The organism is Pseudomonas izuensis, from assembly GCF_009861505.1.
GTDB lineage: Bacteria > Pseudomonadota > Gammaproteobacteria > Pseudomonadales > Pseudomonadaceae > Aquipseudomonas > Aquipseudomonas izuensis.
This window is the reverse complement of record NZ_WTFT01000013.1, coordinates 1-56998: the sequence shown is the minus strand read 5'-3', so window position 1 is coordinate 56998 and position 56998 is coordinate 1. Positions and strand designations below refer to the sequence as shown.

Below are 56998 nucleotides of genomic sequence, written 5' to 3'. Positions count from 1 at the left end.
GGCCATCGAAGACTCACCGGTCTACATCGCGGGGGGTATCGGGGTGGTCGCGTCGTTTTTCCATGACAAGGACAAACTGGTCAAAGCCATGCGCGGCAACGGCGCCCTGCCCTGGGGTGACCACCATCCGTGCATGTTCAGCGGCACGGAGCGGTTCTTCCGGCCCGGCTACAAGGCGCACCTGATCGCCGAATGGCTGCCGGCCCTCGACGGCGTGGTGGCCAAACTGGAGGCCGGGGCCAAAGTGGCAGACATCGGCTGCGGCCATGGCGCTTCGACGGTGATCATGGCCCAGGCCTTTCCGGATTCGCGGTTCGTCGGTTTCGACTACCACGCGCCATCGGTCACCGTCGCCACCCAACGCGCCGAAGAAGGCGGCGTGTCTGGCCGGGCACGGTTCTTCCAGGGCACGGCAAAAAGCTACCCCGGCAACGACTATGACCTGGTTTGCTACTTCGACTGCCTGCACGACATGGGCGACCCGGTAGGCGCGGCCAAACATGCCTACGAGTCGTTGAAGCCGGACGGCACGGTGTTGCTGGTGGAACCGTTCGCCCATGACTCGCTCGACGAAAACATCACCCCGGTCGGCCGGTTGTTCTACGCTGCATCAACCTTCATTTGCACGCCGAACTCGCTGTCCCAGGAGGTCGGCCTCGGCCTCGGCGCCCAGGCGGGCGAGGCACGGTTGCGCAAAGTGTTCACCGAGGCCGGGTTCTCGAGTTTCCGTCGGGCCACGGAAACACCGTTCAACCTGATTCTCGAAGCCCGCAAATAAACATCATGGTCTGTAGGAGCTGGCTTGCCAGCGAAAGCGATCGTCCGGTCGAACAATTATCGACAGAGACTCCGCCTTCGCTGGCAAGCCAGCTCCTATAAAAGCGTCTACCGGAGTGTTGAAGATGCTCGACAACCTGCTCCACAACCAGCTCGACCGCCTCCAGCAACTCATGGCCGACGAGCCGTTCGCGGTCCTGACCGGTGCCGGTATCAGCACCCCGTCGGGCATTCCGGACTATCGCGACAACCAGGGCGTGCGGCGTGGGCGGCAGCCAATGATGTATCAGGAGTTTCTTTCGGCGCCCGAATCCCGGCGGCGCTATTGGGCGCGGGCGATGCTCGGCTGGCCGCGAGTGCGCCAGGCGCAGCCGAACGTCGCCCACGACACCCTGGCCCGCTTGCAGAGTGCCCGACGAATCAGCGGCTTGATTACGCAGAACGTCGACACCTTGCATGACCAGGCCGGCAGCCATGACGTGATCGAACTCCACGGCAGCCTGCACCGTGTACTGTGCCTGGACTGCGGACAGCGCAGCGAGCGCGACTCGATCCAGCACCTGATGGAAGCGCAAAACCCCTATCTGGCCGGTGTGGACGCGGTGCAGGCCCCGGACGGCGACACCCTGCTGGACGCCGCGTTCGAAGCGCGCTTCCGGGTGCCGCATTGTCCCCATTGCGCGGGTTCGCGGATGAAGCCGGACGTGGTGTTTTTCGGCGAAAACGTCGCCCGGGAAACCGCGGCCAAAGCCATGGCGGCGGTGGAAAAGGCAGCGGGGTTGCTGGTGGTGGGGTCGTCGCTGATGGCGTACTCGGCATTTCGCCTGTGCCGGGCGGTGGTCGATCAGGGCAAGCCGTTGCTGGCGATCAACCTGGGCAAGACCCGGGCCGATGAGATGCTGGATTTGAAGATAGAGGGGTCATGCGAGCAGCTGTTGCCTCTGTTGGCACAGCGCCTATCGCTCTGATAAACCCGGCCCCCCTGTAGGAGCGAGCCTGCTCGCGATGGTCGTGAACGATAACGCGTAAAACCAGATGACCAACGGTGTCCTTGGGTTATTCGCGAGCAGGCTCGCTCCTACAGGGGGATTGTGTTCAATGCATGGATAGTTGTTGGCCGAAGTTCTCCGCTTTGAGCACATCAAACAACGCCTGCGCCGCCGCCGACAGCTCTCCCCCGGGCAGGGTCAGCACACCGACAGCCCGCTCCACCACCGGGTCGCTCAACGTGATGCAATGCGCGCCCAGTTCGCGCATTTGTCCGGCGCACAAGGCGGGCACGGCGCTGACGCCCAAACCGCTGGCGACCATGCGCCCGACGGTCGCCAATTGATGGCTTTCAAACTCTACCGGTAACTTCATGCCTCGGGCCTGCAAGTGTTCTTCCAGCATCACCCGCACCGTCGACGGCCGTTGCAAGGTGATGAACGGTTCCTTGAGCAAGGTCTGCCAGTCAATTTCATCCAGCTCGACCAGTGGCGAGTCATGGGGCACCACCGCCACGAACCGGTCCATGTACAACGGTGTGAATTGCAGCGAGGAACTCTGGGTCGGCTCGAACGCCACCCCCAGTTCCACCTGGCGGTCACGGACCATTTCCAGCACCTGCTCGTTGATCACATCGTTGACCGTGACATTGACTTTCGGGTACCGGGCGCGGAAGGTCTTGAGCATCGGCGGCAGCAGGTTGCCGGCAAACGATGGCATGGCTGCCAGGGTCACACGGCCACGCTGGAGGGTGAAACGCTGGCGTAGCTCATCCTCGGCGTTGTCCCAGTCGGCGATCAGGCGGCGCGCCAGGGGCACCAGGGATTCGCCCTCGGCGGTCAACGCCACGTTGCGGGTGTTGCGGGTGAACAACCGTCCACCCAGGCCTTCTTCCAGCGCCTTGATGGTCAGGCTCAAGGCCGATTGCGACAGGTGCAGGCGCTCGCAGGCCACGGCGAAACTCAGGCTCTGGGCCACGGCCAGGAAGGCGCGGATCTGCTTGACGGTCATGGGTCGCTTCGCTCCAGCTGCAAGCTTCAAGATAAAAACGGCCGTTATTATGTAATAGCGGCGGCGCTAAGCTTTATAGGAGCTGGCTTGCCAGCGAAAGCGGTTTGCCAAACGACATCGACGTCTTCGCTGGCAAGCCAGCTCCTACAGGAATTTCGTTTAATGATATTAATTAATTAATCAAGCCAAAAAAACAACTTAACAAATCAATTCTGCAGCGCGACACTCAACCCCATACGGCTAGCCAGCCGCCCACAAAGAATAAAAGAGGTGCATATGGCAGGTTTCGACAAGCGCGTGAGTTCCTACGAGGAAGCTCTGGCAGGTCTTGAAGACGGCATGACGGTGATCGCAGGCGGCTTCGGCCTGTGCGGCATCCCGGAAAACCTGATCGCCGAGATCAAGCGCAAAGGCACTCGCGACCTCACCGTGGTTTCCAACAACTGTGGCGTCGACGGTTTCGGCCTGGGCGTGCTGCTGACAGACCGCCAGATCAGCAAAGTGGTCGCCTCCTACGTCGGTGAAAACAAGCTGTTCGAAGAGCAACTGCTCAAGGGCGAAATCGAAGTCATCCTGACCCCCCAAGGCACCCTCGCCGAAAAAATGCGCGCCGGCGGTGCCGGTATCCCGGCCTTCTTCACCGCCACCGGCGTCGGCACTCCGGTGGCCGAAGGCAAGGAAGTGCGTGAATTCCATGGCCGCAAGTACCTGATGGAAGAATCCATCACCGGCGACTTCGCCATCGTCAAAGGCTGGAAAGCCGACCATTTCGGTAACGTCATCTACCGTCACACCGCCCAGAACTTCAACCCGCTGGCCGCCACCGCCGGCAAGATCACCGTGGTCGAAGTCGAAGAAATCGTCGAACCCGGCGAGCTGGACCCGGCGCAGATCCACACCCCTGGCATCTACGTCGACCGGATCATCTGCGGCACGTTCGAGAAGCGCATCGAACAGCGCACCGTACGCAAGTGATCCCCTGCCCCCGGACCGAATGAAGGAATAACAACAATGGCACTTTCCCGCGAACAAATGGCTCAACGCGTCGCCCGCGAAATGCAGGACGGCTACTACGTGAACCTGGGCATCGGCATTCCGACCCTGGTCGCCAACTACATCCCCGAAGGCATGGAAGTCATGCTGCAATCGGAAAACGGCTTGCTCGGCATGGGCCCGTTTCCTACCGAGGAAACCATCGATGCCGACATGATCAACGCCGGCAAGCAAACCGTGACCGCGCGCATCGGTGCGTCGATCTTCTCCTCGGCCGAATCCTTCGCGATGATCCGCGGCGGTCATGTCGACCTGACCGTGCTGGGCGCTTTCGAAGTGGATGTGCAAGGCAACATCGCCTCGTGGATGATCCCCGGCAAGCTGGTCAAGGGCATGGGCGGTGCCATGGACCTGGTGGCCGGCGCAGACAACATCATCGTGATCATGACCCACGCGTCCAAGGACGGTGAGTCCAAGCTGCTGTCCCAATGCAGCCTGCCGCTGACCGGCGCCGGGTGCATCAAGCGCGTGCTGACCGATCTGGCCTACCTGGAAATCGAAAACGGCGCATTCATTCTCAAAGAACGCGCACCGGGTGTCAGCGTCGAAGAGATCGTCGCCAAAACCGCCGGTAAACTGATCGTGCCGGACTACGTTCCGGAAATGCAGTTCACTGCCCAGTGAGGAATCATTCCATGCAAGAAGTCGTCATTGTTGCCGCCACGCGCACCGCGATCGGCAGTTTCCAGGGTGGCCTGGCCAACGTTTCCGCCGTTGACCTGGGCGCGGCGGTGATCCGCCAGTTGCTGGCGCAAACCGGCCTGGATCCCGCGCAAGTCGATGAAGTGATCATGGGCCAGGTGTTGACCGCCGGCGCCGGGCAAAACCCCGCGCGCCAGGCCTCGATCAAGGCCGGCCTGCCCTTCGCCGTACCCGCCATGACCTTGAACAAGGTCTGCGGCTCGGGCTTGAAAGCCCTGCACCTCGCTACCCAGGCGATTCGCTGTGGCGATGCCGATGTGATCATCGCCGGCGGCCAGGAAAGCATGAGCCTGGCCAATTATGTCCTGCCCGGTGCCCGCACCGGCCTGCGCATGGGTCACTCGCAAATCGTCGATACCATGATCAGCGACGGCCTGTGGGACGCGTTCAACGATTACCACATGGGCATCACCGCCGAGAACCTGGTGGAGAAGTACGGCATCAGCCGTGAACAGCAGGACGCCTTCGCCGCCGCCTCGCAACAGAAAGCCACGGCCGCCATCGAAGCCGGGCGTTTTGTCGATGAGATCACGCCGATCCTGATCCCGCAGCGCAAGGGCGATCCGCTGTCCTTCGCCACCGACGAGCAGCCACGGGCCGGCACCACCGCCGAATCCCTGGGCAAGCTCAAACCTGCCTTCAAGAAGGACGGTTCGGTGACCGCCGGTAATGCTTCGTCGCTGAACGACGGTGCCGCCGCAGTGATCCTGATGAGTGCGGAAAAAGCCAAGGCCCTGGGCCTGCCAGTGCTGGCAAAAATCGCGGCCTACGCCAACGCCGGCGTGGACCCGGCGATCATGGGCATCGGCCCGGTATCGGCCACTCGCCGCTGCCTGGACAAGGCCGGCTGGTCCATCGATCAGCTTGAGCTGATTGAGGCCAACGAAGCGTTCGCCGCGCAATCCCTGGCCGTGGCCAAGGACCTGGAATGGGACCTGGACAAGGTCAACGTCAACGGCGGCGCCATCGCCCTCGGCCATCCGATCGGTGCCTCGGGTTGCCGCGTGCTGGTGACCCTGCTGCATGAAATGATCAAGCGTGACGCCAAGAAAGGCCTCGCCACCCTGTGCATCGGCGGTGGTCAGGGCGTGGCTTTGGCTATCGAGCGGCCGTAAAGCGTTCAACAGACTGCGCGGGGACCCACGAAGATCCGTCGCAGTCTGAAAAAACACCCGGTGCGACTTGCGTTGCACCGGGTTTTTTATTGCCCATTACCCTTGTAGGAGCGAGCCTGCTCGCGATGGAGGATCAGGCACCGAGGGCATTCAGACAGCCCGCGTTATCGTTGACCTCCATCGCGAGCAGGCTCGCTCCTACCGTTTGAAATGCATACCTCACCCGAACAGTTGCAGGATCAACCAGCCGTTAGCCCCACTGATCACAACAAACAGTCCCCAGGCCAACGCCTTTGTAGGCAACCGGTTCACAAACGGTCCCATCAGTGTCTGATCATTGGTCATGCGAATCAGCGGATACAGCGCAAACGGCAACTGCAGGCTCAGCACCACCTGACTCAGCACCAACAGCTTGCCCACCGCATCGTCGCCCATCAGCCACACGCCAATGAACGCCGGGATCAATGCCAGCCCACGGGTGATCAAACGTCGTTGCCAGCACGGCAACCGCAGATTCAGGAAGCCCTCCATGATCACCTGGCCGGCGATGGTGCCGGTAAAGGTCGAACTCTGTCCCGACGCCAGCAACGCGACGCCGAACAGCACACTGGCCAATGCCCCGCCCACCAGTGGGTCGAGCAAGTGATAGGCGTCCTGAATGTCCACCACATCGATATGCCCGCTCTGGTGAAACGCTGCGGCAGCAAGGATCAGGATCGCCGCGTTGACCAGCAGCGCCAGGGCCAGGGAGCCGATGGTGTCGATGCGCGCCAGCTTGACCGCGTCCTGTTTGCTGGCCACGTCCTTGCCGATCAGCCGTGTTTGTACGATCGAAGTGTGCAGGTACAGGTTATGCGGCATCACCGTCGCGCCGAGAATGCCGATGGCCAGGTACAGTGGCGCGGCGTCGGCAAGAGCGGAAAGTGAGGGCTTGAAGCCTTGGGCAACGTCCGGCCAATAAGGCTTGATCAACAGCAGCTCGACAAAAAAACACACGCCAATGGTGCCCACCAGCACCAGCATGATGGCTTCCAGGCGGCGGAAGCCACGGTTCTGCAGGGCCAGCACCAGCAACGTGTCGAACGCCGTGAGGCCAATGCCGAACGTCAGCGAACAACCCAGCAACAAATGAAACGCCAAGGCGCAACCGAGCACTTCGGCAAGGTCCGTGGCGATGATCGAAATTTCCGCCAGCGCCCACTGAGTGTGCGCTGTTCGTGTGCTATAGCGCTCTCGGCACAGCTGCGCCAGGTCACGCCCGGTGGCGATGCCGAGCCGCGAACACAGGCACTGCACCACCATCCCCGCCAGGCTCGCCAGCAGCACAACGAACAGCAGGCTGTAGCCAAAACGCGACCCGGCCTCTATCGCGGTCGCCCAGTTGCCCGGGTCCATGTAGCCAATGGACACCAACAAACCGGGGCCGGCAAAGCGCAAAACACGTTTGAAAAACGACGCGCCGGGATCAACGGCAACGGTACCCGCCACTTCCGGCGGGCAAAACGGCGCGGTGCCGACTTTGGGCAAACTGAATTTCACGCAATGGTCCGTCAACAGGTGTGAGGCGCCCAGATTAGACGGTTCAGCGTATGCACAAAACCCTCTGTAGGAGCGAGCTTGCTCGCGATGGACGGCAACGATTGCGCGGGTTGTCTGAACGAACGCGTTGTACGGGCGTTTTTCGCGAGCAGAGCTCGCTCCTACAGGGGTATTTTTGTATACATAAGTTGTGTACATACAGGGCAGCCCTGCTAATGTGGCTGCCTGAAAGAAAAATGGAGAAGTACGGGTGCTGATGCTCAAACTGCTGATAATCCCAGGATTCCTGCTGTTGATTTCCCTGGCCGGCAAGCGCTGGGGGCCGAGCGTGGCGGGTTGGTTGTCGGGATTGCCGGTAGTCGTCGGGCCGATTCTGTTCTTCCTCGCCATCGAACAGGGTGAACGGTTCGCCGCGCAATCGGCCTTGGCGGCGCTGTCGGCCATGTTTGCGATGATCGCCTTCTGCGTGACCTACGCCCAGGTCGCCCAACGGGCGAATTGGCCGTTGGCCCTGGCGATTTCGCTGTCGGTATGGGCCGTGGTCGCCGTGGTGCTGTCGTTGATCCCGTCGTCGCTGCTGTTTTCGGTGATGGCTGCTGCAACGGCCCTATTGGCCGCCCCCTACCTGTTCCCGTCGGTGCGACCGATCGTTTCAGGCCCGGCGCCGAAGTCCGACAAACTGCTGCTGCGCATGATGGCCGGCGCCCTGCTGACCCTGGCTGTGACCTTGCTCGCCAGCACCGTCGGCGACCGCTGGAGCGGGTTGCTCGCGGTGTTCCCGGTGCTGGGCAGTGTGATGGCGGTGTTCTCCCATCAAACCCGTGGCCCGGCATTTACCGCGGCCCTGCTGCGGGCGACCGCCACCGGCATGTATTCGTTCTCGGCGTTCTGCCTGGTATTGGCGCTGGCATTGCCATGGATGGGGATGAGCGCGTTTGCCCTCGGCGTGGCGGTATCGGTGGCGATGCTGGGCGTGACCAGACACCTGCTGGCGCGGCCCGTCGCTGCGGTGACGGCGGACGCTGGACGAACCGCGATCAAGCGCTAAGCTGCATCAGGTCATCGGGCAAGGAAGTCGCCCGTTCCACGACTGAAGGAACAGACATGGCCACGTCTCGCGCCCGTAGTGCCCACTCCGCCACCGCGGTCGGTGTGATCGCCATATTCCTCTGGTCCTGCCTGGCGTTATTGACCACCCTCACCGAAGGCCTGCCCCCGTTTGAAGTACTCACCCTGAGCTTCGGCGTGGCGTTTATCGCCAGCCTGATCATCCTGGGTCGAAACGGCATCAGCGGATTCAACAGCTGGCGCCAACCCTGGGCGGTATGGGCCACGGGGTTTGTCGGCATCTTCGTTTACCACGCGTTGTATTTTTTCGCCCTCAAGGCCGCGCCAGCGGCCGAAGCCAGCCTGATCAACTACCTGTGGCCGCTGTTGCTGGTGCTGCTTTCGACCTGCGCCGCCGCAGAGAAGCTGCACAAGCGCCAAGTGCTGGGCGCCCTGCTGGGCCTGGCAGGCACGGCATTCATCATGCAGCAACGCGACTCAGGCACCGGCGGCGCCATGCCGATCCCCGGCTACCTCGCAGCGTTTGGCTGTGCCCTGATCTGGGCCGGATATTCGGTGTTCAACCGTCGGTTCAAGGAAGTGCCGAGCAGCATCATCGGGGGTATCTGCGGTATGTCTGCCGTGGGCGGACTGATCTGTCATCTGGCCTTCGAAACCACTGTACGGCCCGAGGCGAGTCAGTGGACCGCGATTGTCGTGCTCGGGCTGGGCCCGGCGGGGCTGGCGTTTTTTGCCTGGGACCACGCCACCAAACACGGCAGCCTCGCCACTCTGGGCGCGTTGTCCTACCTGGCGCCGCTGATTTCCACCCTGCTGCTGATCGTCGTCGGGCGCAGCCATGCCAGCCCGGTCCTGATGATTCCCGCGCTGCTGATTATTGCCGGTGCGGTGATTGCCACCACACGGGAAACGGCCAAAGCGCCTGCAACACCTTCGATGGTTTCGCACGAATAGCCCAACAATTCCGTACGTCAATCGAACAAGTTTCGCCCACCATCAGCCTCAGTTCCTGACCCCTACTGACTGAGGCCTACACCATGAAATTCTTTTTCCACCCTTCGCCGAACCCGATGAAAGTCGCCCTGTTGCTCGAAGAATTGCAAACGCCCTATGAGCTGATCGGCGTCGATACCTTCAAGGGCGAACAACACCTGCCAGCCTTTCTGGCAATCAACCCGAACGCCAAAGTGCCTGCGCTGGTCGATGGCGATGCCACGGTCTTCGACTCCCAGGCGATCCTGTTGCACCTGGCGCAAAAGCATCAACGCTTCCTGCCGACCAGCGCTGCCGGCAATGCCGAACTGCTGTCGTGGCTGATGTTCATCGCCACCGGCCTGTCACCGTTCTCCGGCCAGGCCGTACACTTCCTGCACCACGCGCCGGAAGACCTGCCTTATGCGAAAAATCGTTATCTCAAGGAAGTCGAGCGCCACTATCGCGTGCTCGATCAGCGCCTGGCCGAGCATCAGTATCTGGCGGGTGACAGCTACAGCATCGCCGACATGGCGCTCTGGGGCTGGGCCAACTACGCGCCCTATATCTTCGGTGAAACCGGGCTGGCGGCCTACCCGAACGTCAAGCGCCTGTTCGATGAAATCAGCGCCCGCCCGGCCGCCCAACGCGCGCTCGGCCTTAAGGAGAAACTGGTGCTGAAGGCGGAATTCGACGAAGAAACCCGCCGCAACCTGTTCCCGCAAAACCAGGCGCAGTAAGCCATTCCCGACCGTCGAAGGTGATGAAATGAGTGATCAAGTCGCGTTTATCGTTTACCTGCCGTCCAGACCGGAACGCTTCGCCGAAACCAGAGAACGCCTGCTGGACGTCGTGCACCAGATGTCGGCCGAGCCGGACTTCGTCAACACCTGGGTGCACCAACTTCAAGACGACCCGAACACCCTGGTGCTCTACGAAACCTGGAACTGCAGCAAGGAAGACTTCATCGCTCGTCACTTGAGCAAGCCGTATCGCCAGGAATACGAGCGGTTGCTGCCGCAGTTGCTGGCCAGCGAGCGGCGGATCGAGTTTCTGGAGGTGATCGAGAGCTATCCGGTGCGGCGCGAAGCCTAAGCGTATTGCATTGTTTGACTTTACCGGGGCGACCGTCCGTTAGCCCACACTGGAACCTGCCACAACCTCCATGGGATGATCGCGCCCCCCCACCGCGCGACCATCCCTGGAGATTCACTGATGTCACTGTTGAGTAAAAAAGCCGTTGTCCTGCTGCTGGCGGCGGTTGCCACTTTGGGGGCTTTGAATGCGCAGGCCGCCAAGGCCACGGCCCCGACCAAGGAGACGGCATCGACCCAGAAGGTCTCGATGCTCGGCGGCAAATTCACTTTCACCTTGCCCAAAGGCTTTGTCGCCAACCCGCTGCCGACCAGCCCCACCGGCGCGAGCGGCACCATGTACGCCAACGAAACCACCAAGACCGTGATCATCGCGGCTGAAAACAGCCTGCCGGAAGGGACCCAGGTCAAGGATAACGACGGTGCGTTTCTCGATGGCACCGCCGCCGACTTCGACGCGGCGCAACGCAAGGCCCTGCCGGACTACAACAAGCTCAGCGAAAAAAGCCTGACCCTGAAAACTACCGGGCTGGGCGTGCGTCAGGTCGACAGCACCGCGACCCAGGGTGGTGGCATGACCCTCAATACCACGCTGATGGCGGCGTCCGGCGGACGCATGACTGTGATTCAGGTCATTTCCCGCCCCGGCGACATGGCGGCCCACGAGACGCTGATCAAGCAGATCGTCAGCGGCAAATAAACCTCAGGGATTGAGGCGTTGTAGCCAGGCGCTCAGGTCCTGCATTTCTTCGGCACTGATGTTATGGCCGACACCCTGGTAGGCGTGAAATTCGGGTTCGAGTGACACGCTCTGCAACAGGCTGTTGGCCTCGGTGCCGTCGCTGTACGGCAGACGCTTGTCCGCCGTGCCATGACCGATGAATATCGCCAGCGATTGGCGTTTTTCATCCGGTTTCAGCTCGGATCGCAACACCGGCAGAATCCGCCCGCTCAATGCGGCGATCCCGCCTACCGCCTCGGGGTGCCGCAGGGCGACTTCATAGGACATGATCGCACCCTGGCTGAATCCCACCAGAAACACCCTGGCCGGTTCGGTGTGATATTTCTTCGCCGCCTGCGCGACGAAATCCAGCAGCAACTGGCCGCTGGTCTTCAGATCATCGGTCTCGCCGTTGTAGGCACCTTCGCCCTTTTTGCGAAACCACTGGTAACTGCCCTCTTCCATCACCATCGGCGCGCGGACCGACAGGTACGTGTATTGCGCGGGCAACTCATCCTTGATGCCGAACAGATCCTGCTCGTTACTGCCGTAGCCGTGAAGGAAAATCACCAGGGGCTGATCGCGGGAATCGAGGTTGGCCTGCTCCAGATACTTGAGCGGCAGGTCGGTTTGCAGCGGGGTTTGAGCGTGGACAGCGGCCGATGCCAGCAGCGTGAGCAGAGCGAGAAACTTCAACATAAGCCTTCCTTCACAGTGCGCAGGATTCGGGGCAAAGCCTAACATTTCTTCCCATCATCACAGGCACTTCTGTGGGAGCTGGCTTGCCAGCGATAGCGCCCTTAAGGACCTCATCGCTGGCAAGCCACCTCCTACAGATGAATCGGATCAGTCGTTGATCAGCTTACCCACCCGAATCGGCTCACGTCCCGCCACCTTCGCCTGCCAGGTCCCCGGTTGCGTATAGCGCCCGCGATCAATGGCAAACAGCACACCGCTGGTCCCGGCACGCACGGTGGTGACCTTGTCGTTCAGCGGGTCAACCACTTCGAACAGGGCATCGCCCTTCTCCACCCACTCACCGGCCTCGCGCAGGAAACTGACCACCCCGTGATGTGGCGCGAACAGGTATTCGGTGCCTTCGAACGGCATGCCTTCACAGCAATCACCCGGCGCCGCTGGCCAGGTGCCATTGATGAAACCCTGCTCGGCGAGAAAGCCTAGAATCGCCTCGCAATTGGCTTGCGCCTGGTCCACACGGGTATCGCCCATGCTGCCCAACTCCAGGGTTGTCGCCAGGTTGGCCGGTGGAATCGCCGCGTCGGGGAACGCTCTCGCCAGGCGCAACCATGGCGAGGAACAAGACTCGTCGAAAGAGCTGCCACCGGAATCTTCACACAGCAACGCGACGCCGGCCTTCAAGCGCGCCGCCAGGGATTGCCACTTCGGCCAGTGCTGCGGTAATGCGTAAATGTGGATGGCCGCATCGAAGTCGCAATGCAGATCGAGGGTGATATCGGCATCACAGGCGTGGCGCAACAACAAGCGATGCATCGCTTCCAGTTGCGAAGCCGGAGCCGGCAAGCCATCGAGCACCTGGCCCATGGTCTGGCGGATCAGCGCGATATTGGCCTGCGCGTCGCTGCCCAGGCGATCACCGATCAACGCTGCCACCGGGGCACTGAGTTCGACGAACGCGCGGTTGAAGTTCTTGCCACTGCCCAGTTCGAAGCGGCCCATGTGGCTGCCTTGCAAGTGCTGATCGAGACCGATGGGGTTGGCCACCGGCACCAGTTCGATCACACCCTGCAACCGGCCCTGACTTTCCAGCTCGGTCAAGCGCTTCTTCAGTTCCCAGGCCGTGCGCATGCCCGGCAGTTCATCGGCGTGCAGGCTGGCCTGGATGTAGACCTTGCGAGTGCCGTTGCCATAACGGAACACGCTGAGGGTGCGTTCGGTTCCGAGGTGGCTCCAGGGCAGTGGATGGTCGATGCGTTGCATAGGGAGCTCCTGCAGAACTTGTAGGAGCTGGCTCGCCAGCGAAGACGTCGGCACATTCAACAAAGTGTGTGACTGTCAGACCGCTTTCGCTGGCAAGCCAGCTCCTACCGTTGAGAATTGTGTTGGGCGGGATCAATTATGAGCATAAAAAAATGGCAGCCGCGTCAACGGCTGCCATTTTTTTAAACAGCTCGATTACTCGCCGTAAACGTCAAACTTGAAGTACTTGTCCTGCACTTGCTTGTACTTGCCGTTGGCACGAATTTCGGTGATGGCCTTGTTGAATTGCTCGGCCAGGACGGTATCGCCCTTGCGCACAGCGATACCGGCACCACCGCCGAAGTATTTCGGATCGTTGTACTCAGGGCCAACGAAAGCGAAGCCTTTACCCGCGTCAGTCTTCAGGAAACCGTCGTCGAGGTTGACCGAGTCGGCCAGCAGCGCATCGACGCGACCGGAGACCATGTCCAGGTTGGCTTCCTGCTGGGAGCCGTAACGCACCAGCTCGATACCGGCCGGCACCAGCACTTCGGTGGCGAAGCGGTCATGAGTACTGGCGCGCAGCACACCGACCTTCTTACCCTTGAGCTCGGTCAGCGGGTCCTTGATGTCGGTGCCTTCCTTCATCACGAAGCGCGCCGGGGTGTGGTAGTACTTGATGGTGAAATCGACGTTCTTCTTGCGGTCGTCGGTGATGGTCATGGACGACAGGATGGCGTCGATTTTCTTGACCTTCAGTGCCGGGATCAGGCCGTCGAATTCTTGCTCGACCCACGTGCACTTCACTTTCATCTGCTCGCACAGCGCGTCGCCGATATCGACGTCGAAACCGGTGAGTTTGCCATCAGGGGTTTTCATCGAGAATGGCGGGTAACCGGCTTCGATACCGATGCGGATCGGCTTGGCGTCTTCGGCCACAGCGGTCAGGGACAACATCGACAGTGCCAGGGCACCGAACATCACTAGCTTCTTCATTTATAACTCCTGTGTGCGGAGGCTTTATGAGCATCTTATATAGACAGCTTCGATAGGCAGCTTTCGGTCGTTCGCTTGTGGCGGGCAAGACCGAAGTGGCCGGCAGTCTAGAGCGGCTTGGGCGGTGGCACAAGATTTCGGCAGCGGTCCGACTGAAGAGTCTTGCTGGCGACGAGCCCTTTTTTACGGCACATTGACCGCCAGACCGCCCATTCAAGAGAAGCGTGATGTCCGAGTTGAATCTGATCCAGCACCACCCCGCCGAGGGCCCGGGCGCCATCGCTGAGTGGGCCACCTCCCGAGGGGTGACACTGAACGTCTTTCGCGCTGACCTCGATCAGTTGCCAGCGGTGAGCTCGGCACCGGCGATTCTGCTGGGTGGCCCCTATGAATCCAACGCCGGACCGGCATGGCTCGAAGCCGAACGCCAATGGCTGGCCGGCAGCCTGAAACAGGATGCCCCCGTGTTCGCCATCTGCCTGGGGGCGCAGTTGCTAGCCCTGGCCCTGGGTGGCAATGTGCGGCGCATGGAACGCAACGAAACCGGATGGACCACCGTTAACTTCAGCGACGGTCAGCGTTTGAGCGTGCTGGAATGGCACGAAGACGCCATTGACCTGCCGCCGAATGCGCAATTGCTGGCCAGCAGCGAACAGTGTGCGCAACAGATGTACCGCGTCGGGCCGACCCGGATGGGCTTGCAGTTTCATCCAGAGTGGAATGCCGAGTCGGTGGCGGTGCTGAACCGGCATTTTGCCGAGGAGTCGCCGTTGCCTCGAGACCCGCAGGACAGCGCCGCCCATGCCGCCGTTTTTGACTGGTTGCAGGCGACGCTGGATGCGTGGTGGAGCGCGGTTTAAATGTAGGAGCCGGCTTGCTGGCGATGGCTGCGTATCAGACGCTGCATTGTCGACTGGACTGCCGTCTTCGCCAGCAAGCCGGCTCCTACATGAGTGATTTCAGCATTCACAACTGACAACGGTATCGGCCGGCCGTTGCACCGCAACACTCAACTCAAACCCCTCATCCAGCCACCCGGTCACCCCACCGATCATCTCCTTTACCGGGTAACCCAGCGCCGCCAGTTTCACCGCCGCCTTGTTTGCGCCGTTGCAGTGCGGGCCCGCGCAATAGACCACGAACAGGTTGGTTTTCGGGTAGGCCGCCAGACCTTCAGCCGTGAGTAACCGCCCCGGAATATTGATCGCGCCCGGTACATGCCCGCGCTCGAACGCCAATGGGCCACGCACGTCCACCAGGACGAAATCGATTTCACCGGTCTGCTGGCTGCCGTGAACGTCGGAACAATCGGTTTCGAACGTCAGGCGGTTGCTGAAGTGCATCAGGGCGATGGCCGACGGGGCGGCGGGAATTTCGCGAACCAGGCTGGTCATGGGCAGTACTCCAGGGTGTCATTGGGTATGAGCAGACTTTATCCGCCTGCCACTTGCCGCTACAGTGGCGCACAAGACACTCACCGGGAATTTTCCGCCAAATGCAGCCTGCCCCTGGATTGGTCGCCATTCTGGCCTACGACGGCCTCTGTACATTCGAGTTCGGCATTGCCGTGGAAATCTTCGGTCTGGCACGGCCGGAATTCGATTTTCCCTGGTACGAACATCAAATCGTCGCCGTCGATCAAGGACCGATGCGCGCCATGGGTGGCATCCAGGTATTGGCCGATGGTGGCCTGGAACTGCTCGGGCATGCCCGCACCATCATCATTCCCGGCTGGCGCGACCGCAACGCTGCAGTACCCGAGGCGTTGCTTGCGGCACTGCGCCAGGCCCATACCCGTGGCGCGCGGTTATTGTCGATCTGCTCGGGGGTATTCGTATTGGCCGCCACCGGCTTGCTCGATGGTCACGGTGCTACCACTCATTGGCGCTACACCACGGAACTGGCCGAGCGCTTTCCGGACATTGTGGTGGACCCGGACGTGTTGTACGTCGACTCGGGCCAATTGATCACCTCGGCCGGCAGCGCAGCCGGCATCGATGCGTGCCTGCATCTGGTGGCACGGGACTTCGGCACGCAGGTGGCCAATGCCGTGGCGCGGCGACTGGTGATGTCACCGCAACGCACCGGCGGCCAGGCGCAATTCATTCCCACGCCGGTCAGTCCTACACCGCGCAGCGATCTTTCCCGCGTCATGCAGTGGGCACGCGAGCGGCTGCATGAACCGCTGGAGGTGCGCGACCTGGCGAGCGAAGCGGCCATGAGTGAACGCACATTCCTGCGGCGCTTCACCGAAGCCAGCGGCCAGTCGCCCAAGACATGGTTGCAACACGAACGCCTGGGCCGCGCCCGTGAACTGCTGGAAAGCACGAATCAAAACACCGAGCAGATCGCCCAGCGTTGTGGTTATCGTTCGGTGGAAAGCTTTCGGGTGGCGTTTCGCAGCGTGGTGGGCGTGCCGCCGTCGGTGTATCGGGAGCGGTTTGGGCGCGGGGTCAAGGTCATTTCCTGAGGTGAACTTGAAGGCCCCATCGCGGGCAAGTCGAATCGTCGCACCGCCGCTCCCACAAGTATTGAAGGTGTTCATTCATTTTGTGTACACCATCAGCCCCTGTGGGAGCGGGCTTGCCCGCGATGAGGCCCGAACCAGCAACCAACCCCTCAAGGCTTGCGCAACAGATAAGTATCCATGATCCACCCATTGGCCAACCGCGCCGCCTTGCGCACCCGCTCGATCTCATCCGCCACATCCTTGAGCTTGCCACTGATCAGGATTTCATCCGGCGTCCCCAGGTAGGCCCCCCAATAAATCTCGGTATCCTGATCCGCCACCTGATGGTAGGCATCCTGCGCATCGAGCATCACCACCAGGCTGTCCGCATCGCTCACCTGCCCCGCCGCCAGTCGCCGGCCCGTGGTGATCTCGACCGAGCGGCCAATCTGATTGAGCGGCACCTTGTGCTGCGCCGCCAGCGCCTGGACGCTGGTGATACCGGGGATCACCTCGAACTCGAACGCACAGGCGCCGCTGGCCAGGATCGACTGCAGGATGCGAATAGTGCTGTCGTACAACGCCGGGTCGCCCCATACCAGGAAACCGCCACACTGGTCGTCAGACATTTGCTCGTTGATCAGTTGCTCAAAGGTGCGCTGCTTGGCCAGGTTCAGATCATCGACACTGGACCTGTAGTCCACCTCGCCTCGCTCGCGCTCCGGACTTTGGGCCTCGACAAAGCGGTAATCACGATCGGTAATGTAGCGTTCGCAGATGTCCCGGCGCAGGTCGATCAGCTTGTCCTTGCTCTGGCCCTTGTCCATGAGGAAAAACACGTCGACCCGATTCAGCGCCTTCACCGCCTGCATCGTGATGTAGTCGGGATTGCCGGCGCCGATGCCGATGACCAGGAGTTTTTTCATCAAAGCGTTCCTTCGGGCTCAGCGCCCGGCAAGCGCAGCCGCCAACACCCGGTGAACCTCAGTTCGATGGCTGACAACGGCTCGACATCAATCAGGTTGAACGCCGAACCTTGCAACACGGTCGTCAGCGCGGCGCGGATGATAAACGGATGAGTCACGGCGACGACATGACCGGGTGTCGCCTGCAGCGTCTCCAGCCACGCCGCCACCCGCTCGACGACGTGCGCCACTGATTCGCCACCGTGGGGCGCCGAGTCCGGGTCGGCAATCCAGCGCTCGAGCCCTTCGGGCTCGTTTTTTTGCAGATCGCTGATGCGTACACCGTTCCAGCGCCCGAAATCGCAGTCCCTGAGTGCCTCGACAATTTCCACGCGATCGCCGAACAGCCCGGCAGTTTGCCGGGTCCGCAGTTCCGGAGCGCACATCAGCCTCGGCGCCCCCTTGAATCGGGCACTGCGCGACCCCCTTGCCGATTGCCAATCCATTTCCAATGGCTCATTTGTAGGAAAACGCGCCAATTTTTGTGCGACGGTTCGAGCGTGGCACATCAGGGTCAAACGGGTCGTCTGCACGAAAAGTCTCTCTGTCGATGCCAAGGAAAAACGGCGTCTCGCCGTGCAATATCGCGCAATTGTGCCGTAACCGGGCTAACCGGGGGTGTTTCGTTTCAGCCAATGATACGGGTTCGGTCAGGCATTTCATCTCACAACAATAGCCATCTCCGACATCTTTAAAGGCTATGCCCTACAAGGCAGATCGACATCTGCGTAGCCTTCTGCCGATGCGGCTCCGCAGCCTGATCGGGTGTTCAGAACGGCGCGAAAATTAACTAGACATGGAGCGCGCCTTAACTAAATACTGCTTTCAACGGATTACCAACACCCATCCAGCAGGAGCCCGGATGCCTTCATTCAATGACCCGATCGCCGATCCCGGTCTGGACCAGACGCCGTCCGAATGCAACGCCATATGCACCTCGATACCCCCTTGCGATTGCACGGTCCGGGCCGGTTGCCACAGATGGCCATATACCCAAAACGAGTGACAAAAAAAGAGCGGAGCCTGACAAGGCGACCGCCGTTTCAACGCGTGGAAACCGACAGTGATAGTCAGGCCCGATGCCAGTCACCGGGCCCTTTGATACAGGAGTGCATCCATGCTGGTCTTGCGTCCAGTGCAATTAACCGACCTGCCCCAATTGCAGCGACTTGCCCGCGAAAGCCTGGTAGGTGTGACGTCCCTCCCGGACGACAGCGAACGCCTTCGCGATAGAATTCTCGATTCCTGCACTTCGTTCGAACAAGACGTGCAAAGTCCCGGCCCCGAGAACTACTTCTTCGTGCTGGAAGACCTGGCGACCCGGCGTCTGGCGGGCTGCTCGGAAATCCTAGCCACTGCCGGCTTCAGCGAACCGTTCTACAGCCTGCGCAATCGCGATTTCAATAGTGCCTCGCGGGAGCTGAACATCGAGCACGGCGTACCGGCGCTGTCGCTGTGCCATGACCTCAGCGGCCATACTTTGCTGCGCGGTTTTCATATCGATGCAGCGCTGGAGCGCACAGCGTTCTCGGAGCTCTTGTCACGGGCTCGCCTGCTATTCATTGCCGCCCACGCCCGGCGTTTTTCCGACGTAGTGATTACCGAGATCGTCGGCTACAGCAATGATGAAGGCCATTCGCCGTTCTGGGATGCCGTAGGCAAGCACTTCTTCGACCTGCCCTACGTCGAGGCAGAACGGCTTTGCGGCCTGGAAAGCCGGACGTTTCTCGCCGAATTGATGCCGCAGTACCCAATCTATGTACCGATGCTGCCCCAGGCCGCGCAAGAGTGCATCGGGCGAATCCATCCCGATGGCCAGGAAGCCTTCGATATCCTGGAGCGCGAGGGGTTCGAAACCAACAGCTATGTCGACCTGTTCGATGGCGGCCCGACGCTGATTGCACGCACCAGCGCCATCCGTTCCACTGCCCGCAGCCACACCGCTTTGGTCCGACCCGGCCCAGTCAACGACGCCCGCGGCCGCTACCTGGTGAGCAATGACTCGTTGGAAAACTATCGCGCCATCGTCGCCGACCTGGACTTCATCGCCGGACAACCCGTGACCCTGGACGCCGATATGTGCGCAGCGCTGAAGATCAGGGAACACAGCCCTGTCCGGCTGATAGCACTGTGAATCCAGGTCGCCCCGGTGCCCAACGCCAACGCCCGAACCGGTGTGAACGAGGAGCTTCAACATGATTGTCCGTCCGGTGCAGGTCACCGACCTCCCCGTTTTGCTCGCGCTGGTCCGGCAGGCTGGCCGCGGATTGAGCAGCCTGCCGGCCAACGAAGAGCGCCTGAGCCATCGTCTGCGTTGGGCGAAACGGACGTTTGCCGAACAGGTCGAACGCGCCGATGCCGACTACCTGTTCGTGCTTGAAGACGACGAACAGCAAGTGATAGGCGTCAGCGCCCTGACGGGGGCCGTCGGCCTGCGCGAACCCTGGTACAACTACCGGGTCGGGCTGACGGTCAACGCCTCGGCAGACCTGGGCATCCGGCGGCACATTCCGACCCTGTTCCTGAACAATGAAATGACGGGGCAATCGGAACTCTGCTCATTGTTCCTGCGCCCCGATCAACGCCTGGGCGGTCACGGTCGACTGCTCTCCCTGGGTCGCCTGTTGTTTGTAGCGGAGTTCCCGCACCTGTTCAGCGACAAACTCATCGCCGAACTGCGCGGCAGTGCCGATGAGCAAGGGTGTTCACCTTTCTGGGACAGCGTGGGCCGCCACTTTTTCAAAATGGACTTCAGCCATGCCGATCACTTGTCGTGGCTGGGCAACAAGTCGTTCATCGCCGAGCTGATGCCACGCCAACCGCTTTACACCTGCCTGCTCACCGAACAGGCCCAGGCCGTGATCGGCAAGCCTCACGCGAACAGCGAGCCGGCGTTGAAAATCCTGTCCGCCGAAGGTTTTGCCCACCAGGGTTACATCGACATCTTCGACGCCGGGCCAGTCATCGAGGCCCCGGTGCCCGACATCCGTACCGTGCGCGACAGTCAATTGCTGGCGTTGACCATCGGCACCCCGGACGACGAGGCACCGATGTGGCTGATCCACAACCGGCGCCTGGAAAACTGCCGCATCACCACCGCCCCGGCGCGAAAGGTGGGCGACAGCCTGCTGGTCGATCGTCTCACCGCCAAACGCCTGCAACTGCAACCCGGTGATTCGGTACGCGGCGTATTGTTGCTCAACCAACAAGCGCGGGCCGTGGCGGCGTAATCGCGTTAAAAAGGCAGCAATCACGTTAAATTCGTCATCATTCCTAACATGCACCCGTGATAGCCTCTAACACTTTCGGCGTTGACACTTTTGCTCAAGCCCTTCCATTTCCATTGGTGGAACTCATATGTCCAGGCTGTCTCATCAAGATTTGCGCCGCAATTTTCGCCAACTGCTCGCTTCCAACACCTGCTATCACACCGCATCGGTCTTCGACCCGATGTCGGCACGGATCGCCGCCGACCTGGGGTTCGAGGTGGGCATCCTGGGTGGTTCGGTCGCGTCATTGCAGGTGCTGGGCGCCCCTGACTTTGCCTTGATCACCCTCAGCGAGTTCGCCGAGCAGGCTACCCGCATCGGCCGTGTCGCCCAGTTGCCGGTAATTGCCGACGCCGACCACGGCTACGGCAACGCACTGAATGTCATGCGCACTATCGTCGAACTCGAACGGGCCGGCGTGGCGGCCCTGACCATCGAAGACACCTTGTTGCCGGCGCAATTCGGCCGAAAATCCACCGACCTGATCACGGTCGCCGAAGGTGTGGGCAAAATTCGCGCGGCACTGGAAGCCCGGTGTGATCGGGAAATGGCGATCATTGCCCGTACCCATGCAGGGATTCTGCCGGTCCAGGAAATCATCAGCCGAACCCGGCAATACCAGGCTGCTGGCGCAGACGGCATTTGCATGGTGGGCGTGAAGGACTTCGATCACCTGGAACAGATCGCCGAGCACCTGAGCGTACCGCTGATGCTGGTGACCTACGGCAACCCGGCGCTGCGCGACGACAAACGCCTGGCCGAACTGGGCGTTCGCGTCACTATCGACGGCCACGGCGCCTACTTCGCCGCGATCAAGGCGACCTACGACAGCCTGCGCGAACAGCGTCAGATCTTTACCCAGGCCTCAGACCTGAGCGCGACCGAACTGACACATACCTATACCCAGCCGGAGGAATACATCCGTTGGGCAGAGGAATTCATGAGCGTCAAGGAGTGACGGGCAACGGGTAATGCTCCGTCGCCTGACACACCGCCATCGCGAGCAGGCTCGCTCCCACAAGGAATGTATCGAACACAAATCATGTGTACGACACTTACTCTGTGGGAGCGAGCCTGCTCGCGATAGCGTCAGGTCAAACACTGCTAGACAGTAGCCTTGAACCCCTCCTCCCGCTGCAACGCCCTCGCCTGAATCACATCCAGCACCGCGCAGCCTTCGCGCATGAGCAAATGCACGGCACGCGTCACCCGCGTCAGATCGCAATCGGAAATGTCTTTGAGATTGAGGCTGGACAACGTGTCCGCCAGATCACGAACCACCGTGAAACGGTGCATGGCGCAAGCGGCCATGTCGCTGAGTTCTTTGTGGGTGTTGATGAAGAGCACCGGGTGGGTGGCGTCGTAGGTGTCGATGGGGAGGTAACGGGGCATGACTTGGTCGAACATACATGTAACTCCAGGTTGAGCTACCACCACTCGCGGCCAAACGAAGTTAAGGTGGCAGCCGTGTGCGGGTTGGCCGACCGGTACCTGAAAAACCGGCACACCCGAAGATGTCCCGCGCACAGCCGCCATAAAACCTGCAGCACTGTGACGTTTCAGATACCGACCGGCCAAGGTCGTTCACGGAATTTTCCGCGAGCCCGAACTATAGGAGTCGATGCCGAAACGCGGCAACAGGGTACGTTGTAGGAAACGTCTTGAAAAGTTGTGCGCCGATTATCGATCATTCCTACGCCCTGGCTTTGGCTTTGGCTTTTGATCTTGATCCACCCGCCCCTTCGGTAGGCTGAGTGGAGGTGTTCATCCGGGGAGTGGCGCGCAGCGCCGTTCGACGCAGTCGAACACGCTGCATGTAGGTGCAGCGAAGCCAACCGGAGGGCAGTGTCCCCGGATGGATACCGGAGCGAAGGAACCCCGAGCCTTGGCGAGGGGCCGGACGCCGGGGCGAGACCTTTGCTTCCTTTGGGGCGTTTGCCAAAGGGAGTCGTCCGTCAGGACGAAACCATAAGCAGCCGTTACCACAGGAATGGATATGTACCCGGTCAGCAAAAGACAGGTCGGCTGTCAGGCCGCCTTCGCTGGCAAGCCAGCTCCTACAAAGGGGTGTAGTGGATGTCAGACCGGGTCGAGCAATTCGCGATGCGGTCGACCATCACCGCAGCAGATAACACGATTACGCCCGGTAGTCTTGGCTTCGTACAGTGCGTTATCGGCATCGTTGAGCCATAAGGTGGCGTCGGTGTGGGTGGGGTTGAAGGCCGCCAGGCCGATACTCAGGCTGACATTCAGCGCCGGAGTTTGCTCGTAACCCAAGGTGGCGAATCGATCACGCAGGGCTTCCATGACGGCCGCGGCGCTGCTCAGCGGCAGGTCCGGGAGAATCACGCAGAACTCGTCGCCGCCGTAACGGCCGGCAACATCGGTGGCCCGCAGGTTCTGCATGAGCATTTTGCTCAGATGCCGCAACACGATGTCACCGGCGACGTGACCGTAGGTGTCGTTGATGCTTTTGAAATGATCGATGTCGATCAGGGCAATCGCCCCGCCCTGCTGCTGGCGCTGGCAGCGCTGGAACTCGACTTCCAGTTGGTCCTTCCAGGCACCGTGATTGAGCAGGCCGGTCAGGCTGTCGGTGCGGCTCAGGGCCAGTAATTCACGCTTCTGCCGGCCGAGGGCATGGGCCTGGCGAAAGCAGATCAAGCCCAGCGCCAACGGATAAAAACACATCAGGGGCAAGCTGGCGTATAGCTGAAGTTGACTGGTTTCAGGGATGAAGAACGGGAAGAAAATCAGCCATCCGGCGAGCATGCCAAGAATCTGCGCGACGGTGCCCGCCAGGAGAAAACGCAAACCACCGATGGCCACGTTGTTCATTGCCATCATGGACAGGGTGGTGGCGCTGGGCAGCGGATTGAAGTGCATGGCGACGACCCAGAAACCACCCATGAAGGCGTCTACCAGCAAATTACGGTGTTCGGCATGGTAAGGCGTCGTAGACCGGCGTGCCCATTGGTAGGCCAGGTGCGGCCAGAGCAAGCCATTGAACAGCATCAAGCACCAGAGCCAGGGCGCCGGGTTCAACGGGTACATCGCCACGCTCACGCACAGCAATCCCAAGACCAGACCGAGGGTGCGCGATGTGTAGAGCCTCCTGGCCAGCGAAAGTCCTTTTCCTCCCATATTTCCCATTGGGACCTCTGCACCACAGGACGGAACCTGATCTCACGGGGATAACAGGCGTGCTCGAAGTCTATCAGGGTAACGTTAAATAGCCATCACCGGAGGGCAGCCTGAATTCACACTGTTCTGTAGGAGCAAGCTTGCTCGCGATGGACGTTAACGATGACGCGGGTTTTCTAGGTAAACGCGTCAGCCTTGAGTCCATCGTCGGAACGCCGCCCGGAGCCAGCTCGCTCCTACAAGATCAAGTGCAATGCCCCCGCCGATTGGGGCTATACATGAAAGAAGGGAACTAAAAACAACGACAAACGGGAGCCCCATGCAGACCTTCCAGGTGTTGATCATCGGCAGCGGCTTTGGCGGGCAGTGTGCAGCGGTCAATTTGCTCAAGGCCGGCATCACTGACTTTCGCCTGCTGGAACGGCGGGACTTCTTCGGTGGTACCTGGTGCCAGAACACCTATCCCGGCGCGGCGGTCGACGTGCCCTCGCCGCTCTACTCACTGTCCTTCGCCCCTTACCGCTGGACGCAGATGTTCGCCGAACAGGCCGAACTGCATCGCTACACCCGATATGTGGTGGAACGCTTCGGCCTGCGCGACCGGGTGGAACTGCAAGCCAATGTCGAGCGCGTGGAATGGGACAATGCCGGCAAACGCTGGGCAGTGCACACCACCAAAGGCACGTTTCACGCCCAGTTCCTGATCAATGCCACCGGGCCGCTGAGTCAACCGGTGGTGCCGCACTTCAAGGGACAGGAGCGTTTTCAAGGCAAGAGCTTTCACACCAATGACTGGGACCATTCCTACGATTACCGGCAAAAACGCGTGGCCATCGTCGGCAGTGGCGCCAGTGCAGCGCAGGTCATCCCGGCCATTGCGCCGGATGTCGGGCACCTGCATGTGTTCCAGCGCACCCCACATTGGGTATTGCCCCGGCCGGACCGCCGCTTTGGCCGCTTCCAGCGTTGGCTGCTCGGGCTCAAGCCGGCCTACAAGCTGCTGCGCTGGATGATCTACTGGCAATTCGAAACCCGGGTGATTGCCTTCAAATACTCGAAACCGGCGGTGCGCATGGTCCAGCTTCAGGCCCTGCGCTTCATCAAGCGCCAGGTACCGGACGCCGAACTGCGGCGAAAACTGACACCGGATTACACCATCGGCTGTAAACGGATCATTTTGTCGAGCACGCTGTACCCGGCACTGGCCCGCCGCAACGTCACGCTGCACAGTCGCGAACAGGGCATCGCCGAGATCGACGAAACCGGTATCGTCATGCAGGACGGCCAGCACATCGACCTCGACCTGATCGTCTGGTCCACTGGATACGACGCCACCGACGGGGTGATTTCCTACCCCGTCACCGGCAAAAACGGCACGCAACTGCGAAACGTCTGGGCCGAGTATCCCCGAGCCTATCTCGGCACCAGCCTGCCAGACTTTCCCAACCTGTTTATCGTCACCGGCCCGAACACCGGCATTGGCCACACGTCGGCGCAGTTCATCATCGAATCGCAGATGAACTACATCCTCGACTGCATTCGCACGTTAAAAGCACAAGGTTTGCGCAGCATCGAAGTACGCCCCGAGGCAGAACGTACCTACACTGAAATGATCCATAGAGAAATGGAGCGCACGGTGTGGAAGTCCGGAGGCTGCCACAGTTGGTATCAAAGCAAGAGCGGTCATGTGATTGCCATATTTCCGGGGTTCAGTTTCAGCTTTCACCGTATGACTCGAGCCCTGAAACCCGCCGATCACATATTGTCCTGATCCTTCAGAAGGAAGACGCCTGATGCTTTTACTGGTTGTCGCTATCGCGGTTTTCGCGGCCTGGAGCTGGTTGAGCTACCCGGCCATCGGGTACTGGCTGTACGACTTGAGCGTGGCCGCCGAGGCCAGGTTGTACAAGTTGCACAAGATTGTCGTGCCCATCACCGAAATGACCGTCTCGACCTGGCAAGGCGGCCCGTACGAGGCCTCCAGCAATGTGTTGATGCTTCACGGCTACAGCGCCGATAAAAATATCTGGCTGCGTTTTGCCCGGTACTTTGTCGGCAATTACCGGGTGATCATCCCCGACATCGCCGGCCATGGCGAAACCGGCTTCAAGGCCGGTGGCGGCTATGACATCCCGTTGCAGGCCAAGCGCATGATCCAGTTGCTGGATGTCTGCGGGGTCGAGAAGGTCCATGTGATCGGCAATTCGATGGGCGGCTACATCGCGGCCTGGCTAGCGGCCAATTACCCGGAACGGATTGTCTCGGTCGCCCTGTTTGACCCGGCGGGCGTCGCCTCGCCCGAGCCCAGTGATCTGGAACACCATTTGTTCCGCGGTCACAACCCGTTCCTGATCAACTCGCGGGAAGAGTTCAAATATTTTTATGCCATGACGATGGCCGATCCCCCGTGGGTACCACGGGTGGTACTGGACGCCATCGCCCATCGCTATGAACAGTCGCGCGACGAACTGGAAGAAATCTTCCGCGATTTTCGCGCCAGCCCGCCGATGGAGCCGAAACTGCCGGCAATCAAGGCCCCGGCGTTGTTGTTGTGGGGGCGCAAGGATCGCTTGATCGATGTCAGCAGCGTCGCCATCTGGAGCAAAGGCATTGCCGATCTGCGAGTGGAAATCTGGGAAGGCATCGGCCACATGCCAATGGTCGAGGCACCCGCCGGTTCGGCACGCCTGTATCGGGAGTTTTTGGCATCGCTGCGTTCGGAGAGCCCTCAGGATCAACGACTGCACTAAAAAACCGTAGGACCTGTAGGACCTTTTGGACTTGTTGGACCTGTAGGAGCTGACGAGTGAAACGAGGCTGCGATCGGCTGCGAAGCAGTCGTAAACCCAGCATGCATATTTTTCCTGATACACCACACTGCCCGATTTTACGACTGCTGCGCAGCCGATCGCAGCCTCGTTTCACTCGACAGCTCCTACAGGGATCGCAGCCTCGTTGCACTCGACAACTCCTACAGGATGCAGTCCTTTGCAGAATGAAGTTCGTCAGAAACTTCGTTTGTCGGCGCCGCTGAAGGCTGCGATCTTTTCTCCCATCCTTCACGTCACCGCGCCAGGAAACCTGTTCATGAATCACCCGAGCTTCGTCAGCCCCGACCTGATCCGCCAACGCTTCTCCAAAGCGATGTCCGACATGTACCGCGAAGAAGTGCCACTGTACGGCGCGTTGATGGAGCTGGTGGAACAGACCAACCGTCATGTGCTCGACAGCGATCCGCAAGTGGCCCGACAGTTGAACAGCACCGGCGAAATCGAGCGCCTGGACCTGGAACGCCATGGCGCGATCCGCGTCGGCACCGCTGCTGAACTGGCAACCCTCGCCCGCCTGTTCGCGGTGATGGGCATGCAGCCGGTGGGTTATTACGACCTGACCCCGGCCGGGGTACCGGTGCATTCCACGGCGTTTCGCGCGGTGCATGAAGCGGCGTTGCAGGTCAGCCCGTTCCGCGTGTTCACCTCACTGTTGCGTCTGGAATTGATCGAAGACCTGGAACTGCGGGCGTTTGCCCAGTCGGTGCTGGACAAGCGGTCGATCTTCACCCCTGCCGCGCTGAAACTCATTGACCACGCCGAAACCCAGGGCGGTCTCACCGACCAGGAGGCCGGGGAATTCGTCGAGCAGGCGCTGGAAACCTTCCGTTGGCACCACAGCGCCACGGTCACCGCCGAACAATACCGGACGCTCAGCGCCCAGCATCGGCTGATTGCCGATGTCGTGGCGTTCAAAGGTCCGCACATCAATCACCTGACACCCCGCACCCTGGACATCGACATCGTCCAGGCACAGATGCCGGTTCACGGCATCACCCCCAAGGCGGTGATCGAAGGCCCGCCCCGCCGCCAGTGCCCGATCCTGCTACGCCAGACCAGCTTCAAGGCACTCGACGAACCGGTCGCTTTCACCGACCAGACCGAGTCCCGCGGCAGCCACAGTGCCCGCTTCGGCGAGATCGAACAACGCGGCGCCGCCCTCACCCCCAAAGGCCGGGCGTTGTATGACCGCTTGCTCAATGCCGCCCGGGACGAACTCAAGGACTTCCCCAACGAAGCCAACGCCGCGCGCTACAACGCGTTGATGGTGCAGCACTTCAGTGAATTTCCTGACACGTACGAGGGCATGCGCCAACAGGAACTGGCGTACTTTCGCTACTTCGTGACGGAAAAAGGCCTGGCGGCAGCCGAACTGAAAACCTTGCCCCTGGAAGCGCTGGTCAGCGGTGGCTATCTGCGGGTTGAACCCTTGGTGTACGAAGACTTCCTGCCGGTCAGCGCGGCGGGAATCTTCCAGTCAAACCTGGGGGACGCCGCGCAAACCCGCTATGGCGTGCATTCCAACCAGCAAGCGTTCGAAAAGGCGCTGGGACGGCCGACCATTGATGAATTGGGGCTGTATGCAGAGACGCAGCGGCGGTCGATCGAGCAGTGTTTTGCCGCACTGGCGGACTGACGCGGACCTGTGGGAGCACGGCTTGCNNGCAAGCCGTGCTCCCACAGGGTTTGTGATTACTTCAACTTCGCCAACAAGGCTTCCGCCGCCGCCTGCGACGACGCCGGATTCTGCCCCGTCAGCAACAGACCATCGGTGAGCACATAGCTCGCCCAATCAGGCCCTTTGGAAAAGATCCCGCCCTTGGCCTTGAGCTCATCCTCCACCAGAAACGGCACGACATTGGTCAGCTGCACCGCTTCTTCTTCGCTGTTGGTGAATCCGGTGACCTTCTTGCCCTTAACCAACGGCTGGCCATTCACGTCCTTGGCATGACGCAATACTCCGGGGGCATGGCAAACGGTCGCAACCGGTTTACCGGCGTTGTAGAACGCTTCGATCAGGGCGATCGAATGCTTGTCTTCGGCCAGGTCCCAGAGCGGGCCATGCCCGCCGGGATAGAAGACCGCATCGTAATCACCGGCCTTCACGGAACTGAGCAGGACGGTCGAGGCCAACGCGGACTGGGTAGCAGGATCCTTGCGAAAACGCTCGGTAGCCTCGGTTTGAAAATCGGGCTCGTCGCTTTTCGGGTCCAGCGGTGGCTGGCCGCCCTTGGGCGAAGCCAGGGTCAACTGCACGCCGGCATCCTTGAAGGCGTAATACGGTGCCGCGAATTCTTCCAGCCAGAAGCCGGTTTTCTTGCCGGTGTTACCCAATTGATCGTGGGACGTTAAAACCATCAGGATTTTCATGTCGTCTTCACTCCGTCTCGGGACTGCGGGGGTGGCTTATTGCGGTGATGCGCAAGAAGCTGCGCGTTGATCCTGGCGTAAGACCTTGGTGCGAGGTTCATCGTTCGGTCGCAAAGACCTTTCAACAGGTGCGCAAGCCGATGCCACGTGCTGCGCAACTTTGCGCGCGAATATCGGCTGATCCTGAGGTAGCACCTTGCCGGGAAATGCTCGACCCGTTGATTTGAGGGGCTTCGTGGCTTGTGGCACGGACCTTGTTAACCGTCAGGCCCCCACCAGGCGCAACGGCCTTTCGGGAGTCTCACTAAACTCTAGCAAGGAGAGCATCCATGGCTACCCCCGCGTATATGTCTGTCATCGGAAAAGATTCAGGTCTGATGACCCAAGGCGCATACACTGTCGAATCCGTAGGTAATACGTTTCAGGAAGGTCACGAAAATGAAGTCATGGTTCAGGCATTCAGCCATGAAGTGACGATCCCGCGTGATACTCAGGCAGGCCAACCAACAGGGCTGCGCGTACACAAACCCATGGTGATTACCAAAGTGTTCGACAAATCCTCACCATTACTGCTGGAGGCCCTTTGCAAAGGCGAGGAAATTACGTCGGTCGAAATCAAGTGGTACCGCACCTCCGCCAATGGCAAGCAAGAACACTACTACACCACCAAACTTGAAGACGCGAAAATCGTCCATATCAAAGACTACATGCACAACTGCCAAGATCCGGCAACCTCACACTTCACCCACCTGCAAGACGTACATTTCAGCTATCGTCGAATCAATTGGTCCCACGAGGTCGCCGCTACTTCCGGCGCTGATGATTGGCGCAAACAAAAAATCGACTAAATACCGAAAGTTGCCGTGTACTGCCCCCAGCACGACGGCATTCGATGTGCAATAAGAAAGGGTGATCGAATGATCACCCTTTTTATTTACAGGACGGTTGAAAATTCACAACACACTCCGGAAGGTGTTCGCCCAGTGCAGTGGCCTCGGCAATCCATGCACTGGTAAAGAGCCGTAACACTGGGCGAACGGGGTGTATTTTAATTGAAGTCAATGAATATGTCCGCGCCTGAAAACATGAAATTTGCAGATACATTCTTATAAAATGTCAGCTTGAATATTACTTGGGCAGACCGGTAGAACTCACCGGTTCGTCCATAAAGAAGTGATTATTCCTATACAAGAAGCTGTACAGGAACAATCAACAACAGCAATGGCACTCAACTTCCGCGTTTGCTGGTCACTGTCAGTATGTCGGTGTAGGTCACATAAACGCTCTGTCCGACTTTCAATCCCTTCAACTTGGCCTGAACTTCCGGACGTTCTACATCCACGGTTTTGGACTGTCCTTTCGGGTTCTCAAAGGTCACCCGATTGTTCTTCACATCAATGCCGGTGATTTTCAGCTGCACCTTCACCTGGCGATAGGCTTCCCCCCCTGGGTTGGCACTGCCCGGGGCGGCACGGACTTCGCCAGTGCGCTCAGTGCTGCCTGGCAAGCCCTTGTCGACATCGGTATCGAGGTAGGCCGCCACGGCGCGGGTGACTTTGATATCGACCTGATCGCCGGGTTTCAATTTGTCGAGGTTTTTGGCCTTTTCGGTCAATTGCACAGTGGCCTGACGACCTTCCGGCCCCTCAAGGACGACTTGATGGTTGGCCGCATCCACCGAGACGACTTTGGTGGTGATCTGATCGGCTTCCACGACAGCGGACAGCGGAATATCGGCGGCAACGACGCTGAAGCTGGCCGCTGACAGCAAGGTAGCGAGGGTAATGGCTTTGGTCAGTGCGTGACGTTTCATAGGCTGAACGTTCCCTGTGATTGATGGCAACGAACGGCGCTCAATTGCGATCAAGCGCCGACCGTGCCGATGAGCATAGACGCTGATCAGGAACGCTTCGCAGTTTCTTGTGCCGTCGATTCTCCGCTGGCCGTTCCTTTGCCGCTTTCCTTGCGCCGGGTCGGGTCGGTGGGGCGCAAGGCGTCATTGTCACGCTCAACCTCTCCGGGTGGCCGTGGCTCGTCGGGGTGTTTGGTATCTGGCGCGGGTTTCATGGCTGCGTTCCTCAGGTTTCGGGATCGTCGACTTCCCGGGCCACGTTGATGCCCGGTGAATCCATATGGGATTGCTCCGCCCTGGCCTTCAGGTCCTGCCATTGTTCAAGGTCAATGGCGCCCTGCCCCAACAGGTCATCGGCCAGATCCAGTAGCTGCTGATAATGGGCGTCGGGGGACTGTTGCCAGTAAGCCTCGTCTTCGAACAGGCGCTGCCACGCATCGAGGTCGGGCGGTGTGAGGTCTTCGCGCATGGCAGGCTCCGGTCAAAGGGCTTCTGGATTTTTGAGGCCGGCGCGCTGCCGGGAGTTCCGACTCAATAACCGGTCATTTCCAGATACCCCTGCCCGCCATGGCTGCCGCTCAATTGCACCGGGCCTTCCCAATAGGGAATGCGCAAATCCATCCAGGCCTTGGGATTGAGCGCGCTGATGACGATGTCCAGGTGCTTGCCGGGAATCAGGATCGACCAGCGTACGGGCATCGAGCGCCCGGCAACGCGGGTGGTGTCTTGCGGGATGAGCCGAATGTCGGTGGCGTGCAACAGTTGCGTCTGGCCCATGGCATCGGTCCACGTGCCGGTGAGGTAAGGTTCACCGTCCTTTTGCCGCATCCGATAGAGCATCACCTGCTCGCCGCTGTCCAGGTGCAGGGAAAACCAGTCCCAGCCGGTCTGGCTGGCGGTCAATGGTTGACTGCTCCATTCGCGGTCGAGCCATGCGGGTCCACTGACCTGATAGGGCTTGCCGTCGATCTCCAGCAGGCCGCTGGCCTGGAAAAACGGCTGGCTGTAGTAGTACGACGCCTGGCCTTGTTCGGATTTCTGGCTGAAGCCCTTGTCCCCTTGCAGCACCAGGGGCTGATTCGACGTCAGCCGCAGTTGATAGCTGAATGACTTGTCACGGACACTCAGTTGCACGTCGGCCAGCGGGTCGGCGTCACTCGACCGGCTGCTGAAACGCCAGTCGTCAATCCATGCATTGAACGGCGCCAGGCGGACACCGGCCTGGCCGACGCCACCACGGGCGTAGCGTTCGGCAGCGTGATGCACCGTCGCCGACGTCACGGCCGCGTGACCGAGCCAAACCACCTGGTTTTCCCAACCCGCCACTTCAGGGGTGGCTTTCAAGGCACTGCGAAACAGCGTCCACTGCGCACCGAATTCATGGCCCTGCTCGTCCTTGAGGTTGGCGGTGACGTACCACCATTCGATGCGAAACCCGTCGTGGGGGCCGTGATCCGCCGGAAAGCCGAACACCCGACCGGGCACCACCGCCGTGAACGCAGACGCTTGATTGCCCATCCCCGCAAAGCCTTTTTCCACGGGCCCTGATTGATCGCAGCCACTCAATAGCAAGGTCAGCAGCACGCCGGCGAACTTAATCCTCATGGGCAAACGTCCTCAATAAGTCCGCCGGTTGCGTGCGATGCAACGCGTACAGCGGCCACGCCGAGGCCAGCACCGTCGCCACCAGTGCCAACCCCATCAATTGCAGCAATTGCAGCGGAAATACCCGCAACGGCAGGCGCCAACCAAAGGCCTGCACATTGATCACCGTGTCCAGGCACCACGCCAACGCTATGCCCAGCGGCAATGCCAGCACCAGCGTCAACAGCGCCAGTAACCAGGTTTGCCCGAGGTTGAGCAGCATCAGTTGCCGGCGCGTCACGCCCAGCGCCCATAGCGGCGCCAGTTGCCCGAGACGGCTCTGGCTTTGGGTCAACAGACTGATGAACAGCGCCACCCCGGCCACGCAGAGGGTCAGGCTGTTGAGTGCGGCGGTGGCGGCGAACGTCCTTTCGAACACTTGCGTGGACCACCCCTTGAGCCTGGCCTGATCAACAATGCGGCTGTCCTCCAGGGCGAAACGCTCTTGCAGTGCCTTCACGAACGAGGGAATCGAAGCCGGTTCGATGCGCAGGTTGAAGCGACTCGGCGTCAATTGCGGCCAGCCGCGCAGCAAATGGTTGACGTTGACCAGCACGTGCCCCTTCGGATTGCCGTAGTCGGCATAGATCCCGACGATGCGCGGCGACCATGGGCCATTGGGCGTGGGAATCGTCAGGTGATCGCCCAATCGTACTTTCAGGCGCCGGGCGAGTTGTTCGCTGAGCATCAATGCATCGTCCGTGGCCAGGTGCTCCCAGGGCGTGTCGCCCAGCGCTTCCAGCAGCGGCCAGTGCTGGCGATACGTCGGATGATCGATGACGCCGAAGACGTCCGTGGGCCAGCCTTGCAGCTGGATCGACACCTGCCAGTTGGGCAGCACCGCCGTGATTGGCGGCTGTTGCTTGAGCCAGGTGAGCAGCTCCCTGGCCTGCGCCGGGTTTTGCGGATTGAGGTAGAGCTCGGCGGTCAGTCGTTGTTCGAGCCAATGGCTGAAGGTCTGGCGAAAACCGGCGGTCATGCTGCCGGCGCCGATGTTGGCTGCGAGTGCCAACAGCAGCGCCATCAACGCCAGGCTCAGGGCGGGTAATTGCTGGCGGCAATCGGCGACAAACCATTGGCCGAGCACCGAATGGCTGCGAGGGAGCAGCCCGTTGAGCACGGTGTTGAGTACCACCGGCAGCGCCAGTGCCGCGCCCAGCAACAGCGTGGCCATCAATACGAAACCGCTGGCCAGGCTGTCTCCGCCAAGCAATGCCAGCAACGCGATCGCCAAGGCCAGCGCCGCCACCCAACCCTGACGGCGCAACCAGCGTGCGTGGGCCTGATGCCAGGCCTGCGGGTCGGCCAGGGCCAACAGCGGCAAGCGCGCCGCCCGCCACAAACTGTTGGCGCCGGCGAACAAGGCGCCCAGCAGGCTCAGGCCGATGCCGCTGAACCACCACAGCGGACTCAGGCTCAATTGCCCCGCCACTTCGGCACCATACAAACCGCGCAGGCTGGCGGCGACATCCGGCAGCAACACGCTGGCCAACAGGTAGCCACTCACCACACCGGCCACGCCACCGATCAAGGCCAACACACCTAACTCGACAGCGAGGCAGGCGATCAGCATCCGCGCGCTCACGCCGCAGGCGCGCAGTGTTCGCAGCAAGCCTCGACGCTGTTCCAGCGCCAGTCCGATGGCCGCATGCACAATGAACAGGCCGACCACGAACGATAGAAATCCCAGGGCATCGAGATTCAGATGAAAGCTCTCGGTCAGGCGCGCCAGATTGTTTTCTTCGCCGCTGCTCTTGAACTGCAATTGCCCCTTGAATGGCTCGGGCAGTGTCGCGGTAAAACCCTTGGGCAGCAGCAGGCGCGATACCTGATCCGGTAAACCGAGAATCCGCTGGGCAAACCCGATGTCCACCAGCAATACGCCTGGAGCCATGTCCGCCTGAGCATGCAACGGCGGTAATGCCTGACCGTTCACCCCCAGCGGACGATCGCCCTCCGTCAGCCCCAAGGCTTGCAAGGTCTGCGGCGAAATCCAGGTGCTGCCCGGCGGGGTGAAAAACTCGACCACCTGCTCCATGGCCAATGCCTGTCCGGCCACGGAGGCACCCGCCGGCAGCGACACTGGCTCGATGCCCATCAGCTGTAGACGCTGATCCTCATGGCCCTTGAGCGTCAGTCGTCCCTGCAACACAGGTGACACCGGCCAACCGGCACGCCGCAGGTCGACGAACCATTGTTGCGGGAAGGTTGCACCGGTGGGCGCACTGAGGCTGGCCTGGGGTTCGCCGCCAATCAATTGACTGGCCCGGGCATAGCTGTCCCGCGCCTGACTGTTCAGCGCCTGCACGCCGGTCAACAGACTGGTGGCCAGCCACAAGCCGGTCAGCACGCTGAAGAACTGCACCGGGTGTTGCCGCCAGTGACTGAGCAACGCCCGCAGGGTTTCGCGAAAAATGCGCACTTCAGCGCCCATCCACACCGGCCAGGCGACCACCGTGCAACACTACTTTTTCCGCCAGCCGCGCCGCGACGCTGGGGCTATGAGTCACCATCAACAGGGTCGTGGGGCTGTCATCGAGCAGTTCCAGCAACAGTTTCAGGACCTCGGCGCTGGTGGCCTCATCGAGACTGCCGGTGGGTTCGTCGGCCAGCAGCAGTTTCGGTTGCGAGGCCAGGGCCCGGCCCAGCGCCACCCGTTGCTGCTGACCACCGGAGAGTTGCTCCGGGTAACGTCGCAGCAGATCAGCCAACCCCAGGCGTTGCACCAAATGCGCCTGCCAGCGCGGATCATGGCGCCCGGCAAGACGCGCCTGAAACGCCAGGTTGTCCTCCACCCGCAAGCTGCCGATCAGGTTGAACTGCTGGAACACCAGGCCGATTTCCGTGCGCCGCCAGTTCGCCAGCTGCCCTTCGTTCATGCGCTCCAGCCGATGTTCACCGCTGCGGATGCTGCCACGATCCACCTTGTCCAGCCCGGCGATCAGGTGCAGCAAAGTGCTTTTGCCACTGCCCGACTCCCCCATCAGCGCCAGGCTGCTACCGGGTTTGAGGCTCAGGTCGACGCCTTGCAGCACCGGCAACGGGCCTTGTGGGGTGGCGTAGCTTTTGAAGACGCCCTGGACTTCAAGCATGGAGGGGGGCTCATTGAAAACCGTGAGCCTAGGATAGCGGACGCAAATGTGACCGCGTTATCGTTCTTCGCGAGCAGGCTCGCTCCCACAGGTTTTATGTACACCAACGATCCACTGTAGGAGCGAGCCGGCTCCGGGCGGCGTTCCGACGAAGAGGCCCGCACGGTCACTCAAAATCTCACTGCCCCACCGCCACACTGGCAGGCGCCTGCGACGGCGTGACAATGCTCTTCAAATCAATATGCTTCCACTCAGGCTTGGCCCCGAGCCGTGCATTGAACCGATAGTTGAACGTGAAATCATCGGCCGTCGGCACGCTCAGCGGTTTGCCATACACCGCCTCCACCCCCGCCAGGTCGTACCCCATCAACTGCAACAGGGTCGGGAAGATGTTGTAGTGGCTGGAACGGTCCTTGTTGCCGGCCAGTGCAGCCTGCCAGTCCAGGGTCTTCAATCCGCTGCCCTGAATCACCACCAGCGGTACCAATCCTTCCTCTTCCACCGGGTCACCGCCGCAATGGGTGTTCAATCCGGGATTGCCCCGTTCATGCAGGTCCTGGCCGTGGTCCGAGGTGTAGATCAGCAATGCGTTGTTCAGATTCGCCTGGGCAAAGATCCGTGAAAAAAACTCCCCGACGTTCCACAACAGCGTGTTCTTGTAAGCATTGCGATACAGCACCCAATCATCCGGCTGACCATTGAAACCCTTACGCTCGCCCGTGTCCGAGACTTCGACGAACTGCCCCCGAGGCAGCGTCGGACGATAGGCCATGAACCCGTCCGGGTATTTGTCATGCACCGGAAAGTGCGCCCCGACCTTGTTGATCACCACCATTTGCGGCTTGCCGTCATTGAGCAGTTCGATCAGCTTGGCCGCCGCCGCCATATCGCGGTCGCGCACGCTGGTCTGGTCGAATTGCACGAACTCATCGATGTCCTTTTTCTCGGTCGCACTCATCAGGTTTTGCAAATTGCCGCCGGTGCGCTGCGCATCGATATAAACCGTACTCAGGCCGGCCTTTTTCGCGTACTGCCAGATCGACGGCAGTGTGCTGTTGATTCGCACATAGTCGGCGCGGGTGCCGCCATAACGCAGGGTGACGTTGGTATCGACGCTGCAATTGGCGATGGAGGCGGCGTAGCCATAATTGAAAATTTCAACGCCCTGGTGGGGTTCCTTGAGCGTGCTGTGCACGCCGAACGGAGCGTTGATGTCCAGGTAGTTGCCGGAAATGCTCTCGTCGATGATCAGCACAATGTCGTGCCCCACCGGTTGCTCGACGCGCGCCAGGCTCACCGGCTCGCGGGGCCCGACGGTGTTGTGCAGGGACTCGTAGGCGAACAGGTTCAGGTAAGCCAGTGGCGTATACATGAACGGTAAACCCCGCGCGCCCTCCCCGGCACGCACGAACAATACCGCACTGAGCAGCAACACCCCCAACAGCGGCGCCGCCACCAACCACGCGCCCGGCACCGGCATCCGCCGACGCGGCTTGAGCCCGATGCCGATCAACAGCAGCACACCACCGAGCACGCCGCTGATGATTGCACCACGGTATTGGTACAGCGCTTCTTCGATGAAGCCACCGGAATACACCAGCGAGACGAAACTGCTGTAGGTCAGGTAGTCGGCGGTGACCCGCGAATACACATCAAAGAACACCGCCGAGCAAAACATCGCCAAAGCGAATAGATGACGAATCAGGGTCTGGCGGATGTACGCCGTCATGAACAAGGCAACTGTCAAAACGACGAACATGCCGGCAAACAGCACCAGTGGAAAACTGAATCCGATCGCACTGATCCGACCAAAGTAATAGTCGTAATGGGTGATCAAATAGACAGCTATCAGAATTTCTTTGAAGTATCGAATCATTGTTTTGACGCCAGTTATCCAACACGTCGGCCAAAAGGTTGCCGGCCGTTTTTTGACACTAGCACCGAGCCATCGAAGCGCAAGAAACGTCAAAAATCAGCGGAAAGCGTCAAAAAAAAATCGTCTCAATTCTGACACACTAAAGGGCCTACAGCCCTTGTATTTCAAGCCTTACGACCGTTTATCGTTTTCTCGAAAATCTTCACGTCCCCCAAAAATTGGGGTAAAGCCAGCAGGGCCGAGCCTTTGATGGCAAATGGCCCCCCAGAAGTGGGGGTGTCTTAGCTCTCTTACATGTCAGTTTGCTGACACGGTTTGCCAAGGCTGGGCTATACCCCTTTTGACAGTCCCATTTTTGATCTCTCCACCGTATTACGAGGCACGCCAATATGGACGTGAGCGTATTGGGTACGGGCTACCTTGGCCTGATACAAGCTGCGGCACTGACCGATGTCGGACATCGCGTCTTTTGTGTCGACATCGCCCCGAACAAGATCAAGCAGTTAAACGTCGTGTCCGAGGCGCCGCGCCCATGAAGATACTCGTGACCGGAGCCGCCGGATTCATAGGTGCCCATTGCATGTTGCGGCTGTTGCGCGACGGGCACCAGGTGGTCGGGCTGGACAACTTCAACGACTACTACGACCCGCAACTCAAGCACGATCGCGTGCGTTGGGTGCAGGAGCAGGTCGGCCATTTCCAGCTCGCAACGATTGACCTGGCCGATGCCTCGGCCATCGACACCCTGTTTGCCCAGGAAAAACCCGAGGTGGTGATCAACCTCGCGGCCCAGGCCGGCGTGCGTTACTCCCTAAAGAATCCCCGCGCCTACCTCGACAGCAATCTGAGCGGTTTTCTCAACGTCCTCGAAAGCTGCCGTCACCACCCGGTCAAGCATCTGATCTTCGCCTCCTCCAGCTCGGTCTACGGCGCCAACCAGCACACGCCGTACTCGGTGCAGGACGGCGTCAATCACCCGCTATCGCTGTACGCCGCGACCAAGAAGGCCAATGAACTGATGGCCCACAGCTACAGCCACCTGTTTGGCATCCCCTGCACCGGGCTGCGTTTTTTCACCGTGTACGGGCCCTGGGGCCGGCCGGACATGTCGCCAATCCAGTTCGCCCGGGCAATCAGCGAAGGCACGCCGCTGAAGTTGTTCAACTACGGCGAGCACCAGCGCGACTTCACCTACATCGACGACATCATCGAAAGCATCGCCCGGCTGATCGAGCGGCCACCACAAGCCAATGCCCAATGGGACCGTGAACAACCGGACCCGGCCAGCAGCATGGCGCCATGGCGGATCTACAACATCGGTGGCCAGCACCCGGTGGAGCTCAAGGACTATTTGGCGCTGCTGGAAAAACACCTGGGGCAAAAAGCCCTGGTCGAGTTGCTGCCCCTGCAACCCGGGGACGTACTCAACACCTGCGCCGATGCCAGCGACCTGGCCCGCGCCACCGGTTTCCAGCCCCGTATCGAGCTGGATGAGGGACTCGGCCGTTTCATCGCCTGGTTCCGCGACTACTACCCACTGCCCATCGCCCACGCGCCGCTCGCGGCTGAATCACAGCGGAGGACTGCTCAATGACTGGACATGAAAAAGGTGTGCCGATCGAAATGCTGCGCCGTGACAAGCGCCTGGACCCCGAACACCGAATGCGCCTCGATGCGGCGATCCACATGCAGGGTCGCGGCTGGGTGACGGGCCGTGACGGGGGGCGGCCCTGGACGCTGTCGCGCACCAACCGCGTACTCGCCTGCCTTGGAGCGCTGGTGATCCTGGTGCTGATTTCCCCGGTGCTGCTGGGCCTGGCGCTGGCGATCAAGTTCACCAGCCCGGGGCCGGTGATGTTCGTGCAGAAACGCACCGGCTACCGCGGCCGCATGTTTGGCATGTACAAGTTCCGCACCATGGTGGCCAACGCCGAGGAGCTCAAGGAATCGCTGCGTCACCTGAACAAACACGGGGCCGACGCCATCGATTTCAAGATCGACAAGGATCCGCGCATCACCGGCATCGGCGGCTTCCTGCGCCGCACCAGCCTCGACGAGTTGCCGAACCTGATCAATGTGGTGACCGGCGACATGCGCCTGGTCGGCCCAAGGCCGACTTCGTTCAACGCCTATCGCTACAAGGACAATCACCTCGCACGCCTGAGCATCTATCCCGGCATGACCGGCCTCTGGCAGATCTCCGGACGCAGCAATATCGACTTCGACCAGCGCGTTGAGTTGGACCTCAGCTACATCGCCGAGCAGAGCCTGCTGCTTGATTTGAAGATCCTGTTGAAAACCCCTTTCAAAGTATTCAGCGGCCACGGAGCAAGCTAATGGACGGTTCAACTGCAAAGAGTCTCAGCATCGCCAACCCCAGCGAGACCAACCTGGCCTCCACCGTGCTCGACCAGGATCTGCGCATCCTGTTTCTGACCGCCGCCAACCCCGGCGCGGGCACGACCACCAGCACCCTGGTGCTGGCCAGTCAGCTGGCGCAAATGAGCAGCGGCCAGGTGTTGCTGGTGGACGCCAGCCAGTCATCGAGCAACCTCACGCAACAGCTTGGCTTGACCAAGGAGCGCGGTTTGCGCGACCTGCTGTTCAACCATCAGAGCCCGCCCCTGTTGCAGGACTGCGTGGTGGACGTGTCGAGCCTGCCCTTTCACATCCTGCCCAACGGCCGGCACGCCCGGGGCAACGAGCACCTCACGCCGGAACGCCTGGGGCCGCTGCTGCATGAACTCGGCAGTCGCTATCGCTTCGTGGTGATTGACGGCGACGCGGTGTATTCAGCCGCCGACACGCTGGTCATCAGCACCCAGGTGGACGGCGTGATCATGGTCGTGCGCGCCGAAGACACCCGCTGGGAAGTGGCCCAGGCCGCGGTGCAGCGCCTGACCCAGGCCGGGGCGAAACTGGTCGGCAGCGTGTTCAACCGACGCAAGTACTACATGCCCAAGTGGCTCTACAAGAACCTGTAAGCAACCGCAAAAAGGATGACGCCATGAACGCCAAGATGCTTGTCCTGCTGTTGCTGCCGCTTGCAGGTTGCTCCAGCACTTCGGAAACCCAGAACATGCCGGTGAATATCCTCACCGCCACACCGGCCAACGCCCAGGCCACCGACATGCCCAAGGTTGAACAGACCTTGCGTCCGCAGGATGTACTGGACGTGATCTTCCACATCAGCACCAGCGGCTCGGATGCCTACCGCATTCAGTCCGGTGACCAGATCGGCCTGAACTTCACCGCCGCCAGCCAGCTCAACGGCAATCAACTGGTGCTGCCCGATGGCACGATTGAACTGCCGGGCGCCAACACCTCGGTGAAAATTGCCGGGCTGACCAGCGAACAGGCGCGTCAGGAAATCCAGCGTGCCTACCAACGCAAACAACTGTTCCAGCCCAACCGCAATCAGTTGTCCGTGCAGGTCATCAGCCCGCTGAGCAATGAGTCGAACCTCAAAAGCGCGCTGAACCACCCGGCCACCGGCATGAGCCGGGAGATCACCGTGGGCACTGACGGCTATGCCAGTTTCCCGGAAATCGGCGCCGTGCCGCTGCAGGGCATGACCGTCAATCAACTGGAAACCTTCCTCAATCAGAAGTACGCGCAACTGCCCGGTCGGATGACCGTCGACGTGCTGCTCAAGTCCACCGCGGGCAACGAGATCTACGTGCTTGGCGAAGTCGGCCAGCCGGGCTCCTACCCGATCCGCCGCCCGGTCTCGGTGCTTGAAGCCCTGACCCTGGCCCGCGGCTCCAACGTCAAGGCGCGCCTGGACTCGGTGGTGATCATGCGGCGCAACGGTAACCAGGTTCAGGCCCGGCGCTATGACGTGGAAAAAGCCCTGGCCGGTGATGCCTCGCAAATTGCCTACCTGCAACCGGACGACATGCTCTACGTGCCCAAGACCAAACTGGCCAGCGCCGGTGACCTCGCGCGGCAATTGGCGGACGTGGTGCTGTTCCAGGGTGTGGGTTTCAGCTTCGGCTACCGCGTCGACAACAAAGACAGCAACAACAACTGACTCTCAGGTGACCTGACATGAATCCAAAGGAAAACTACCTGCACGAGTTCTTCAGGATCTTCTTCGCCAACAAGCAAATGGTGAAGCGCGTATTCCTGGTCTTTGCAGTGATCGCGCTGGTCTTGCCGTTGATGCTCAAACAGAGCTTCGATATCACCGCCCAGGTGATCGTGCAGTCGAAAAAACTCTCACAGGGCGACGCCACCACGTCGCTGAACCAGGAAAACGCGACCTTCATTCCGCCGTCGCTGGCCGACATGGAAACCGAGAGCAATATCCTGCGCTCGCCGGCGTTGATCCGGCAGACCATCAGCGAACAGCGGGCCAAGGGTGAGTACACCCTGCCTCCCCGCCTGCTCAACAAACTGGTGTCCCAGCCCTTCAAGAAATATGTCAGCACGCCGTTGCGCGAGCACGTCATCAACCCGCTGAAGTCTGCATTGGGCATGGAAACCGATCCGGTGCGCGACACCGAGCTCGATGACTTGACCCAACTAGCCGTCGACAGCATGAAGATCGAAACCCTGCCGGGCTCCAACGTGATCTCGATCATCTATAGCTTCCCCGACCCGGCCCAAGGCACCAAGTTTGTCGCGGCGCTGCTGCAAAACTACCTGGTCAGCCGTCAGGCGCTGCAATCGATCGACCTGCCGCAGAGCTTCTATGAAACCAAGAAAACCCAGTATCAAGTGCGCCTCAACGGCCTGGAAGCCAACCGGCAGACACTGCTCGGAGCGGTCGGCGCGTCCGATCCCAAGGAAGAAATCACTTTCCGCCTCAACGCCATCAACACTGAGGAGCAAGCGCTCAACCTGTACCGCGATCGCCTGCTGCAAAGCCAACGCTGGCTCGACTACCTGAAAAGCAGCCTGGCCGCCGCCAAAGACTCCAAGCTCAATGACTACACCTTCCCCTACACCTTCACCACCACCGTGGACAACGTCGCCTTCGAAGATCGCGAGATCAAACAGATGGGTGAGGCGCTGACCACCCAGGTCAGTCGCTACATGAACGACCTGGCGATCTTCCAGCCAGGCAGTGAACCGATGCTGCTGACCCGCGAGCAAATCGCCCGCACCCGCCAGCAGTTCCTCAAGGTGGTGAGCAACCGGATTCAGGAGCGCACCAACGACCTGGCGATTGTCAGCTCGGTAATCGACCAGAAGACCGCGCGCATCGCCGAGTTCAAGAACCGCATCCATCAGTTGCAGGAAACCCAGAGCAAGCTGCGGCAACTGGACACCGAGATCGATGCCCTGCACGCGGCGTTCTCAACCTACGCCCAGCGCTTCGCCGAAAGCAGCACCACCCGTTCGCTGGACAACGACCTGTCCAACGCCCGGGTCCTGAGCCCGCCATTCGAACCCACCGAAGCGGCGTTTCCAAAACCACTGCTGATCATTCCGTTCGGGCTGTTCACCGGGTTGCTGTTGGCGATTGCCTTGGTCTACGTACGTGAGTTCTTCGATCACCGCTTCAAACATCCGGCGCAAATCACCCATGAACTGGGCCTGCCGGTCCTGCTGGTGATCAACGATCAGAACGTGGAGCCGATCAACCCGCACAGCAACTGGGGCGTACCACGCTTCGTGCACTGGGTGCGCAATTGAACGCGCCCCTGCCCTCTCAACAAAGCTGGCCATCACTGCCGATCATTCATTTGCTCAGCAGTGGCGGGTTCTACGGGGCCGAGCGGATGTTGCTCGACCACTGCCTGGCGACGCCAGGGCAGCATCAGGTGCTGTTTCTCGATGCACCCTACGAGCTGCTGACACGGTTTCGCGAGGCCGGGGTGGACTGCCGCAACTGCACGGGGCTGGGGGCGTTGCTGGCGCATTTGCGCCAGCGGCGGGTCGAGCGGCCGCTGATCAACACGCACAATTTCAAGGGCCTGGTGTTCGGTTGGGTCTGCGCAACCTTGTTGCGCCTGCCGCTGGTGATTACCCAACACGGCTTCACACCGCGCAGTCGCAAGCAGAAGTTCTATACGTGGTTGAGCCTGCAACTGTGCCGCACGGCGTCGGTGAACCGGGTGGTGTGCGTCGCCGAAAGCATTGCCACGCTGTGCCGCCAGGCCAGTGTGCGGGCGGAGAAACTGCAAGTGATCCCCAACGGCCTGCCGGCCAGCCAGGATCTGCAACCGCAGGCCGCGCAACACCCGCGTTGGCTGGCCGGCTACGTCGGGCGCCTGAGCAGCGAAAAGGGTCCGGACCTGTTTCTCGATGCCCTGATTCCGCTGTGCCAACAGTCCCCACAACTGGACGCCGTGATGCTCGGCGACGGCCCGGAACGGGACAATCTGTTGGCGCGAATCAACGCCGCCGGGTTGCAGGAACGCATCTCGCTGCCGGGTTATCAGACCGACATGCGCCCGTGGTGGCGACAACTCGACGCGCTGGTGATCAGCTCGCGCACCGAGGGCACGCCGATGATTCTGCTCGAAGCCATGCAGGCCGGTGTGCCGGTGGTGGCGTTTGGCGTCGGCGGGATTCCCGATGTGCTGGAGGACCGGCACAACGGCCTGCTGGCGTCCCCCACCGATAGCGCCGCCCTCGCCCGGCAGCTCGACAGCCTGCTGTGTGACCCGGCCCTGGCACGTGACCTGATCGACAACGCAAGACGTACGCAACTGGATCGCTACGACCTCAAGGCCTTGGCCGAACGCTGGTCGCAGCTTTATATCCATACCGCACGGGAGGCACGCGCGTGATTATTCCTCTGTCGGTGATCAGCCTCCTGGGGCTGGTGTGTCTGATTCTACTGGCCAGTCCCTGGCCATTCCTGGCGCCTGGCGCCGTGCTGGGGCTGGTGGGTCTGGCGGTGTTGTATCGACGCCCGGCCTGGGGACTGTTGGGGATCGCCGCGCTGGTGCCACTCGAAGGACTGTTCAAGGACAGCATGCTGACCGGGTCGAAACTCCTCGGTGCCGCGCTGGCACTGATCCTGACCTTGCAACTGGCCCTGCAACAACTGCCGCCCGATCGCTTGCGCAGCAACCTGTGGCGGTTTCTGACGGGGTTCATGGTGCTGTACTTTCTGAGCATGCTGCTGACCGAAGATATGGGCATGTCCCTGGGTCATCTGCGCGAGCTAAGTGTCGGGCTGGTGCTGTTCGTGATCACCTTGCTGATCGGTCGCGAACTGAACCTGATGATGTTCTGCCGGCTGATAACCCTCAGCGTGACGCTGACCTGCATCCTCGCGATGTTCTCCACCAAGTTTCAGGATCAAGGCCGCGCCTCCGGTCTGCTGGAAGACCCGAACGGCTTTGCGATGCTGATCGCCTTTGCCTTTCCGCTGGCACTGCTGCTGGCGCTCAAGAGCCCGAACCTGCTGTACAGGCTGTTCTGGATCGGTTGCAGCGTGATGCTGCTGGGCGGCATGACCAAGACCCAATCCCGTTCCGGGCTGGTGGTGTTGTTCCTCAGCCTGATCATTGGCCTCTACCATTACCGCGCCCACCTGCCACGCATCCGTCCGCGTCATCTGGGGTTTGCCATGCTCGGGGGGGCCATCCTGATTCCCCTGGCGATCTATTTGATGCCGCCCGGCTACGTCGCGCGTATCCAGTCATTGAGTGTCTTGAGTGCCGGCGCCAGCGGTCACACCGACGAATCCCTCGGACGCCGTGCTTCGTACATCGTGGTCGGCAGCCAGATGATCCGCGAGAATCCGCTGCTCGGCTCTGGCCCCGGCACCTTCCCGCTGCACTACGCGACCACCGGCTACGCCAAGGCCTTCTCGGCCAACCGCAAGATCGGCGACTTGTACCGCCGTGCTCACAACACCTATCTGGAGATCTTCAGCGAAATCGGGATCCCGGCGGGGTTGCTGTTTGTCGGCCTGCTCGGCATGGGCCTGCTCAATATGCATCGCGCCCGCAGTGCCTGGTTGAGGCGCCAGGAATGGGAACAAGCCGACCTGATCACACACCTGGGCATGGGCATGCTGTCGCTGTCCCTGTTCTTGATGTTCCTCAGTGCGCCGAACCAAAAGTACGTGTGGATCATGCTCGCCATGACCAGCGTGCTCCGTCTGAAAGCTGAAGAAAGTCCCGTCATGGAGGCCAAGGCATGAGCCGCATCAGTATTGTCATCCCGATGTACAACGAGGCCCGGCACATCGCCCGGACCCTGCTGGCTGCGCAACGCGCCGCCAACGCCGCAAACCTGGAATGCGAGTTGCTCGTGATTGACAACGGCTCCACCGATCAGGGTCCGGAGATTGCTCGCAAGTTCGGTGCGCAGGTCCTGGAGGTTCCCGGCGTGCTGATCGGTGCCCTGCGTAATCGCGGGGCGGACGTCGCCACCGGCGAATGGCTGGCCTTCATCGATGCCGACGTCGAAATGCCCGAGGACTGGCTGACCCACCTGCTGAAGCTGGAGAACGCAAACGTCGGCGACGTCTTCAGCCTGGACCTGCACACCCCCGCGCAAGCGCCCTGGTACGCCACGGCCTGGCAGCGGCGGACCTTGCGCCCCTCCCGTCACACCGTGCAAAGCGTGGACTGGCTGCCCACCGCCAACCTGCTGATGCGCCGCGCGTGGTTCGACATCGTCAGCGGATTCAATGAAACGTTGCGCACCGGCGAGGATAAGGATTTCACCCTGCGCCAGACCGCCAAGGGCGCACGGTTGATGTCGATCAATGAAAACACCGCCCTGCACTGGGGCTACGAAATGAACTGGCGCGAGTGGATGGGCAAGGAGATGTGGCGCCAGGGCAGTAACGTGCAACTGCTGCGCACCCACGGCCTGAACCTGCGCTTGCTGCGTTTTCCGTTGCTCTCGCTGTGCGCCTGGCTGCTGGACGTGATGGCGATCTCCGCGCTGTTCAACGGTTTTCCTCACCATGCGCTGGTCATGGCGCTGATAACCACGGTACCGGCGCTGGTATTGAGCATGCGTCAGAGCATCAAGCACCGAAACCCGTGCCTGACCGTGCAGCTCTGGGGCCTGCACTGGGTACGCCTGCACCTGGCCGGCGCCGCGTTCATCCTCAGCCTCTGTCTTTGGAAAGCCAGGAGGCCTGCCCGTGGCTGAATTCATTTTCTGGTTGTGCCTGTTGCTGCCGGTGTACGCCTACCTGGGTTACCCACTGCTGCTGACGATCGCCGGGCCGTTTTTTCCCAGGCACAAGCCTGCGCCCCTGCCAGCGCAACGGGTCAGCGTGGTGGTTGCCGCGCACAACGAGCAACGCAATATCGAGAACAAACTGGGCAATCTGCTGGCCCAGGACTATCACGCCGCCAGCTTGCAGATCATCGTCGCCAGCGACGGCTCCACCGATCAGACCGTGGCCCTGGCGCGCCGCTTCGACGACCCGCGCATCGAGGTTCTCGACCTGCCGCGCCAGGGCAAGAACAGTGTGCTCAACGCCGCTGTCAGCCGCTGCACGGGCGATATCCTGGTGTTTACCGATGCCGACGTTCACTGGCTCGACGGTACCTTGCAGCGGCTGCTGGAGCCGTTTGCCGACCCTGAGGTCGGTGGTACCGTCGGCAACATGAACATTCCCGTCCCGGGCTCAGGCCTGAGCCTGGGCGAAAGCCTGTACCGCCATTACGAAGACTGGCTGCGCCGGGTGGAAAGCCGCACCGGCTGCACGGTCTCGGCCGACGGTGCCCTGCAGGCGTTGCGCCGCGAGCTGTATCAACCGATTCCTGCCCTGGTCAACGACGATTTCTTTATCAACACCTGCGCACCGGTGAAGGGCAAGCGCGTCGTCTATGTCGACGATGCCAAGGTACTCGATCAGGGCGTGGACGAGGCCCACCGCCAGTTCAGCCGCCGCCAGCGCGTCACCGTCGGCGGCCTGATCAGCCTGGCGGCCCGGCGTGAGCTGCTCAACCCGCTGCGCCATGGCCTGTACGCCATCGCGTTGATCAGCCACAAGCTGATCCGCCGACTGGCGCCGGTGCTGTTGTTGCCCTTGCTGCTGGCCAATCTGTGGCTGCTCGATGAGCATGGCTTTTACCGCCTGACCCTGGCCGCCCAGGCGCTCGGTTACGCTTTCGCCGTGGCCGGTCTGCTGGACGTGCGCCACCGCTTGCCCAAACCGTTTCGCCTCGCCGCGTTCGTACTGGTGACCCTGGCCGGCATGACCGTCGGACTGTGGCAGTTCTTGCGCGGGCACAGCTACAACCAATGGAATCCCGACCAGACTCGATGAGGTCACGTGCCATGGCGATCAAACAATTATTAAAACGCACCAGCGGCTGGCTCTACCTCAATTCCCCGGTCGGACGCCAGCAACTGCATGGTGCCGGCGTGATCCTGATGCTGCATCGGGTGCTGTCCAACGACAGCGCCGCCGACCTGCCCCATCGCAATGAACTGTGCGTCGGTCCCAAGGCTTTTGAACACTTGCTGGTCTGGCTGAAAAAGCATTTCGACTGCGTGTCGCTGATGGACATTCTGCAACCGGGGAGCCTGCGCTCGGAGCGGCCGAAAGTCACGCTGACCTTCGACGATGGCTGGCGTGACAACGCCGTGAATGCGTTTCCCCTGCTGAAAAAATACCAGGTGCCGGCGAGCATTTTCCTGTCCACCGATTTCATCGGCAGCCGCCAGCGCTTCTGGTGGGAAAGCATTGGCGAAACCCTGTGGAACAGCCATGGGGAAGAGGCCCGCATGCACTTGATCGAATGCCTGCACCAACTGGGCCGGCCGCTGCCGGCGCCGTGCAATGACCCGGATGTACAGCGTCGCAGCCTGGCGCTGTTGCACTTTCTGCAACACCTGAAAACCTTGTCCCCCGCGGATCTCAATCGCCTGACCGACGAGTGCCCGCAGGAATCCTTGCCACAAGCGCTGGACTGGCATCAGGTGCGCTCGCTCGAAGCCTCCGGCCTGGTGCGCTTCGGCCCCCACGGGGCCAGCCATGCGATCCTCACCGGCCTCGAGGATCAACGGCTTGACGAAGAACTCAGCCGTAGTCGCCAGGCCCTGTTGAATAGCTGCAACCGACCGCTGCCGGTGTACTGCTACCCCAATGGCGACAATGACGCGCGGGTGCGCAAGCACGTGGCCGACCACAACTTCCCCTTTGCCCTGGGCACCGGCACCGGGATTTATCGCGGCACCGCCGATCCGCTGGCCTTGCCTCGCTTCGGGGTCAGCCAGCGCACTGCACGCAATCCGGAACTACTGTCCTGGCGCATCTACCGTGGGGCCCGCCCATGAGAAGCGGCAGCTACCTCAAGCACCTGGCCCTGAGCATGGGCACCAAACTGGCGATGATCGCCCTGCGTCTGCTGCGCAACGTGCTGCTGGCGCGGATTCTCGGGCCGAGCGAACGCGGCCTGTTTGCCCTGCTCAGCACCCTGCCGGATCTGATCAGCGCCGCCACCAGTGGCGGGCTGAATTCGGCGGTGGGTTATCAGGCGGCCAAGCAACGGCCGATGGGGTTGCTGCTGAGTCAGGTGCTGGTGTTCGGTTGCCTGCTGGCCGGTTTGCTGACCTTGCTGGTGGTGGCACTGACCCGTGAGTTCGGCAGTGAACTGGACATCACCACGCAACTGGGTTTGCTGGCCTGGCTGTTGTTGCTGGCGGTGCCGCTGACTGTGCTCAAGAGCGGGCTGCTGACATTGCACAACGCCTCGGGCGGCGTGGTGGCGTTCAATGCACTGCGCCTGATTGAATCGCTGATACCGCTGTTGCTGTTTCTGGCGTTGTTCTGGATGTGGAAAAGCGCCGCTCTGGAAGCGGCGCTGATCAGTTGGCTGGCCGGCATCAGCCTGGTGGTGCTGGTCGGCTGGTTGTGGCTCAAGCGCGATCAACCGCTGACCTTGCAATGGGACCGTGCCAGCCAGAAAGAACTGCTGCGCTACAGCGCCCGTAGCCATCCGGACTTGCTGTTCCAGCAAGTGATCCTGCGCTCCGACTACCTGTTCATCGGCGCCCTGCTCGGCAGTACCGCGCTGGGTCATTACGCCATGGCCAGCGCTGCCGCCGAATTGCTGTTGATCGTTCCGGAAGCGGTGACGACGCCGCTGATGAAACGCCTGCTGCAACAGGAAGAAGGCATCGACAAAGTCACGCCACTGGCCCTGCGCCTGACGGCCACGGTAATGCTCGGCGCGTGCCTGACCATGGCGCTGATCGGCGAATGGCTGATCGTCACCTTGTTCGGCGTCGCCTATCAGCCGGCCTACCCCGCCTTGCTGGCACTGCTGCCGGGCCTGCTGGGGCTGTGCTACGCGAGCATCCTGCGCCTGGACTTGCTGGGAAAAAACCGTCCCGGCACGATTTCGCTGCTGATGGGCCTCAGTGCCTTGCTCAACCTTGCACTGAACCTGTTGTTGATTCCGGCCTACGGGATCGTCGGCGCGGCGGCGGCATCGTCCATCGCCTACGTGGCGGTGACCCTGGCGATGCTGGTGATGTATTGCCGGTTGAGCGGTGTGCCGGTCTGGCAAACCCTGATCATCCTGCCCAGCGATGTCGCACCGATGCTGCAGATGCTGCAACGGAGGTCGGCTTGAAACGCCTCGTCCTGTTGTTGAGCCTGGGCCTGTCGCTCGACACCTGGGCGGCGTCCATGCGTTGGGCCGACATCCGCGACGGCAGCCTGTACCTGCAAGCAGATCGCCCTGACACGGTGACGGTCCGTTGGACACCGGCGTGGCAAGCGGACGCCAATGAAGAACGGCTGTACCTGCTCGATGGCCAGGGCAAGCTTGAGGGCGAACGCCTGATTGCCGCCAGTGAATTGAGCGGCACTCAGAGCTGGCCATTGGCACCCGGCGCCGCCAGCTATCAGCTGGAGATTCCGGGCTATAGCTTCCGCCGCTACAAGGTCGAACACGACGAGCGCACGGTGGCCCTGTTCGCCCCGGCCAAGGTGCATTTCAGCGCCGAAGCCCGCGACGGCGATGAGTTGTTTTTCAAGGTCGCGCCTGGTGAGCACGCGGTGCTGGCCGGCAAGTTCTACGGTGGCGTCAGCGCCTTGCAAGCGCAGCGCGTGGGCGACGGCAAGCAAGTAGCGGTGGCCCTGAAACCGTATCGCGCCTATTGGCAATTCGATCAGGTCGAGCTGCCCGTCACCAAAGACGAACAGATCTGGCGCCTGCGCTTGCAAGGCAGTGGCAAAGCTGCGTTCTGGCTGGACGGCACCGCCAACCTGTTCGCGCAGAACCCACGGCAGCTCAAACCGCTGCGCGAAGACGACGGCCAAACCCACCTGACCTTGCACGACAAAGTCCTGGGCAACACGCCGAACCTGGGCATCGCCCTGCCCTACGTGATGCCGCCGACCTCCAGCTACGCCGTACTCGATGCACTCAAGCCACAGGCAGCCAGCTATTACAGTTTCGTCGACATCACCGCGCAACGGCCGCACTACGAAGACAAGTTCCGCCAGCTGTATCAGGAGCGCTTCGGCATCACCCAGGACATCACGCTACTGGCCGGCAGCCATCGCGTGTCTGATCTGCGCGCCGACACCATGAGCAACGCCGGCCTCGACGCCTGGCTCGCCGCGACCCGCGCCCTGGGGGGCAAAGGGACCCATTACATCGCTTTCGCCGATGAGCCGAACCTCAACTATCCGGACTATGCCGACTACCAGAGCCTCTTCGACAGCATGGCCCGGCAGGTGCGCAGCAACCCCGACAATGCCAAGGCCGGCGTACGCATCGCCATGCCCGCCAGTTCACGGCTGGTGAACGGCCCGTTCGCCGACAACGCCGCCGACAAGCGCGGTATCGACTGGGCAAGACGTTTGCTGGCGCAATCCGGCGACAAGATCGATGCCCTGGCCTGGCACGAATGGATGGTCCGCGACCTGCTGGCGACCCGGGTCTATCGCGACAGCGTGCGGCGTGCCGCCGACCTGGTGGGGCTCGATGCCAACGGCCGGCCACGCAAGGCCTTGCTGCTGGACCAGACCAACATGTCCCCGGGTTCCGACCTCAGCCCTTACGATCAAGAAACCCACTTCGCCTCGTTGTGGTGGGCCTCGGTGGTCATCAACGCGTCCCAGGACGGTTTGCTGGAGATGCTCAACTGGTTCCAGGCAGCCGATGAGCCCGAATGGCCCAAGGGCATGCTGCGCGTGCTGGGCGACGACCATTTCGAACTCAAACCCGTCGGCCTCGCTCATCAGTTCATCCAGCAGCATTGGCTGCAAAAAGTGCTGTACCTGGAAAACGACGCCTTCGAAGTCGATGTGCTGGCCATGGCCAACGACACGAATCGCAGCCTGCTGGGGGTCAACAAGGGGTCGCGCTTGCAGCGAATCGACCTGTCCGGGGCACACTGCCCACTGTTCAATGGATCACTGCGTTATTTCGGAGCCGACAACCGCAGCCGCGACGCACCGTTTAACTGCAACGACGGTCGCGTGAGCTTCGAGCTGCCAGGGCAAACCCTGTTCGCCCTGGCCTGGAGCACCTCGTGATCGTCGCTCGACCGCTTGGCTGCACAGGTATTTCGCCGTGCGCTGGATCACTCCACTTACGGGTCGCCCCCGTCAGGAGCCAACACCATGAGTGCTATTCAAAAAGTCAGTGAACACATCCGACAAAAAGGTCTGCGGGCCACCTTGAAAAAAGCCTGGAAGCACTACGTGTTTTCCCATCAGGAACTGTTGTGGATGGAGCGCGACCTGGTCAGCCCCGTGCCACCGCATAAACTCAAGCCTTACCCGCCACTGCAGGTTGTCGCCATCACCCCGCACAACACCGGGGCCTTTGCCCGTTACTTCGGTGATCGCGTGGACACCATGGCCGAGCTCGCTGCCGAGGGGCACACCGGGCAGATGCATCTGGACGACCAGGGGGACGCCGTGGCGTTCATCTGGGGCGCCTCGCGCAACTACCACGACCGTCACTACTACGGTTGCTGGTTCCCGGTGAAGGAAGGCGAGTTCTTCGAATTCGGTGGCGAATTGAGCCGGGGCTACTGGGGCACGAAACTGTCAATGGACCTGCAAACGGAGCTGTGGAAAGCCATGCTCGCCCAGGGCTGCAACAAGGTGGTGGACGTGTGTGAATGGCACAACATCCCGGCCCTGAAACTGCACATACGCACCGGGTACACGGAACAGGGCCGCATCATGAACGTGTATGAACTGTTTGGCCGCTGGCGCTTCTACCGCGAAACCCGCTACACCGGCTCGCGCCTGGATACCTTGCGCAAACCGGAACGTTCACCCGCAGCAACGTCGGTGGCCTGATCCCATGACAGTGCGATTTGAATGGCGTACTTCGCTGTGCGCCGCAGACTTTCCCGCGGCGGCCTATGAAGCGCTGCGTCTGCGAGTCATGGACCACACGCCATTCAATGCACTGGCCTGGATGTCTGCGTCGGAACAGGCACTGACGGCCGGCGAACACTTGCACGTGCTGCTCGGCTGGCAGGGGCCGGAACTGGTCCTGTGCCTGCCCTTGGTGGCCTCCATCGAGTGGTTCGGCGGACTGCCGTTTCGGGTCCTGCACCACCTGGGGTATCCCCTCGCCGACCGCCTCGCGCTACTCGCCTGCCTCGACACGGTGGGCATGCGCCAGGCGTTGATCGAGATTCGCCGTCGACTGCCCCATGCCCTGCTGCAACTCAATGAATTGTGTGGACCGCCAGGCGACGCTGGCGCCCTGGGCGGATGGATGAACCAAAGCTCCACCAGTGAGCGACGCCTCGCTTGTCGCGTACCGGTGCATCTGATCAGTGAGGCCGATCATCAGGAAGTCTCCGGCGATCCGCGTTACAAACTGCGTCGGGCGCGCAAACGGATTGCCGCCTGCGGTGCGCAAGTGCGGCGCATCACCCCCGACGCGACAACCATGGGTCCGTTGCTCAAGACCCTCGGCGAAGTCGAAGCCGTAAGCTGGAAAGGCGATGAAGGCGTGGGCATTTTTGCCGATGAGCGCCGCCGCCAATGGATGGACCGGGCCTTCACCGCCCTCGCCGCCCGAAACCTTGTGCGCGTGGTGGTGCTGGAGCTGGACGGGCGCTGCATCAGCTACCGCCTGGGCTTGCTGGAACAGGGCCGGCTGTACGACTACAACCTGGCCTTCCTGCCGCAGTACGCCGACCTGGGCAGCGGTCGGGTGCTGCTCGAAGAGTGGATTCGCTGGGGCCTGGACGACCACTGGCGCTGGATCGACGCGTCGCGGGTCAGCCTGGAAAACTCCAGTCATCAACTGCATGAACGCATGACCGGGCAAATGGAACACTGGCGCTGGAGCTTCTACTCCTGGCGTCCGAGCGGCCTGGCCCTGGGGCTCGCCCTGCGGGTCTGGCAACGTTTCAAACCGTTTTTGCAGCAATGGCGGGCCCGGCGCGCGGCAGCGGCCGACACGCCTGCCCCCGTCGCAGCGCCTGCGCCTGTATCCGGGCCCAAGCCGCCTGTAGCCACCGATAGACTCATGGAGGGTAAACATGCCACGCCAAGTCATAGTCAACGCTGACGATTTCGGCCTCAGTGCCTGTGAAAACGCGGTGATCCTGGGGGCTTTCCAGGCCGGGATCATCAGTTCCGCCACCGCCATGGCCAACATGCCGGCCTTCGAAGCGGCGTGCGCCCTCGCCCAGCATCCCTTGCTGGCGGGGCGTATCGGCCTGCACTTCAACCTCACCTATGGCCGGCCGTTGAGCAGACGTATTCTCACGCGCCGGACCTTCTGCGACAGCGCCGGGGTGTTCGACCTCAACCTGTCCCGAACCCGCCTCTGGCTCGGTCGCCAGGATCGTCTTGCGGTGGAGGAAGAACTCGAAGCCCAATGGCAACGCTGCGTGGATAACGGCGTGCGACCCAGCCATCTGGACTCCCATCAACACGTACACAACATCTGGCCCGTCGGCGAAATCGTCGCGCGCTTCGCCGCCCGCCAGGGCGTTCCCGTGAGGCTGGCGCGCAACCTGGGGCAAAACCTGAGTCTGCCCAAGCGCCTGTTCAAGGACTTGCTCAATCATCGTCTGAACAGCCTGGCCGGTGCCTCCGCCGACTACGTGTGTACCCCGGTGGATCTACGCAACGCAGCGCCACCCAGTGACGGCTTGCTGGAGATCGTCGCCCACCCCAATCAGCTCGGTGCCGATTTTGGCGATGCCTATCTGGATCAGGGCGAGTCGTTGAGTGCGTTGCTGGAGCAGCGGTTGCCGGGGGTGCCGAGGGTTGCCTATGGCGCTGCCGGCAGCGCTTTCGGTCATCACGCAGAGACCGTGATGGAATAGTGGCGCGACCACCTGGATTTCTCCCTCGGAAGACCCTCCGAACACCCTCGGAGCACGGCTTTTTGACGCCTGAAAACTGTGTCAAGACTGAAACACAAATTGAAACAAATTGCTGGTAGCAGCGCCCCCATGCCGCGTCCAGCGTGATCTATACCCATCAGTACCTTCACCCCAGCATGGCCAATCCCGGCCAAGGAGGGCTTCATGTCCCTGATCGAAAAACTCCGCGAACGCATCAAACAAAAAGGCTTGAGCCGCACGTTCGGCACACTGTGGAAACGCTATGTGTTCTTCCACTGGGAGTTGCTGTGGATGGAGCGCGATCTGTTCAGCCCGGTCCCGCCGCACAAGCTGCGACCCTACGCCGGCGTACGTCAGGTGACCATCACCCCGGAAAACGCCACGGCATTCACCAGGCACTTCGGTGATCGCGTACAGACCATGGCCGAACTGGCAACCGAAGGCCACACCGGGCACATGTACCTGGATGAGGACGGTCATGCCGTGGCGTTCATCTGGGGCAGCACTCGCGACTACCACGACCGTCACTACTACGGCTGCAATTTCCCGGTAAGACCCGGTGAGTTCTTCGAGTTCGGCGGCGAAATGACGCGGGCCTACTTCGGCAGCAGCCTGTCGGTGGACGTGCAGGTCAACCTGTGGGAAGCGATGGCGGTACAAGGGTGCTACAAGGTGGTGGACGTCTGCGAAACCCACAACATCCCGGCCCTGAAACTGCACATCCGCATGGGCTACCACGAACAGGGACGGGTCACCCATGTCTACGGCCTGTTCGGCCGCTGGCGCTTCTTCCGCGAAACCCGCTACAGCGGCTCACGCCTGGAACCGCTGCGCAAACCGGGACGGCCGGTGGTGACGTCTGCGGCGCAGGCTTGATTCGAGGTTATACCTGATAGACCGTGTCGCCCCCTTCGCGGGCAAGCCTTGCTCCCACAGGTTTTGTGTCGTCCATTGAAATGGCGAACAACACCAAACCTGTGGGAGCAAGGCTTGCCCGCGAAGGCGTCAGCAGGCGCAGTGCTGTGCTCAGCCCTTGACCGCGACCAACGTAAAACACATCGGCAACTGCGCCTCCCGCTGTTGGTAACGGTCATACAGTTCTTCGCGGTTGGAATGCGGATGCTCCTTGAAATGGCGGATGTTCAACCCCGCCGCGAGGACGCCGGTGAAAATGGCGCCCAGGGTGTGGACGAACCAGTACGACGGCGCGGCCTGTTGTTCGACCTTGCCCTCGTAGACAATCGGCTCGGTTTGCACAAAAGGCTCACTGCGAAAGTACGAGCTGGCCAGGGCGTAGGGGTCGGCGGATTCGGGATCGAACATTTCCAGAAACGGATGGGTTTCATACACCACCAGCGCCCCACCCGGCTTCAATGTCTGCGCCACGTGGCGCAGGAATTCGCCGATGTCCGGCATCCAGTTCAATACACCAATGGTAATCAGCGCCACGTCGAAGCGGCCCTGCAACTCAAGTGGCAAGTGGTGAATGTCGGCCTCGATGAACTCGGGCCCATGGGGCGAGCGTGACGCCAGCTCCCGCGCCTGTTCGAGAAACGCCGCAGACTGGTCAACACCGACCACATGCCGGGCGCCCAGGGCAAACAGGGACAGGCTTTCGCGGCCATTGTTGCAGCCCAGTTGCACCACGTCCTTGCCGTGGACACCGAGTTCTGTCAGCACAGAGGTCAGGGTGTTATCCAGGCATGAAAAATCCGCGTGGGAAACAGCGCTCAACAGAACCCGCCAGTCGGGGCTGTCCTTGTGATGGCGGGCGGAGTCGTTCCAGGCATCGCGGTTGCTGGCGATGGCTTTTTCTTTTGTCGGCATTTCCATTGCAGATGTCCCTATCGAATGTTTGACCCAAGACTGTAGCAGCTGGCGACGCCCACGGCCCCTGTAGGAGCGAGCTTGCTCGCGAAGCGGTCCCCTGTGCGCCGGTGCGCCGGTGCGCAAGCGATTCCCTGTAGGAGCTGGCTTGCCAGCGAAAGCGGTGGGTCAGTCGACAAATTTATCGCCTGGACGGACGCCTTCGCTGGCAAGCCAGCTCCTACAGGTTGAACCGGGTACATCCATGAAAGTCAGGTCGGCTGTCAGGCCGCCTCGCTTTGGCTTTTCGTGGTCTTCGCCCCCTCGTGAGGCCGAGTGGAGGTTCTGCGCAGTGGGCAAACCGGCATGGATGCCGGTTTAGCCGCGCCCGGCCAAGGATGGCCGATCGCGGCGGGCCCCGGGGGAGGGGCGGGGGGGGGGGCTGGGGGGCGCGGTGGGGGGGGGCGGGGGGCGCGGGGGGGGGGGGTGGTGGCTGTG

The 56998-nt window shown here is 61.2% G+C and carries 54 protein-coding genes and 1 pseudogene (1 of these 55 cut by a window edge); 36 read left to right on the top strand and 19 right to left on the bottom strand.

Translation table 11 applies throughout. The annotated features are described in order from the left end of the window. A protein-coding gene (locus tag GPL81_RS14050; protein ID WP_160107216.1) for a class I SAM-dependent methyltransferase crosses the window boundary here: on the top strand, positions 1 to 778 show its 3' portion. 269 nt of this gene lie to the left of the window's left edge; the window shows 778 of its 1047 coding nt (coding positions 270-1047); the start codon falls outside the window, past its left edge; it ends in the stop codon at positions 776 to 778. 124 nt (positions 779 to 902) lie between these two features. After that, complete coding sequence (locus tag GPL81_RS14045) at positions 903 to 1745, top strand: NAD-dependent protein deacetylase (RefSeq protein ID WP_160107215.1); 843 nt, start codon at positions 903 to 905, stop codon at positions 1743 to 1745. A 127-nt stretch (positions 1746 to 1872) separates the two neighbouring features. Here the strand turns inward: GPL81_RS14045 and GPL81_RS14040 are convergent, their stop codons facing one another. Then, positions 1873 to 2775 (bottom strand): LysR family transcriptional regulator, encoded by a 903-nt coding sequence (locus tag GPL81_RS14040; protein ID WP_160107214.1) that lies wholly within the window; start codon positions 2773 to 2775, stop codon positions 1873 to 1875. Positions 2776 to 3051: 276 nt separating this feature from the next. Between GPL81_RS14040 and GPL81_RS14035 the strand changes: the two genes are divergently transcribed. From GPL81_RS14035 to GPL81_RS14025, 3 genes are read left to right on the top strand one after another with little or no spacing between them, the layout of a single operon-like run. Further along, a complete protein-coding gene (locus tag GPL81_RS14035; protein WP_007975747.1) occupies positions 3052 to 3750 on the top strand; it encodes a CoA transferase subunit A in 699 nt (232 codons plus the stop codon). A gap of 36 nt (positions 3751 to 3786) precedes the next feature. After that, positions 3787 to 4452 carry a CoA transferase subunit B gene (locus GPL81_RS14030; RefSeq protein WP_160107213.1) on the top strand — a complete coding sequence of 222 codons (666 nt, stop codon included), beginning with the start codon at positions 3787 to 3789 and terminating at the stop codon, positions 4450 to 4452. 11 nt (positions 4453 to 4463) lie between these two features. Next, positions 4464 to 5645 carry an acetyl-CoA C-acetyltransferase gene (locus GPL81_RS14025; protein WP_160107212.1) on the top strand — a complete coding sequence of 394 codons (1182 nt, stop codon included), beginning with the start codon at positions 4464 to 4466 and terminating at the stop codon, positions 5643 to 5645. A gap of 219 nt (positions 5646 to 5864) precedes the next feature. On the opposite strand, the gene GPL81_RS14020 is transcribed toward GPL81_RS14025, so the two are convergent. Continuing rightward, positions 5865 to 7184: an Nramp family divalent metal transporter gene (locus tag GPL81_RS14020; protein ID WP_160107211.1), complete on the bottom strand. Its 1320-nt coding sequence runs from the start codon at positions 7182 to 7184 to the stop codon at positions 5865 to 5867. Positions 7185 to 7434: 250 nt separating this feature from the next. Here GPL81_RS14020 and GPL81_RS14015 point away from each other — a divergent pair, with 250 nt between their 5' ends. The 5 genes from GPL81_RS14015 to GPL81_RS13995 all read left to right on the top strand — a co-directional run bounded on the left by GPL81_RS14015 (position 7435) and on the right by GPL81_RS13995 (position 11018). Continuing rightward, on the top strand, positions 7435 to 8232 hold the full coding sequence (locus GPL81_RS14015; RefSeq protein WP_160107210.1) for a hypothetical protein: 798 nt from the start codon (positions 7435 to 7437) through the stop codon (positions 8230 to 8232). Positions 8233 to 8288: 56 nt separating this feature from the next. Continuing rightward, on the top strand, positions 8289 to 9206 hold the full coding sequence (yddG, locus tag GPL81_RS14010) for an aromatic amino acid exporter YddG (protein ID WP_160107209.1): 918 nt from the start codon (positions 8289 to 8291) through the stop codon (positions 9204 to 9206). A gap of 83 nt (positions 9207 to 9289) precedes the next feature. After that, a complete protein-coding gene (locus GPL81_RS14005; RefSeq protein WP_160107208.1) occupies positions 9290 to 9964 on the top strand; it encodes a glutathione S-transferase family protein in 675 nt (224 codons plus the stop codon). 28 nt (positions 9965 to 9992) lie between these two features. After that, complete coding sequence (locus tag GPL81_RS14000; RefSeq protein WP_160107207.1) at positions 9993 to 10319, top strand: putative quinol monooxygenase; 327 nt, start codon at positions 9993 to 9995, stop codon at positions 10317 to 10319. Positions 10320 to 10439: 120 nt separating this feature from the next. Further along, positions 10440 to 11018, top strand: a complete 579-nt coding sequence (locus tag GPL81_RS13995; RefSeq protein WP_160107206.1) for a DcrB/PsbP domain-containing protein — start codon at positions 10440 to 10442, stop codon at positions 11016 to 11018. Positions 11019 to 11021: 3 nt separating this feature from the next. Here GPL81_RS13995 and GPL81_RS13990 read toward each other — a convergent pair whose 3' ends face one another. The 3 genes from GPL81_RS13990 to GPL81_RS13980 all read right to left on the bottom strand — a co-directional run bounded on the left by GPL81_RS13990 (position 11022) and on the right by GPL81_RS13980 (position 13973). Further along, positions 11022 to 11738: an alpha/beta hydrolase gene (locus tag GPL81_RS13990; RefSeq protein WP_121102674.1), complete on the bottom strand. Its 717-nt coding sequence runs from the start codon at positions 11736 to 11738 to the stop codon at positions 11022 to 11024. Positions 11739 to 11885: 147 nt separating this feature from the next. Beyond that, positions 11886 to 12998 (bottom strand): succinylglutamate desuccinylase/aspartoacylase family protein, encoded by a 1113-nt coding sequence (locus tag GPL81_RS13985; protein ID WP_160107205.1) that lies wholly within the window; start codon positions 12996 to 12998, stop codon positions 11886 to 11888. 195 nt (positions 12999 to 13193) lie between these two features. Next, positions 13194 to 13973 (bottom strand): ABC transporter substrate-binding protein, encoded by a 780-nt coding sequence (locus GPL81_RS13980; protein WP_160107204.1) that lies wholly within the window; start codon positions 13971 to 13973, stop codon positions 13194 to 13196. Between the two features lie 227 nt (positions 13974 to 14200). Here GPL81_RS13980 and GPL81_RS13975 point away from each other — a divergent pair, with 227 nt between their 5' ends. Beyond that, on the top strand, positions 14201 to 14833 hold the full coding sequence (locus GPL81_RS13975; protein WP_160107203.1) for a type 1 glutamine amidotransferase: 633 nt from the start codon (positions 14201 to 14203) through the stop codon (positions 14831 to 14833). A gap of 99 nt (positions 14834 to 14932) precedes the next feature. Here the strand turns inward: GPL81_RS13975 and GPL81_RS13970 are convergent, their stop codons facing one another. Continuing rightward, positions 14933 to 15367 (bottom strand): rhodanese-like domain-containing protein, encoded by a 435-nt coding sequence (locus GPL81_RS13970; RefSeq protein WP_160107202.1) that lies wholly within the window; start codon positions 15365 to 15367, stop codon positions 14933 to 14935. A 101-nt stretch (positions 15368 to 15468) separates the two neighbouring features. On the opposite strand from GPL81_RS13970, the gene ftrA reads away from it, so the two are divergent. Then, on the top strand, positions 15469 to 16443 hold the full coding sequence (gene ftrA / locus GPL81_RS13965) for a transcriptional regulator FtrA (RefSeq protein WP_096512349.1): 975 nt from the start codon (positions 15469 to 15471) through the stop codon (positions 16441 to 16443). 149 nt (positions 16444 to 16592) lie between these two features. Here ftrA and cobF read toward each other — a convergent pair whose 3' ends face one another. Next, a complete protein-coding gene (gene cobF, locus GPL81_RS13960) occupies positions 16593 to 17348 on the bottom strand; it encodes a precorrin-6A synthase (deacetylating) (RefSeq protein WP_160107201.1) in 756 nt (251 codons plus the stop codon). Further along, positions 17348 to 17920: a histidine phosphatase family protein gene (locus GPL81_RS13955; protein ID WP_160107200.1), complete on the bottom strand. Its 573-nt coding sequence runs from the start codon at positions 17918 to 17920 to the stop codon at positions 17348 to 17350. Before GPL81_RS13955 ends, cobF begins: the two co-directional genes overlap by 1 nt. 584 nt (positions 17921 to 18504) lie before the next feature. Between GPL81_RS13955 and GPL81_RS13950 the strand changes: the two genes are divergently transcribed. The 3 genes from GPL81_RS13950 to GPL81_RS13940 all read left to right on the top strand — a co-directional run bounded on the left by GPL81_RS13950 (position 18505) and on the right by GPL81_RS13940 (position 21614). Beyond that, complete coding sequence (locus tag GPL81_RS13950) at positions 18505 to 19521, top strand: arginine N-succinyltransferase (protein ID WP_160107199.1); 1017 nt, start codon at positions 18505 to 18507, stop codon at positions 19519 to 19521. A 61-nt stretch (positions 19522 to 19582) separates the two neighbouring features. Then, positions 19583 to 20617, top strand: a complete 1035-nt coding sequence (astA, locus tag GPL81_RS13945) for an arginine N-succinyltransferase (RefSeq protein ID WP_160107198.1) — start codon at positions 19583 to 19585, stop codon at positions 20615 to 20617. A 127-nt stretch (positions 20618 to 20744) separates the two neighbouring features. Next, positions 20745 to 21614 (top strand): isocitrate lyase/PEP mutase family protein, encoded by an 870-nt coding sequence (locus GPL81_RS13940; protein WP_096512354.1) that lies wholly within the window; start codon positions 20745 to 20747, stop codon positions 21612 to 21614. A gap of 146 nt (positions 21615 to 21760) precedes the next feature. On the opposite strand, the gene GPL81_RS13935 is transcribed toward GPL81_RS13940, so the two are convergent. Next, positions 21761 to 22063 (bottom strand): hypothetical protein, encoded by a 303-nt coding sequence (locus GPL81_RS13935; RefSeq protein ID WP_160107197.1) that lies wholly within the window; start codon positions 22061 to 22063, stop codon positions 21761 to 21763. Positions 22064 to 22735: 672 nt separating this feature from the next. Further along, on the bottom strand, positions 22736 to 23809 hold the full coding sequence (locus GPL81_RS13930) for a diguanylate cyclase (RefSeq protein WP_160107196.1): 1074 nt from the start codon (positions 23807 to 23809) through the stop codon (positions 22736 to 22738). 310 nt (positions 23810 to 24119) lie between these two features. On the opposite strand from GPL81_RS13930, the gene GPL81_RS13925 reads away from it, so the two are divergent. From GPL81_RS13925 to hglS, 3 genes are all read left to right on the top strand, one after another. Next, positions 24120 to 25571, top strand: a complete 1452-nt coding sequence (locus GPL81_RS13925; RefSeq protein ID WP_160107195.1) for a flavin-containing monooxygenase — start codon at positions 24120 to 24122, stop codon at positions 25569 to 25571. A 22-nt stretch (positions 25572 to 25593) separates the two neighbouring features. Beyond that, positions 25594 to 26550, top strand: coding sequence for an alpha/beta fold hydrolase (locus GPL81_RS13920; protein WP_096512360.1), 957 nt, complete (start codon positions 25594 to 25596; stop codon positions 26548 to 26550). Between the two features lie 337 nt (positions 26551 to 26887). Continuing rightward, positions 26888 to 28267 carry a 2-oxoadipate dioxygenase/decarboxylase HglS gene (hglS, locus tag GPL81_RS13915; protein ID WP_160107194.1) on the top strand — a complete coding sequence of 460 codons (1380 nt, stop codon included), beginning with the start codon at positions 26888 to 26890 and terminating at the stop codon, positions 28265 to 28267. Between the two features lie 56 nt (positions 28268 to 28323). Here the strand turns inward: hglS and GPL81_RS13910 are convergent, their stop codons facing one another. Beyond that, a complete protein-coding gene (locus GPL81_RS13910) occupies positions 28324 to 29001 on the bottom strand; it encodes a type 1 glutamine amidotransferase domain-containing protein (RefSeq protein WP_160107193.1) in 678 nt (225 codons plus the stop codon). A 329-nt stretch (positions 29002 to 29330) separates the two neighbouring features. Here GPL81_RS13910 and GPL81_RS13905 point away from each other — a divergent pair, with 329 nt between their 5' ends. Then, on the top strand, positions 29331 to 29849 hold the full coding sequence (locus GPL81_RS13905) for an Hcp family type VI secretion system effector (protein ID WP_160107192.1): 519 nt from the start codon (positions 29331 to 29333) through the stop codon (positions 29847 to 29849). A gap of 380 nt (positions 29850 to 30229) precedes the next feature. Here the strand turns inward: GPL81_RS13905 and GPL81_RS13900 are convergent, their stop codons facing one another. The 7 genes from GPL81_RS13900 to GPL81_RS13875 form a co-directional block, all read right to left on the bottom strand. Continuing rightward, complete coding sequence (locus GPL81_RS13900; RefSeq protein WP_160107191.1) at positions 30230 to 30814, bottom strand: hypothetical protein; 585 nt, start codon at positions 30812 to 30814, stop codon at positions 30230 to 30232. An 86-nt stretch (positions 30815 to 30900) separates the two neighbouring features. After that, positions 30901 to 31068: a hypothetical protein gene (locus tag GPL81_RS31085; RefSeq protein ID WP_178122592.1), complete on the bottom strand. Its 168-nt coding sequence runs from the start codon at positions 31066 to 31068 to the stop codon at positions 30901 to 30903. A gap of 11 nt (positions 31069 to 31079) precedes the next feature. Further along, positions 31080 to 31322, bottom strand: coding sequence for a hypothetical protein (locus GPL81_RS13895; RefSeq protein WP_160107190.1), 243 nt, complete (start codon positions 31320 to 31322; stop codon positions 31080 to 31082). 62 nt (positions 31323 to 31384) lie between these two features. Beyond that, on the bottom strand, positions 31385 to 32458 hold the full coding sequence (locus tag GPL81_RS13890) for a lipocalin-like domain-containing protein (protein WP_160107189.1): 1074 nt from the start codon (positions 32456 to 32458) through the stop codon (positions 31385 to 31387). Continuing rightward, positions 32448 to 34919 (bottom strand): ABC transporter permease, encoded by a 2472-nt coding sequence (locus GPL81_RS13885; protein WP_160107252.1) that lies wholly within the window; start codon positions 34917 to 34919, stop codon positions 32448 to 32450. The genes GPL81_RS13890 and GPL81_RS13885 overlap by 11 nt, the downstream gene beginning before the upstream one ends. Before the next feature lies 1 nt (position 34920). Then, positions 34921 to 35589 (bottom strand): ABC transporter ATP-binding protein, encoded by a 669-nt coding sequence (locus tag GPL81_RS13880; protein WP_160107188.1) that lies wholly within the window; start codon positions 35587 to 35589, stop codon positions 34921 to 34923. A gap of 178 nt (positions 35590 to 35767) precedes the next feature. Next, a complete protein-coding gene (locus GPL81_RS13875) occupies positions 35768 to 37465 on the bottom strand; it encodes a sulfatase-like hydrolase/transferase (protein WP_160107187.1) in 1698 nt (565 codons plus the stop codon). A 389-nt stretch (positions 37466 to 37854) separates the two neighbouring features. On the opposite strand from GPL81_RS13875, the pseudogene GPL81_RS13870 reads away from it, so the two are divergent. The 17 genes and pseudogenes from GPL81_RS13870 to GPL81_RS13790 all read left to right on the top strand — a co-directional run. Next, positions 37855 to 37971: pseudogene (locus GPL81_RS13870) on the top strand (hypothetical protein); the annotation flags it as partial. Between the two features lie 26 nt (positions 37972 to 37997). Further along, entirely contained in the window at positions 37998 to 39059 is a 1062-nt protein-coding gene (locus GPL81_RS13865) for an NAD-dependent epimerase (RefSeq protein WP_160107186.1), read from the top strand. Beyond that, positions 39056 to 39802, top strand: a complete 747-nt coding sequence (locus GPL81_RS13860; protein ID WP_096512370.1) for a sugar transferase — start codon at positions 39056 to 39058, stop codon at positions 39800 to 39802. Before GPL81_RS13865 ends, GPL81_RS13860 begins: the two co-directional genes overlap by 4 nt. Then, positions 39802 to 40449: a CpsD/CapB family tyrosine-protein kinase gene (locus tag GPL81_RS13855; protein WP_160107185.1), complete on the top strand. Its 648-nt coding sequence runs from the start codon at positions 39802 to 39804 to the stop codon at positions 40447 to 40449. The genes GPL81_RS13860 and GPL81_RS13855 overlap by 1 nt, the downstream gene beginning before the upstream one ends. Positions 40450 to 40472: 23 nt before the next feature. Continuing rightward, positions 40473 to 41498: a polysaccharide biosynthesis/export family protein gene (locus tag GPL81_RS13850; protein ID WP_160107184.1), complete on the top strand. Its 1026-nt coding sequence runs from the start codon at positions 40473 to 40475 to the stop codon at positions 41496 to 41498. A gap of 17 nt (positions 41499 to 41515) precedes the next feature. Next, positions 41516 to 43108 carry a GumC family protein gene (locus GPL81_RS13845; RefSeq protein ID WP_160107183.1) on the top strand — a complete coding sequence of 531 codons (1593 nt, stop codon included), beginning with the start codon at positions 41516 to 41518 and terminating at the stop codon, positions 43106 to 43108. After that, positions 43093 to 44208: a glycosyltransferase family 4 protein gene (locus GPL81_RS13840; protein WP_246218925.1), complete on the top strand. Its 1116-nt coding sequence runs from the start codon at positions 43093 to 43095 to the stop codon at positions 44206 to 44208. The genes GPL81_RS13845 and GPL81_RS13840 overlap by 16 nt, the downstream gene beginning before the upstream one ends. Then, the gene (locus GPL81_RS13835) at positions 44205 to 45575 is read left to right on the top strand and encodes an O-antigen ligase family protein (RefSeq protein WP_160107182.1); all 1371 of its coding nucleotides are present in this window, start codon (positions 44205 to 44207) and stop codon (positions 45573 to 45575) included. Before GPL81_RS13840 ends, GPL81_RS13835 begins: the two co-directional genes overlap by 4 nt. Beyond that, entirely contained in the window at positions 45572 to 46540 is a 969-nt protein-coding gene (locus GPL81_RS13830) for a glycosyltransferase (RefSeq protein WP_160107181.1), read from the top strand. Before GPL81_RS13835 ends, GPL81_RS13830 begins: the two co-directional genes overlap by 4 nt. Then, complete coding sequence (locus GPL81_RS13825; RefSeq protein WP_160107180.1) at positions 46533 to 47669, top strand: glycosyltransferase family 2 protein; 1137 nt, start codon at positions 46533 to 46535, stop codon at positions 47667 to 47669. The genes GPL81_RS13830 and GPL81_RS13825 overlap by 8 nt, the downstream gene beginning before the upstream one ends. A gap of 11 nt (positions 47670 to 47680) precedes the next feature. Continuing rightward, a complete protein-coding gene (locus GPL81_RS13820) occupies positions 47681 to 48682 on the top strand; it encodes a polysaccharide deacetylase family protein (protein WP_160107179.1) in 1002 nt (333 codons plus the stop codon). Continuing rightward, on the top strand, positions 48679 to 49983 hold the full coding sequence (locus GPL81_RS13815; RefSeq protein ID WP_160107178.1) for a lipopolysaccharide biosynthesis protein: 1305 nt from the start codon (positions 48679 to 48681) through the stop codon (positions 49981 to 49983). Before GPL81_RS13820 ends, GPL81_RS13815 begins: the two co-directional genes overlap by 4 nt. Continuing rightward, complete coding sequence (locus GPL81_RS13810) at positions 49980 to 51899, top strand: hypothetical protein (RefSeq protein ID WP_160107177.1); 1920 nt, start codon at positions 49980 to 49982, stop codon at positions 51897 to 51899. The genes GPL81_RS13815 and GPL81_RS13810 overlap by 4 nt, the downstream gene beginning before the upstream one ends. A gap of 87 nt (positions 51900 to 51986) precedes the next feature. Continuing rightward, positions 51987 to 52676, top strand: coding sequence for a GNAT family N-acetyltransferase (locus GPL81_RS13805; protein ID WP_096512381.1), 690 nt, complete (start codon positions 51987 to 51989; stop codon positions 52674 to 52676). 4 nt (positions 52677 to 52680) lie between these two features. Further along, positions 52681 to 53907, top strand: a complete 1227-nt coding sequence (locus GPL81_RS13800; RefSeq protein ID WP_160107176.1) for a GNAT family N-acetyltransferase — start codon at positions 52681 to 52683, stop codon at positions 53905 to 53907. Further along, on the top strand, positions 53879 to 54673 hold the full coding sequence (locus GPL81_RS13795) for a ChbG/HpnK family deacetylase (RefSeq protein WP_160107175.1): 795 nt from the start codon (positions 53879 to 53881) through the stop codon (positions 54671 to 54673). Before GPL81_RS13800 ends, GPL81_RS13795 begins: the two co-directional genes overlap by 29 nt. A 204-nt stretch (positions 54674 to 54877) precedes the next feature. After that, entirely contained in the window at positions 54878 to 55570 is a 693-nt protein-coding gene (locus GPL81_RS13790) for a GNAT family N-acetyltransferase (protein WP_160107174.1), read from the top strand. Positions 55571 to 55720: 150 nt separating this feature from the next. Here GPL81_RS13790 and GPL81_RS13785 read toward each other — a convergent pair whose 3' ends face one another. Continuing rightward, positions 55721 to 56527, bottom strand: coding sequence for a class I SAM-dependent methyltransferase (locus tag GPL81_RS13785; protein WP_160107173.1), 807 nt, complete (start codon positions 56525 to 56527; stop codon positions 55721 to 55723). Positions 56528 to 56998 lie beyond the last annotated feature (471 nt).

What these genes read in the sequence shown, in the direction of transcription:
- GPL81_RS14045 (WP_160107215.1), top strand. Translation starts at nt 903, where the DNA reads ATGCTCGACAACCTGCTCCACAACCAGCTCGACCGCCTCCAGCAACTC.
- GPL81_RS14040 (WP_160107214.1), bottom strand. Translation starts at nt 2,775, where the DNA reads ATGACCGTCAAGCAGATCCGCGCCTTCCTGGCCGTGGCCCAGAGCCTG.
- GPL81_RS14035 (WP_007975747.1), top strand. Translation starts at nt 3,052, where the DNA reads ATGGCAGGTTTCGACAAGCGCGTGAGTTCCTACGAGGAAGCTCTGGCA.
- GPL81_RS14030 (WP_160107213.1), top strand. Translation starts at nt 3,787, where the DNA reads ATGGCACTTTCCCGCGAACAAATGGCTCAACGCGTCGCCCGCGAAATG.
- GPL81_RS14025 (WP_160107212.1), top strand. Translation starts at nt 4,464, where the DNA reads ATGCAAGAAGTCGTCATTGTTGCCGCCACGCGCACCGCGATCGGCAGT.
- yddG (WP_160107209.1), top strand. Translation starts at nt 8,289, where the DNA reads ATGGCCACGTCTCGCGCCCGTAGTGCCCACTCCGCCACCGCGGTCGGT.
- GPL81_RS14005 (WP_160107208.1), top strand. Translation starts at nt 9,290, where the DNA reads ATGAAATTCTTTTTCCACCCTTCGCCGAACCCGATGAAAGTCGCCCTG.
- GPL81_RS14000 (WP_160107207.1), top strand. Translation starts at nt 9,993, where the DNA reads ATGAGTGATCAAGTCGCGTTTATCGTTTACCTGCCGTCCAGACCGGAA.
- GPL81_RS13995 (WP_160107206.1), top strand. Translation starts at nt 10,440, where the DNA reads ATGTCACTGTTGAGTAAAAAAGCCGTTGTCCTGCTGCTGGCGGCGGTT.
- GPL81_RS13990 (WP_121102674.1), bottom strand. Translation starts at nt 11,738, where the DNA reads ATGTTGAAGTTTCTCGCTCTGCTCACGCTGCTGGCATCGGCCGCTGTC.
- GPL81_RS13985 (WP_160107205.1), bottom strand. Translation starts at nt 12,998, where the DNA reads ATGCAACGCATCGACCATCCACTGCCCTGGAGCCACCTCGGAACCGAA.
- GPL81_RS13980 (WP_160107204.1), bottom strand. Translation starts at nt 13,973, where the DNA reads ATGAAGAAGCTAGTGATGTTCGGTGCCCTGGCACTGTCGATGTTGTCC.
- GPL81_RS13975 (WP_160107203.1), top strand. Translation starts at nt 14,201, where the DNA reads ATGTCCGAGTTGAATCTGATCCAGCACCACCCCGCCGAGGGCCCGGGC.
- GPL81_RS13970 (WP_160107202.1), bottom strand. Translation starts at nt 15,367, where the DNA reads ATGACCAGCCTGGTTCGCGAAATTCCCGCCGCCCCGTCGGCCATCGCC.
- ftrA (WP_096512349.1), top strand. Translation starts at nt 15,469, where the DNA reads ATGCAGCCTGCCCCTGGATTGGTCGCCATTCTGGCCTACGACGGCCTC.
- cobF (WP_160107201.1), bottom strand. Translation starts at nt 17,348, where the DNA reads ATGAAAAAACTCCTGGTCATCGGCATCGGCGCCGGCAATCCCGACTAC.
- GPL81_RS13950 (WP_160107199.1), top strand. Translation starts at nt 18,505, where the DNA reads ATGCTGGTCTTGCGTCCAGTGCAATTAACCGACCTGCCCCAATTGCAG.
- astA (WP_160107198.1), top strand. Translation starts at nt 19,583, where the DNA reads ATGATTGTCCGTCCGGTGCAGGTCACCGACCTCCCCGTTTTGCTCGCG.
- GPL81_RS13940 (WP_096512354.1), top strand. Translation starts at nt 20,745, where the DNA reads ATGTCCAGGCTGTCTCATCAAGATTTGCGCCGCAATTTTCGCCAACTG.
- GPL81_RS13935 (WP_160107197.1), bottom strand. Translation starts at nt 22,063, where the DNA reads ATGTTCGACCAAGTCATGCCCCGTTACCTCCCCATCGACACCTACGAC.
- GPL81_RS13930 (WP_160107196.1), bottom strand. Translation starts at nt 23,809, where the DNA reads ATGGGAAATATGGGAGGAAAAGGACTTTCGCTGGCCAGGAGGCTCTAC.
- GPL81_RS13925 (WP_160107195.1), top strand. Translation starts at nt 24,120, where the DNA reads ATGCAGACCTTCCAGGTGTTGATCATCGGCAGCGGCTTTGGCGGGCAG.
- GPL81_RS13920 (WP_096512360.1), top strand. Translation starts at nt 25,594, where the DNA reads ATGCTTTTACTGGTTGTCGCTATCGCGGTTTTCGCGGCCTGGAGCTGG.
- hglS (WP_160107194.1), top strand. Translation starts at nt 26,888, where the DNA reads ATGAATCACCCGAGCTTCGTCAGCCCCGACCTGATCCGCCAACGCTTC.
- GPL81_RS13910 (WP_160107193.1), bottom strand. Translation starts at nt 29,001, where the DNA reads ATGAAAATCCTGATGGTTTTAACGTCCCACGATCAATTGGGTAACACC.
- GPL81_RS13905 (WP_160107192.1), top strand. Translation starts at nt 29,331, where the DNA reads ATGGCTACCCCCGCGTATATGTCTGTCATCGGAAAAGATTCAGGTCTG.
- GPL81_RS13900 (WP_160107191.1), bottom strand. Translation starts at nt 30,814, where the DNA reads ATGAAACGTCACGCACTGACCAAAGCCATTACCCTCGCTACCTTGCTG.
- GPL81_RS31085 (WP_178122592.1), bottom strand. Translation starts at nt 31,068, where the DNA reads ATGAAACCCGCGCCAGATACCAAACACCCCGACGAGCCACGGCCACCC.
- GPL81_RS13895 (WP_160107190.1), bottom strand. Translation starts at nt 31,322, where the DNA reads ATGCGCGAAGACCTCACACCGCCCGACCTCGATGCGTGGCAGCGCCTG.
- GPL81_RS13890 (WP_160107189.1), bottom strand. Translation starts at nt 32,458, where the DNA reads ATGAGGATTAAGTTCGCCGGCGTGCTGCTGACCTTGCTATTGAGTGGC.
- GPL81_RS13880 (WP_160107188.1), bottom strand. Translation starts at nt 35,589, where the DNA reads ATGCTTGAAGTCCAGGGCGTCTTCAAAAGCTACGCCACCCCACAAGGC.
- GPL81_RS13875 (WP_160107187.1), bottom strand. Translation starts at nt 37,465, where the DNA reads ATGATTCGATACTTCAAAGAAATTCTGATAGCTGTCTATTTGATCACC.
- GPL81_RS13865 (WP_160107186.1), top strand. Translation starts at nt 37,998, where the DNA reads ATGAAGATACTCGTGACCGGAGCCGCCGGATTCATAGGTGCCCATTGC.
- GPL81_RS13860 (WP_096512370.1), top strand. Translation starts at nt 39,056, where the DNA reads ATGACTGGACATGAAAAAGGTGTGCCGATCGAAATGCTGCGCCGTGAC.
- GPL81_RS13855 (WP_160107185.1), top strand. Translation starts at nt 39,802, where the DNA reads ATGGACGGTTCAACTGCAAAGAGTCTCAGCATCGCCAACCCCAGCGAG.
- GPL81_RS13850 (WP_160107184.1), top strand. Translation starts at nt 40,473, where the DNA reads ATGAACGCCAAGATGCTTGTCCTGCTGTTGCTGCCGCTTGCAGGTTGC.
- GPL81_RS13845 (WP_160107183.1), top strand. Translation starts at nt 41,516, where the DNA reads ATGAATCCAAAGGAAAACTACCTGCACGAGTTCTTCAGGATCTTCTTC.
- GPL81_RS13830 (WP_160107181.1), top strand. Translation starts at nt 45,572, where the DNA reads ATGAGCCGCATCAGTATTGTCATCCCGATGTACAACGAGGCCCGGCAC.
- GPL81_RS13820 (WP_160107179.1), top strand. Translation starts at nt 47,681, where the DNA reads ATGGCGATCAAACAATTATTAAAACGCACCAGCGGCTGGCTCTACCTC.
- GPL81_RS13815 (WP_160107178.1), top strand. Translation starts at nt 48,679, where the DNA reads ATGAGAAGCGGCAGCTACCTCAAGCACCTGGCCCTGAGCATGGGCACC.
- GPL81_RS13805 (WP_096512381.1), top strand. Translation starts at nt 51,987, where the DNA reads ATGAGTGCTATTCAAAAAGTCAGTGAACACATCCGACAAAAAGGTCTG.
- GPL81_RS13800 (WP_160107176.1), top strand. Translation starts at nt 52,681, where the DNA reads ATGACAGTGCGATTTGAATGGCGTACTTCGCTGTGCGCCGCAGACTTT.
- GPL81_RS13795 (WP_160107175.1), top strand. Translation starts at nt 53,879, where the DNA reads ATGCCACGCCAAGTCATAGTCAACGCTGACGATTTCGGCCTCAGTGCC.
- GPL81_RS13790 (WP_160107174.1), top strand. Translation starts at nt 54,878, where the DNA reads ATGTCCCTGATCGAAAAACTCCGCGAACGCATCAAACAAAAAGGCTTG.
- GPL81_RS13785 (WP_160107173.1), bottom strand. Translation starts at nt 56,527, where the DNA reads ATGGAAATGCCGACAAAAGAAAAAGCCATCGCCAGCAACCGCGATGCC.